Below are 53,055 nucleotides of genomic sequence, written 5' to 3' on the forward strand. Positions count from 1 at the left end.
CTCAGAGCTCGAAGGCTCCGGCGTCGAAAGTGCTCACCTACCGGCGGCTACGGAACCGAGCATTCCCCGGTTCCGTAGCTCCCATTAGGCGTCGGGATGGCGCTTGACCTTCCGCTGTACCCAGTCAGGGCGAAGATTGCGCCGAGGACGATGGCATCCCGGCGCCGCACGGGGTGAGTGAACAGCACCCTTGATGGGAGACGGCATGGACAGTGGGCTCGGCGGAATGCCTGTGAGGGTGGCGGCCGCGGTGGTGGTCCACGAGGGCCGGGTCCTCTTGGTCCGCCGCCGGATCGCGGAGGGGAGCCTCTCGTGGCAGTTCCCGGCGGGCAAAGTCGAAGCGGGCGAGCCATGGGAAGAGGCCGCAGTGCGGGAGACGAAAGAGGAGACCGGTCTGGACGTGTCCGTGGTCGCCGTGCTGGGCGAGCGGATCCATCCCGTGACCGGGCGCCTGATGTCGTACGCCGCCTGCGACGTCATCGCTGGTACGGCACGCGCTGCTGCACCGGCTGAGATCGCCGAGGTCGCCTGGGCCGCCTTCTCCGAGCTGCCGACATATGTTCCGTACGGGCTCTTCGAGCCGGTACATCGATATCTGCAGGCTGCGATCAGCTGACCTTTAGTGGTCGCACCACACCGCATCGGCGCTGGCAATGCCGGTCGCCGCGGCCGCAGGCCAGAAATGCCCATTCGCACTGGCGCAGACGGCGCTGCGGACCGTGCACGGCCCCGAATGGCTGCACAATCGTCGACCACCTCGAAGCGAGCGCTCTGGCAGTCCTGTTCGGCACGGATGTCGGGGTTCAACGCTGCGTAGTCAGCACCAAACCAGCACGGGAAGGGATGCGAGGTGGGATGACGTGGGCTTTTGGTCAGCACCGAACCAGCACGGGAATCAGCAACGCGTCGTCAAAGTGCACCAAAGGCGGGCATTTTTGACAGCGCCAGATTTTGGGCCGATGAAGGTTTCGAGGAGCCTCGGCGGGGGGGGTCGGGTGGCGGTATGGGTGCCGCCCACATCCTCCCCGCGGGAAGTGTGGCGACCGGCACCATGTGCCGTTGACCTGGGCGTTTCTATGGTGTGGCGACACGGAATCGTCCCCGCCCCCAGTCCGGAAGTGGTACTCATGGCCGCCTCTGCCACACCGTCAGCGAGCCCCGGCAGCATCAAGAGAGTCGTCGCCGCCAGCCTCGTCGGGACCACCATCGAGTGGTACGACTTCTTTCTCTACGGCACTGCCGCCGCACTGGTGTTCAACAAGCTGTTCTTTCCGACCGGCGATCCGCTGACCGGCACGCTGATCGCCTTCATCACCTACGCCATCGGGTTCCTCGCCCGCCCGCTCGGCGGCGTGGTGTTCGGGCACTTCGGGGACAGGGCCGGGCGCAAGAAGCTGCTGGTGCTCAGCCTGCTCATGATGGGCGGGGCCACCTTCGCGATGGGGCTGCTGCCCACGTACGCGAGCATCGGCGTCGGGGCCCCCGTGCTGCTCACCGCCTTGCGGCTGGTGCAGGGCTTCGCCCTCGGCGGCGAGTGGGGCGGGGCCGTGCTGATCGTCTCCGAGCACGGCGGGGCCGAGCACCGCGGGTTCTGGGCCTCCTGGCCGCAGTCGGGTGCGCCGGGCGGGAACCTGCTGGCCACCGGGGTGCTCGCCCTCCTCGCCGGCGTGCAGTCCGATGCGGCGTTCCTGGCCTGGGGCTGGCGCATCCCCTTCCTGCTCTCCGGCGTCCTGGTGATCGTCGGACTGTGGATCCGCCTCTCGGTCTCCGAGTCCCCCGTCTTCCTCGCCGCACAGGCCGCCCGGCAGGGACGTCGGGAGAAGGCCCCCGTCGTCGAGGTGTTCCGCAACAGCCGGCGCCAGGTGCTGACCGCCATCGGCACCCGGTTCGGCGAGAACATCTCGTACTACGTCCTGACCTCCTTCCTCCTGGTGTACGTCACCTCCCACCTCGGCCTGCCGAAGAGCACCGCGCTCAACGCCGTCCTGATCGGCTCGGCCGTCCACTTCGCCGCCATCCCGGCCTGGGGCGCACTCTCGGACCGGATCGGCCGACGCCCGGTGACGCTGATCGGCTCGGCCGGCATGGCCCTCTGGGCGTTCGGGTTCTTTGCGCTGGTCGACACGGAGTCCTTCGCCGTCATCACCGTGGCCGTCACCGCCGGGCTGCTCCTGCACGGCGCCATGTACGGCCCCCAAGCGGCCTTCATCTCCGAGATGTTCGACACCGACGTCCGCTACTCCGGCGCCTCAATGGGCTCGCAGCTCGCCTCGATCGTCGCCGGAGCGCTGGCGCCCGTCATCGCCGTCGAGCTCCTCAAGGACTACGGCTCCTCCGTTCCCGTATCCCTCTACCTCTGTGCGGCCGCCGTGGTGACCACCCTCACCGTCGCCTTCGCCCAGGAGACCCGGGGCCGCGATCTGACCCGGGCCCGAACCGGGCCCCCCGGGGGTGTGACCCAGATACGCTCCAAACAGGCCATGGGATGATCTTGGCGGCGTGAGGGGGCGCCACCGTCACCCGTTCAGCCCAGCGTCGTTGATGGTGACGTTGGGCTGTCGTCTGGGGCCGGGGTAGTGGGCTGTGACCTCGATTGAGCGGACCGCGTATCCGGCGCTGATCGTCAACCACCGCACGCTGTTGCAGCACGTCGATGCCGACGGTCCCGCCCAGCAGGCGAAAGCCAAGGCAGGTCAGCTGGCCGCCGCGGTGACGACGCAGGCCGGTGGGCTGCCGGCGGTGCTGCGGGCGGTGGACGGCTTTGGCGGGTTCGATGGGCAGTACGAGCAGATCGAGAAGGTCTCCGCGCACCACGGCGACTACTGGGAGGTGCTGCTGTACGGGCACCTACGCAAGGACCGGGCGGTGATGTACGACTTCACCAAGCTCGTGGAGCTGGTGTCCACCACCGACGACACGAAGGTCCTGGACGCGCTGGAACACGCGCGGCGGCACAAGCTCACCCGGGACTTCATCCCCGACACCAACGCGGAGGGCAAGGAGCTCGACGTCTCCTTCGCGACGAAGGACTGGCAGAAGGCGAGCCGGGACAAGAACCGGCCCGGCCGCTTCGTACGGCGCCACTTCGAGGCGATGGTCTTCCACGCCCTCGCCGAAGCGCTGCGGACCGGAGATGTGGCCGTGGCCGGCTCCGAGGAGCACGCCGACTGGAACGACCAGCTGCTCCCCATGAACGTCGTGGAGGCGAAACTGCCCGCTTATCTGGTCGAGGTCGGCCTGGTGGAGCCGGGCGAGGAGATGTCGTATGACGCGGCGAGCTTCCTGCGGCAGCTGCAGGACCGGCTGACCGCCGCGGCGGCGGCAGCGGATGCCGGCTACCCCGACAACGAGGGTCTGATCATCGTCAGCGACCGAGGGTTTCTCGCAGGCCGCGTGAGCCCGTGTCCCGAGTCGGCGGCCGTCAGATCACCGCTCCACCTGGTCGGGGTGGCCTTCACGTCTCCGTGGGCTCCTGATCGTTGTGTTCTTGCTCCTGCGCCCAGGTGATCGCCCATTCGTCGAGCGGACGGAGGGCGTGACCGAGTGCTGTCCCCAGCCGAGTGAGCTCGTAGCCATCGGCCGAGGGCGCGATGATCCCGCTCGATGCGAGTTCGCGGAGCCGCTGGTAGAGGACGCTGGATGACAGCCCTTCGCACCGTGCCAGCAGCGCGCGGGCGCCGAGCGGACCCGCACGCAGTTCCCAGAGAATTCGCAGCGCCCACCGACGGCCGAACAGGTCCATCGCGGCCATGAGGGGACGGCCAGTCGTCGATCCACGAACCGGTGCTCCTGGGCGTGGCGTCGGCATGGCCCTCCTTGCGTTTCTTTATTCGAAACACTAGCATCCACCCGGCGTTTCTGATTTCGAAACGAACTCGACAGGAGAGCAGATGTCGCGGACAGCCCTGCTGGAACCGCCGTACACCTACCAGGCCGGCGCACTGCTCGCGCGCATGACACCGCGGCGCTGGTCGGCATCGGCGCCATGGTGATCACGACGCTGACAAGCCTCGCTCTCGCCCGCCGACGCTCGTCCGAGACCAACCCGTAAGTCAGATGCACTCATCCCAACACTGGAGGTTCCATGCCCAAGGGCTACTGGGTCAGCATCTACCGCACGATTTCAGATCCTGAGAAGCTGGCTGCTTACAACAAGCTGGCTCGCCTGGCCGTCGAGGCCGGGGGCGGTCGGGTCCTCGTCCGTGGCGGTCGGGTCGTGGCGCATGACGCCGGAATCGCCGAGCGCACCGTCCTGATCGAGTTCGACAGCTTCGAGCAGGCCGTCGCGGTGCGCGAGAGTGCGGCCTACCAGGAGGCGCTGGTCGCCCTCTCCGACGGCGTCGAGCGCGACTTCCGCATCGTCGAAGGCATCGACTGACCGGTGTCCTGGCCGGATGTCACGGTGGTTGATGCGTGCGTGCGGCGCGACGGCCGGGGCGGTAGCCCCACGGCCGTCACCGACGACGACCCGGCGGCGACGGACGCGGACCGGCGTGCGGTCGCTGCTGCGGCCGGCACCTCGCACGCGGCGTTCCTCGGCCCGGGGCGGGCGCCGGACGGTGGCCGGCCGGTCCGGTTCTTCACCGCCACCGCCGAACTGTCCGGCTGCGGCCACGGCACTGTTGCCGCGCAGGCCGTCCGGTTGACCCGCACCGCGCTGGGCGAGCTGAACGACCGCCAACACACCGGCGGGCGCACGTTCGACACCGTCGCGATCCGCCGTCCCGCCGGCATCGAGGTGTGGTTCGACCAGGGCCTCGTCGCGCTGCGTCACCCGGCACCGGACGAGCGCGCCGCGATCGTCACCGCGCTCGGGCTCACCGCGGACGATCCGCATCCGACCGACGCGCCACGGATCGCCGCGCCCGGCGCACCACGCATGCTGGTACCGGTCCACGACCGGTCGGCGCTGCTCCGGGTCCGCCCACACCTCGGCAGGCTGACAGCGGCGTGCCGGCGGTACGGGCTCCTCGGCTGTTTCGTGTACGTACCGCCGGTGGGCGACCGACCGGGTGCGGCGCGGATGTTCGCGCCGGCGATCGGTGTCGACGAGGACGTCGCCAACGCCAACAGCACCGGCTGCCTGGCCGCCCACCTGCTCGACACGACAGGGGCGCAGACGGTCGCGATCGAGGTGGAGCAGGGCGACACCCTCGGTCGACCGGCCAGCGTGCTCGCTTCGGCCCGACGCGGGCCGGCGGGCATCACGACCCGGGTCGGCGGGTTGGCGGTGGTCCGCGACGGGCACTGAGGCGACGACCGGACCGTCCTCTTCTGCGATCCGCGCATGGGGCTGGGGCCGTCCGCTGCGGTCAAGCGTTGGCACCCGGTGGCGGCCGCAGCCCCGACCGACGCACCGAGCCGGGGCCGGTCGAGACGATGACCGGCTCGCCGGAAGGGCGGCGGCCCGAACAAGAACGAAAAGGAGACGACAGTAGGTACGAGTCGCACCAGTACGACGTGATCGGCCATCAGCCCCGAGCCCCTGCCACAGATGTCGCCAGACTTGACCGAGCTCTTCGAAAACTCCTGCGTGAACGCCGGCAGGAACCCGTCCGTCGCCTCGCTCTACCGCGCGCTCGCCGAGGCCGACTAGACCAAGATCATCCCATGGCCTGTTGGGGCCGTATCCGGGTCACACCCCCGCAGCCTCCGCCGACCGGACGGCTCCGCTTCCGGCCGCCGCGGATCCGGCCTGACGGTACCCGGCCGGCCACGGGAGAATGCCGCCATGACCTCCGCGAAGGAATCAGCCCCCGGCCAGCCGGCAACCGCCCTGCGGGAGCTGCTCGAACTGCTGCGCCGCGGCGCGCCGGTCGAGCAGTTCACCCGGCCCGCCGGGGACGCCCGGGCCGCCGGGGCGGGCCCCGCCGAGCAGGCCCTCGTGGAGGAGGCCACGCGGGTGGCGCTGGACATCCGGCGCACCCTCGACCAGCACCGGCGGCGGGAGGCCGAGCTCACGGCCCTGTTCGACACGGCCGGCGACCTCGCCGCCCTGCGCGACCTGGACGCGGTGCTGCGGGCCATCGTCCACCGGGCCCGCATGCTGCTGGGCACCGATATCGCGTACATGACCCTCAACGACCCGGCCGTCGGCGATACGTTCATGCGCGTCACCGACGGCTCGGTGTCGGCCGCCTTCCAGCAGCTGCGGCTCGGCATGGGCGAAGGGCTCGGCGGTCTGGTCGCCCAGACCGCCCGCCCGTACGCCAGCGCCGACTACCGCACCGACGACCGCTTCCGGCACACGGACACCATCGACAACGGGGTCCGCGAGGAGGGCCTGCGCGGCATCCTCGGCGTTCCGTTGCGCGTCGGGACCCGGGTGATCGGGGTGCTGTACGCCGCGGACCGGGCGGTCCGCGACTTCGCCCCCGACGCGGTCGCGCTCCTCTCCTCCCTCGCCGACCACGCCGCGGTGGCCATCGACAGTGCCCGGCTGCTCGAAGAGACCCGCGCCGCCCTCGTGGAACTCGGCGTCGCCACCGAGACCGCCCGTGCCCGGAGCGAGGCGGTGCGGCTCGCCGCCGAGACGCACGACCGCCTCACCCGCCTCGTCCTGCGCGGCGGCGACGTGGCCGACGTCGCCCGGGAGGTCGCCGCCCTGCTGGGCGGCAGCCTGGTCGTGCACGATGCCGACGGCGCCGAGCTCGCGCGGGTCGGCCCGGATCCGGTCGTCCCCCCGGCCCCCGCCCTGGACGCGTCGCGCTCCGGCGGCCGGGCGGTCGCGGCGGACGGCGTCTGGGTATGCGCCGTGCTGGCCGGGCCGGAGCTGCTGGGCAGTATCACCCTCGGCGGGCGCGGCGACCTGCCCGACAGCGAGCGGCGGCTGTTCGAACGCGCCGGCCTGGTGACGGCGCTCCTGCTCCTGCTGCGCCGCTCCATCGCCCACGCCGAGGACCGGGTCCGCGGCGAACTCCTCGGCGACCTGCTCGCTCCGGCGGCGCCCGGCCGTGTCCGCGACACCGGCAGCCAGACCCTCCGGGCCCGCAAACTCGGGGTCGACCTCACCCGCCCGCACGCCCTCGTGGTGCTGCACTGCGACGCCGCGCTGCGGTCCCGGCTGGCGACGGAGGCCGCCCGCCACGCGAGGGCCCGCGACGGGCTGGCCGGGCTGCACCAGGGCCACGTCGTCCTCCTCGCCCCGACGGACAGCCCGGGCCCGCTCGCCCGGGCGCTCGCCGCCGAGCTCGGCCAGGCCCTGGGCACGCCGGTCACCGCGGGCTCCGCCGGGCCCGCCGCCGGCCCGGACGGGCTGCCGGGCACGTACGCCGAGGCGCTGCGCTGCCTCGAAGCCCTGCACGCCCTCGGCCACACCGGCGACGGGGCCGGCCTGCCCGACCTCGGGTTCCTCGGGGTGCTCCTCGGCGACCGGGCGGACGTGGGCGCGTACGTCGAGCGGGTACTGGGGCCGGTCATCGCGTACGACACGCAGCGCGGGACCGAACTGATCCGCACGCTGGAGGCGTACTTCGCGCAGGGCGCCAGCCTGGCCCGTACGAAGGACGCCCTCCACCTGCACGTCAACACCGTGGTGCAGCGGCTGGACCGGGTCCGGCAGATCCTGGGCGAGGACTGGAACAGCCCCGCCGGGGCCCTGGAGGTCCAGCTCGCCCTGAGGATCCTGCGGTTGGCCGCGGCCCGGCCCCGCCCGGTGCCGGGCCCGTCGATGCCGCACTCCCCCGCGACCCCTTACCCGACGTCGAAGTAGCCCGCCCACGCTCCGAGGCCGAACTCCTGCCCCTGGCGGCGGACTTCGACCGCGCCCGTGCCGCCGAAGTGGGCGGGTACGAGCAACTCCGCCTCGTCGGCGGCGCGTTCGAGGATCCGGCGGCGGCTGGCGGCGGCCTGCGCAGGGTCCAGGCAGAAGCAGCTGTTGCAAGCGGGCTCGCCGGTCGTCTTCCCGGACCGCGCCGCCGTACGCGTTCACCGGCCCGAAGTGGTGGTCGTCCGCTGCCGGTACGAGGTACTGGGCGTTGGGGAAGGCCTGCACCCAACCGCCGTCCGCGGCGACGGTGTTCCAGCCGACGTGGTCGCCGTGGATGTGGGTGTTCACGACGATGTCGACGTCCTCCGGGCGGACTCCCGCCCGCGCCAGTTCCCCGAGGAAATCACCCTGCCTTTGGTGGAACAGCGGCGAACCGGGCCGCTCCCGCCCGTTGCCCACTCCCGTGTCGACCAGGACGGTCTTCCCGGCGCTGCGCAGGACCCAGGTCTGCAGGGCGAGGACCGCCCGGTCGGTGTCCGTCTCCCAGTGGTCCGGCGACAGCCAGTCCTCGTTCTCCTTCCACACTTCGGCCCCAACCCCCGGCACGAGGCCGTTCGTGGGCCCCAACGGCCCGTGCCACTCGATGACCCGGGTGACCTCGACGTCGCCCAGCATGATGCTCTGCCTGCTCTCGCTCTTCATGTCGTCGAGCCTAGAAAGGGTGGCTGAGCCTCTCAATGCCCGCCCGGCTCATGTGAATACGCAGTCGGCTCATCCCCGAGGTATACGGCTTCCCTGGCCCCATGGATGTGGTGAGCGACGCCATCGCGGCCGTACGGATCGGGCAGCCCTCCTCCAACCGGGTGAGGGTGAACGGGAGTTGGTGCGCGCGCTTCGCCCCGTACGACGGCGCCGGCTTCCACGTGGTACTGGAGGGCAGCTGCTGGCTGCTGCCCGACGGGGGCGGGGCACCGGTCTCCCTCGGCGCCGGCGACGCCGTTCTGCTGCCGCACGGCACGGGGCACGTCATCGCCGATTCCCCCGCCGACGCGGCGACCGTGGCGCGGGCGGTGCCGTTCGAGCTCCGGCCGGACGGGATGCTGCCGGGGAGCGCCGCGGCCGTCTCCGGCCGGGTGGAGATGCTGTGCGGCAAGTACCGGCTCGACCGCAGCCGCGTCCACCCGCTCATGCTGGAGCTGCCGAAGGTGGTCCACCTGCCGAACCGGGTCGGCTCGTACCCCGAACTGCGTGCGGCGATCACGCTGCTGGGCGGCGAGCTGAGCGAGCAGCGGCCGGGGGCCTGCATCGCGGTCCCGAGCCTGCTCGACCTCCTGCTCGTCTACATGATCCGCTCCTGGATGGCCGAGGGCTCGGGCGGAGCCTGGTCGGCCGTGCTGGGCGACCCGGTCGCGGCCGCCGCCCTGCGGGCACTGCACTCGGACCCGGCCGCGCCCTGGACCAACGACCGGCTGGCGGCAGCGGCGGGTGTCTCCCGGCCCACGCTGGCGCGCCGGTTCACCGCGCTGGTGGGGCGCCCGCCGATGGCGTACCTCACGTGGTGGCGGTTGACGTACGCCGCCACCTTGCTACGGGACACCCCGGACCCGCTGGCCGCGATCGCGCGCCGGGTCGGTTACGGCACGCCATACGCCTTCTCGCACGCCTTCAGCAGGGAGTTCGGAACGACACCGGGCCGCTACCGGGCCGGGGCGGCAGAGGCCTCGTAGGTGCCGGGCGCCCGTGAGCGGCGGGGCGGATCACCGCCACCGCCGCCCGGGGCGTCCCGGGACCTGCCGACTCAGCGGCGGACCGGGCACTGCTTCCAGGAGAAGTGGTACACCGTGCTGATGCTGCCGTCCGTGGAGTCCACCGTCATGTAGCTGGTCTTGGTCTTGTCGGAGGTCCCCACCTCCGCGCGCAGCTCGGTGTTGATGTTGAAGTTGCGCTGCTCGCCGCAGGGGGCGAAGACGAGGGCCTCGATGCCGGTGGTGTCGGTCACCTGCCAGTTGTCTTCGAGCGCACCATGGAACTGGTGGGTCCGGTTGGCGGTCTGACTCATGCCCTGGAAGTAGTAACTGGCCTTCTGCGTGCCGACCGCCCCCTCCTCCAGCTGGGCATAGCCCCGGTAGTCGACGTGGGACACCGCATAGGTGTAGCCCTGCGGGACGTGCACGAGGAGGGAGAGGAGGCAGTTCTTGCGGCCTGCGGTGGCGAGGCTGTCCCCGCCGACGGAGGCCAGGTACTCGCTGTAGGTGACGGTGAAGGCCGAGTTGTCGGGGGCAACGGCGACGGTGGCGCTGCCGGGACGGCAACCCGAGCCGTTGACCGAGGCGACGTCGACGGCCACCCGGCCGGGGGGCGCGGCGGTGGCGGTGGCGGTGGCCGAGGGGGAGAGCGTGACGAGGCATCCGGTCACGGCGACGGCGGTCAGTGCGGTGCGAGCGGTGCGAGGTGACTTGATCACGTCGCCATGGATAGCCGCCGAGCGCCGGCGGGTACTCCGCCTCACCCGGTCGGACGACCCGGTTCACCGGAGAAACGATTCGGCAGTCCAGATCGGACGGCCGAACGGCCCACGCGGCACACCACTTCACCCGCCCCACTCACGTCATTCCCTATCAAATCCGGCATTTCTCATATCATGGGCTCCCCGTCGACGGAGGAGAGCCCATGCCCGGTCCGCTGGTACGGCGGTCCGCCGTGCTGACCGCCTGCGCGGCCGCGGCCGCCGCCCTGGGCGCGCTGGGCCCCCTGGCCGCCGCTCCGTCCGCCGCGGCCAGGTCCGCGGCCACAGCGAAAACAATGGCGACGGCTCCCCGGCACGAATCCCCGCCGGGGCGCCGGCACACCGGCGACGACGCCGTCCGGGTCGAGGCGGACGCCGACGAGGCCGCCATCCTCGGCGAGGAGCACGCCCGCGCCCACGCGCAACGGCGGGCCGCCCTGAGCGGCCCCGAGGATTACCCGCAGTCGAAGCGCACCGCGAGCCTGGCCTCCCTCACCGCCTCACAGCAGCAGGCCAACGCCGCCTTCTCCGCAGCCCTGTCCGGCCGGTTCACGGACTTCTTCCCCTCCCCCGACTTCGGCGTCCACACCGCCCTGCTGCCCACGGGCAAGGTGCTGCTCTTCTCGTTCGAGCGCGTGGAGGTCAACCCCACCAAGGAGACCGGGCCCACCAACCGGATCGGCCGGACCAACGCGGGCCGCGCCTTCCTGTGGGACCCGGCCAAGGGCACCGGGGCGCGGGCGTTCAAGAAGGTGGAGCCCCCGACCATCCTGATGCCCGACGGTACGAACACCCCGCGCCCGGCCCCGTTCTTCTGTGCGGGGCACGCCTTCCTGCCCAACGGCATGGTCGGCGTGTTCGGCGGCAACACCGGCGGCAAGGGCGGCAGCGGCGCCAAGCTGTCCTTCGTGTTCGACCCGTGGACCGAGAGCTGGTTCCGCAACCAGGACATGTCCGTGGGGCGCTGGTACCCGTCGGCCGTGACGGGCGCGGACGGGCGCCAGATCATCATGTCCGGCCAGTCCGAGCGCGGTACGGGCACGCCGACCCCGGTCGTGGAGCGCTTCCCCGCACTGCGCCATCCCGTGCCCTGGCGGACGTACGACATCCCGGTCGGCCTGGCCGCGGAGCGGCTGCGGGCGGATGCCCCGTTCCGCAACGACTATCCGCAGCTGTTCTCGCTGCGCGACGGCATGATCTACGGTCTCGGCCGCGACGCCGATCAGCAGTGGCTGTTCGACCCGGTCAAGGAGACCCGGACCGATCTGCCCCGGCGGCCCGCCGACTTCCGCGGCTACGGCTCGGCCGTGCCGCTGCCGGCCGGGTTCCGCGGCCCCGACTCCGTGCTGGTGCTCGGCGGCGATCCGCGCGACCCGAACACCTACCGGCTGTCCGGCGGCCGGTGGACCACCGAGGAGCCGCGGGCCTTCGGCCGCACGCAGGACGACACGCTGATCCTGCCGGACGGCACACTGCTCACGGTCAACGGCGCCCTGGACACCCGTGACTACGGGCACGGGCCGTTCAACCCGCAGGCCGATCTCAAGTACCGGCAGATCGAACTGCGCGATGCGCAGGGCCACTGGGGGCCGGGACCGGTGCAGCGGCTGCCCCGCGGCTACCACTCCAACGCCCTGGTGCTCCCGGACGGCCGAATCGTGGTCACCGGTGACGAGCTCCAGCAGATCGCCAACGACCCCGACATCGGGGACGAGATGGACGGCAGCATCGAGCTCTACGAGCCCGCGTACCTGCACCGGGGCGGCCGGCCGGCGCTGGACCGGGTGCCCGGGGGCGAGCTGGACTACGGGGCGGCCTTCGAGGTGCGCAGTTCCACGGCGGCGAAGGTCACCCGCGCGGTTCTCCTGGCGCCGACCACCGTCACCCATGCGGTGAACACCAGCCAGCGCCATCTGGAACTCCCGGTCACCGGCGTGCGCGGCACCGCGATCGGCCTCCGGACACCGCCGAGTGCGGCGGACGCCCCGCCGGGGTACTACATGCTGTTCCTGCTCGACGGGAAGGGGGTCCCGAGCATCGCGAAGTGGGTCAAGCTCGGCGGCCGCCGGTGACACCCCGGCCCCCTGCTTCCCGGCTCAGGGCGCGGGCGGCGGCTCGACCCGGGCCAGCCAGGCGGTGAGCAGCGACTCCAATTGTGCGGCCTGGTGCGGGGTCAGGCCTTCGAGCAGGCTCCGCTCGTTCTCCATGTGCTCGGTGAACGCACGGTCGATCAGCTCGCGCCCCGCCGGGGTGAGCGCGACCACGCGCCCCCGGCCGTCGGCGGCCGAACGCCGGCGCGCGACGAGGCCGTCCCGTTCGAGCCGGTCGATCCGCTTGGTCATCGCGCCCGTCGTCACCATGGTGTGCACCGCCAGTTCGCCGGGCGCCCGCTCGTACGGTTCGCCCGCGCGGCGCAGGGCCGCCAGCACGTCGAACTCCCCCTCGCTCAGGCCGTAGCGGCGGTAGACGAGGCAGAGGCGGTCCGTCAGCAGCAGGCCGAGCCGGTGCAGCCGCCCGATCACGCCCTGCGGGGCGACGTCGACGTCCGGGCGCTCACGGGCCCACTCGGCCTGGATGCGGGCGACATGGTCGGCGGGTGCCACCGGGCCTTCCTGCCGCACCCCCCGGGGCCCCTGGTCTTCCTGCGGTTCCTTCGATCGCTGCTTCACCGCACCAGTATAGCTTCCACGGAAGCTATTATGTCTTCCATGGAAGCTAATCTACGGTGGCCGCTGGTCACGGCGGTCGCACCGATCGCATGGGGCACCAACTACTACGTCACCCGGGAGTTCCTGCCCGCCGGCCAACCGCTGTACGGAGCGGTCTTCCGGGCGCTGCCGGCCGGCCTGCTGCTCCTGGCCGCCCGCCGGAAGCTGCCCGGCGGATCCTGGTGGTGGAAGTCCCTGCTGCTCGGCTTCCTCAACATGGGCGGGTTCTTCGCACTGGTCTACGTCTCCGCGCAGCGGCTGCCCACCAGCGCGGCGTCGACCGTCATGGCGACGGCGCCGCTGGTGATGATGCTGTTCGCCTGGGCGCTGATCGCCGAGCGGCCCGGGGCGCGCCAGTTGGCCGGCGCCTGCCTCGGCGTGGCAGGGGTGTCCCTGATGCTGCTCACCGGGACCGTGCCGATGGACTTCCTCGGCGTCCTGGCCTCCGTGGCCGCCATGGCGATGTCCTCGCTCGGCTACGTCCTCGCCAAGCGGTGGAGCGCGCGGGTCGAGGTGCTCGCCTCGACCGCATGGCAGTTGACGGGCGGCGGGCTCCTGCTGCTGCCGCTCGCCGTCGCCGTGGAGGGGAAACCGCCGGCCCTCGACGGTCCGGCGCTGCTCGGATTCGCTTACGTCACGGCCGTCGCGACGGCGCTGGCCTTCGCCGCCTGGTTCGCCGGCCTGCGACACCTGCCGGCCGCGGCGGTCGGGCTGCTGGGGCTGCTGAACCCGGTCACGGGCGTCCTGTTGGGCACGGCGATCGCCGGAGAGACGCTCACCTTCCGACAGATCTGTGGGCTCGCGCTGACCCTGGCGGGCATCATCAGCGGGCGGAGGGGAGGATTCCTCACCGCTCGTGACGAGGGGAATTCGGCAGGTAGTAATTAGGTGAATCCCCGACTGAATTGCCGTCAACAAGGGTCCACCCCATATCTCGATTTGATAACGACATCGCCGAAAAGGCCTGGACCATTAACGGCCTACGCGCGTAACTGCCGTATGTCACAGGACAATTGACTGTTCATCAAATACAACCTGCAGGTAACAGTCTGATATCTCGCGGGCCATTCCCGTTTGTCCGAATTCTCCACCGCGCTCGTCTGGCAGGCTTCCGCGAACCCACTCCTCCGACCAAGGATTTGAGGTGCGCATGACTAGACATCGCAGGAAGCAGCGCGAACACCGGCGCAAACCGCGTCGGTTGATACTCCTCACCGCCGCCATGGCCACGGCGGCGGTGATCGCGGGGGGCCTCGCCTACTCCGGGCTCGGGGACAACGCCCAGGCAGGGACGTCCGCAGAGGCCGAAGCGGCCGCGGACACCATCGTGCAGGCCGCCGCACCGGCCCATGACGCGGAGCCGGCGCCCATCGTGGGCGAGCCCGCCAACGAGACCGCCAAGGGCCTGGTCTTCGACGGCCTCAAGGCTGCGCCGAAGGGCGACCGTTGCGTCGGCGTCTACCGCACGGAGGCCGGGCTCTGCACGCACGGCCCCGACGCCCCGCCCAAGGACGTCGACATCAAGGCCGACGTCGCCCCCGTCGTCAAGACGAAGGCCCCGGCCGCCGACCCGGCGAAGCCCGAGGCCGGCGAAGCGGCCGCAGCAGCAGAAGGCAACGGGCGTCCTCAGGACGCGCCCGCCGCCGACGCCCAGTCCGCCAAGGCCGCCCCTTCCGCGGCGCCCAAGCCCGCCGCGTCCGGCGGCAACCAGGCCGTCGCCACCGGTCCCGCCGGCCAGACCGTCCAGTGCGACGGTGACGGCAGCACCGGCAACCGCGTCCAGGTCGTGTACGTACACGGCTCCGACCGCGACCGGTACTCCGAGTACGTCGCCTCGTTCCGCAAGTGGGCGGCCGACGCCGACCTCATCTACTCGACGAGCGCCCAGGAGACCGGCGGCATCCGCCACATCCGCTTCGTCACGGCCGCGGACTGCACGCCGACGGTGCTCAACATCGAGCTCCCGGCCTCCGCGCTCTCCGAGTTCAGCGCGACCAACAACGCGCTCGCCGACAAGGGCCTCAACCGCCGCGACCGCAAGTACATGATCTTCGCGGACACCCAGGTCTACTGCGGCATCGGCACCTTCGCCGGCGACGAGCGTCCCGGCCAGGACAACCAGAGCAACTTCGGCCCCTCCTACGGCCGTACGGACTCCGGCTGCTGGGGCGGCCACACCGCGGCGCACGAACTCGGCCACAACCTGGGCGCGGTCAACAACAGCGCCCCCAACACCAGCCGCGGCGCCCACTGCACGGACGAATACGACGTCATGTGCTACTCGGACACCCCGTACTACCCGCAGATGCGCATCATGTGCTCCAACCAGGCTGCCGAGAACATCCTGGACTGCAACCACGACGACTACTTCCACACCAACCCCAAGGCGGGCAGCTACCTCGCCACGCACTGGAACATCGCGAACAACCAGTTCCTGATGAAGGCCAACGGTGGCGACGGAACGAACCCCGGTCCGAACCCCAAGCCCACCCCGACGCCGACCAAGCAGCCCACGCCGACGCCGACCAAGACCACCGGCGGCCCCAAGGTGACGGCCGCTCAGATCCAGTCGAACTCCGTCGTGGTGAGCTGGCCGAAGGTCGACGGTGCCGCCTGGTACCAGGTCCTGCTGAACGGCAAGCACCTGACCTGGGTCCAGTCCCAGGCCCTGCGCATCTACAACCTCCAGCCCGGTACGGAGTACAAGGTCGCCGTCTCCGTCCGCGACGCCTCGGGCCGTGACAGCGGAGCCGGCAAGACCACCACCTTCCGTACGACCGGCGCGGGCGGCACCACCGCCCCCGGCACCCGCTACACGCTCGGCAACGGCAGCACCGGCATGGCCGCCGAGCTGTGGGGCGGCCGCAGCGCCGACGGCACGGTGCTCGTCGGCGGCCGCGCCAACGGCTACGCCCAGCAGCAGTGGCTCTTCGAGGACGCGGGCAGCGGGCTCGTCCGCATCAAGTCCGCGGTCTCCGGCAAGTGCCTGCAGACGGGCGGCGCCCCGGCGGCCGGCATGTGGATCGCCCAGCAGCCGTGCGGCAACGGCTCCGCGCAGCAGTGGAAGCTGTCGGCCCGCGGCGGCGGTGTGAGCGTCACGGACTCCAGCGGCGGCTACGCCCTGACCGTGAGCAACCGCCCGTACTACGGGGACTGGCTGCTCGACCTCCAGCCCGCGGACGGCCGCCCGGCCCAGGTGTGGACGGTCCAGAAGGCCGCCTGACCTTCCGGAGACCGACCCGCACTTCCGCCGGTGGACGGCCGCCCTGCGCGGCCGTCCACCGGCACCCTTCATCTCCCGCACCGCACCAGGAGCACCCAACGATGCGTACCAGACGCGCCTTTCCGATCCGCACCGGCCTCGGCTTCCTGTTCCTGTTCCTCGCCCAGGCCCTGGCCGTGCCCACGGCAGCCCACGCCCACGGCGACACCGTCAAGGTCGTGATCACCGGGCAGCGGGAAGGCCACGTCGCCACCGAGATCACCTGGGAGAACGACGGGGACGCCATCGAGGAAGCGGTCGCCGCCACGGTGAACTCGACCAGCCCCGACGGCTCCCGCTCGATGGGGCCCTGGCGGCTGGTCCGCGACGCCGGGACGCGCACCGGCTGGAGCACCGCCGAGGTGCTGCCGCCCGGCACCTGGAAGGTCACCGTCGACGTGGGGTTCCCCTCCCTCGGGCACGCCGAAAAGGAAATCGCCGTCCCGGTGGTCGACCCGGCGCCGTCCGCCGCCACGCCGAGCGCAGCCGCCCCGTCCGCCACGCCGGTGCCGTCGGCGTCCCCGGCCGCCGCGCAGAGCCCGTCGCCCGCGAACATCTCGTCCGCAGCCCCGGCTCCGGCCGGCGAGAGCGAGGACCGCACCGTCTGGTGGACCACGGCGGGTGTGGCCGTGATCGCCCTGGCCGGCGCCGCCGCCGGCGTGCTGCTGCGCCGCGCCCGCGCCCGAAGGCGCTGACGCCGGCGCCCGCACCGGCTGCGTCACCGAGGGGGCGCGACGGCGGGTGGCGGGCGGCCGGCCGGCCCACGGTTGGCCGGAGCCGGCGGTACGACCTGACAGCCAAACGGGACCGCGTTGACAGTGGAATCGGCCGTGCCGTTCATTCGGTGCATGGACATCACCACCGCCGCCGTGCGCTCCACCACCCGCGTCGTCCGCCCCTTCCACACGTTCGAGGGCGAGGGCTTCCCGGTCCGCCGGCCCTTCCCGCAGCCGGAACTGCCGCTGGTCGACCCCTTCCTGATGGTCGACCAGGTCGGTCCGCACGTGCTCGGTCCGGGTGAGGCCAAGGGTGCGCCGCCGCACCCGCACCGCGGATTCGAGACCATCCAGTACGTCATCGAAGGCGCGATGGAGGACATCGATTCCGAGGGGCACAAGCGCGTCATGAACCCCGGCGAGGTGCAGTGGCTCACCGCCGGGTCGGGGCTCGTCCACCTCGCCCGCCCCACCCCCGAACTGCTCGCCGACGGCGGCCCGCAGCACCTGCTGCAGATCTGGGTGAACCTGCCGGCCCGGCTGAAGGCGACGCCGCCGCGCGTCCAGTACGGCTCCGCCCCCGGTGACATCCCCAGGATCACCACCGAGGACGGCGGCGCCGAGCTGACCGTGATCACGGGCACCACCCACGGCGTGACCGGCCCCTTCGAGACCCACACCCCGGTGCTCGTCGTACACGCCCGCCTCACGGCCGGCGGCCGCGCCGAGTTCGCCGTCCCGGCCGGGCACAACGCCATGCTGTACGTGCTGTCCGGGACCGCCGCCACCCCCGACGCCGAGCTCCCCGACGGCCACCTCGCGATCCTCGGCCGGGACGCGGAGCGGTTCACGGTCGAGGCCCCCGGCGAGGCGGCGGAGGTGCTGGTCCTGGCGGGCGAGCCGATCGGTGAGCCGGTGGCCCGCAGCGGCCCGTTCGTCATGAACACCGCCGCCGAGATCCGCCGGGCCCAGTACGACTACCAGCGCGGCCTGATGGGGCACATCGACATCTGAGACAGGGCCGCCCCGACCGGGGCGGCCCTGCTGTCGAACTGCCGTTCCGGCCGGCGGCACTGACCGGGGCGCGGCCCCTCCGCCGTGGTGCACGGCCGGCTGAATCCGACGGTGACGTCGGTGGGTCCTGCGGTGGCGCCGGGAGGTGAGCGCGAGCGTCGTCCCGTACCGAAAGGACACCACCGCCTTGCCGTTGCCGTGGTTGACGCCCTGCAGGAGCGAGAGCCGCCCGAACGGCGGTCCTCGGCATGACGTCGGAGGTAATCGACCCGGCGGGGGCGCGAACCGAGGATGGGTGGCGTAACGGACAGCCACTTCCCGAAGGGACCACCGCCATGCCGTACTTCGAGAGCAGCACCGACGGAACCCGCCTCCACTTCGTGGACTACGGGCCGGCGGACGGGCCCGTCCTCGCGTTCGTCAACAGCTCGTACTTCGGTACGGAGATGTGGGAGTACCAGATGCTGCCGCTGGCCGCCGAGGGCTTCCGGTGCGTGGGCTTCGACCGCCGGGGGCACGGCAGGTCCGAGGACGTCTGGGGCGGGTTCGACCTGGACACTCTCGCCGGGGACCTGGGCGCGCTGCTCGACCACCTGGATCTGCGGGACGTCACGCTGGTCGGCCATTCGATCGGCACCGCCGAGGCGGTCCGGCACCTGACCCTGCGCGGTACCGAGCGGGTGGCGCGCCTGGTCCTCGTCGCCGGGCTTGCCCCCGGGCCGGCCCGCTCGGCGGACCACCCCGAAGGGCTGGACCCGGAGGCCGTCCACGCGGTCAACACGGCCTTCCGCAACGACCGCGCGCAGTTCTTCGCCGACGGTGCCGACGCGTTCTTCGCCCGCCACCTGCCGGGCCCCGAGGTGTCGGACGCGTACGTGGCGTACATGGTGGGGCGCTGCCAGGGGGCGACGGCGCGGGCGGGCGCGGCCCTGGGCGACTTGGTGCCCGAGCTGAACCTCGTACCGGAGCTGGTGAAGATCGACTGCCCGGTGCTGGTGGTCCACGGCTCGGATGACGCATCCGCCCCGCTGGACCTGACCGGCCGCCGCGCGGCCGAGCTGATCCCGGGCGCGCGGCTGCACGTGTACGCGTCCGCCGGCCACGGGCTGTTCGCGACCCACGCGGACCGGCTCAACGAGGACCTGCGCGCCTTCGCCCGGGCCGCCTGATCCCCTGCGTCCTGCGGGGTGCGGGCGCCGGACCCGGTGGTCAGGTCGGCACGGTCCTGCGCCGGCCGCCGCGCTGCCGCCCGGAAGGACGAAACCTCTGCCGTGTCTGCTCACGTGCGGGCCAACTGAGGAAACGTTGGAAAACCAGCGGTATGTACCGGTTCCTACGTTTCCGGATGCGGATGCCCGGGGCGGCTCTGCCCCCTCGGCCCCGGGTAGGGCCAGCCCCGGCAACGCAGACGAGGGGACGGCATCCGCGAACGGTGCCGTCCCCTCGACAGGTGGGCGGATCAGACGGTTTCGGCCGGCTCCGGCTCCGTCGCCTTCGCGGCGGCGGGCACGCTCGCCTCGACGGTGCGCGGTCCGTGCGCCCCGCGCAGGCCGAGCCAGCTGATGACCGCGACCAGGGCGAAGGCGACGGCCCCGATCCAGAAGGTGAGGGTGAATCCGGACTCGGCGGGCAGGGCCGGGACGCCGGCGGGCAGGTGCTCGATGGTCTTCGACGCCAGGATCGTGGTGACGATGGCACTGCCGATCGCGCTGCCGGTGGAGCGGGAGATCGAGTTGATGCCGTTGGCGATGCCGCTCTGGTGGTGCGGGACGCTCGCCATGATCACGGCGGGCATGGCCGCGTAGCCGAAGCTGACGGCCGCGCCGACGATCAGGCCGGCGCCGATCACCGAGAAGGTGTGGCCGTGGTCGAGCGCGAGCCAGCCGAAGCCCGCGGCGCCGAGCGCGGCGGCGAGGGCGAGGGCCACGCGCGGGCCGCGGTGGCGGACCAGCTGACCGCCGACGGGCGAGGCGAGCAGCGAGACGATCGCGCCGGGCAGCAGGAACTGCACGGAGGCCCGCAGGATGGACGCGTCGAAGCCGTAGCCCGTGAGCTTCTCCGGCATCTGGACGAGGTACGAGACGCCCAGGAAGTTCGCGAACATGCCGAAGCCGACGAGGATGCCGGCCAGGTTGGCCATGAGCACCGGGCGGTGGACGAACATCTTCATGTCGACGAGGGGCTCGCTCACCTTGCGCTCGACCAGCACCCAGACGGCGGTCATCACGGCGGCGCCGGCGAAGCTGCCCAGCGTACGGGCGGAGGTCCAGCCCCACTCGTGGCCCTGGGAGATGGGGAGCAGGAGCAGCAGGAGGGTGATGCCGAGGGTCAGCGCGCCGAGGAAGTCGGTGCGGCCGCCGGTCTTGTGCCGGGTCGCGGGGACGAGGAAGGCGACGGCGAGCAGGGCGACGGTCGCGAAGCCGGTCGCCATCCAGAAGGCGTTGCGGTAGTCGGCGTCCGAGCCGGAGGTGAGCAGGCCGGTGGCCACGAGCGCGAGGCCGCTGCCGAACGCGAGGGTGCCGCTGACCAGGGCCATCGCGCCGGGGAGCTTCTGCGGGCGGACTTCCTCGCGCAGCACCGAGAGGGCGAGCGGGAAGATCGCCGTGGCGGCACCCTGCAGGACGCGGCCCAGGATGAGCAGCGGGAGCGAGGTCGCGACGGCGGCGATGACGGAACCGACGACCATGACGCCGAGGACGGCCACCAGCGTGGGCTTCTTGCCGTGCTGGTCGCCGAAGCGGCCGAGCAGCGGGGTGAAGACGGCGGCGGACAGCAGCGTGGCGGTGGTCACCCAGCTCACGTTGGCGGTCGAGGTGCCCAGATCGGTGCGGATGAGGCCCAGGATCGGGACCGGCAGCGTCTGCATCATCGACACGACCATGGCGGCAAGGCTCAGGGCGAAGACGATGACCGTCTCGTTCCTGGGCTTGGCCTCGGCGGGGGTGGGGGCGGCGGTGCTCATGTCTGACAGGACCTTCTTAGTGCTTCAGATCACAGATGTTTGATGTCATCAAGTAACTCCGTAGACGGTAGACGTCAATAGTTAAGGTAGTCAAGTAAACAATTGATAATGTCCACCATCTTGAGTACGCTCGAAGCATGAGCGCCACCGCCCCCCACACCCCCACCAAGCTCCAGCTCCTTGAGCTGCTCGCCGCGATCGGAACCGCCCAGTGGCGCGATTTCGCGGCCGCGGCGGCCCACTACGGCCTCACCTCCACACAGGCCCGGGTCCTCGCCCAGCTCAACGGCCCGCTGCCGATGCGCGGCCTCGCCACCCTCCTGGTGTGCGACGCGTCGAACGTCACCGGGATCGTGGACCGCCTGGAGGCGCGTGAGCTGGTGCGGCGCGAGCCCGACCCCGCCGACCGCCGCGTCAAGAACGTCGTGGCGACGGACGCGGGCCGCGAGATCATCCGGCGCGTCCGCGAGGAGATGCAGGCCACGCACGGCGCCCTGGACACCCTCGACGAGACCGAGAGCACGACGCTCTACGCCCTGCTGGAGCGGTTGCGCCCGACCATGGAGAAGGACGCCTGACACCCGGGGCGGCGCAGACCCGCTGCTCGGTTGCGGGGCAGAACGCGGCGCGCGCCCGCCACGACCGTCAACCGGCGGCCGTCACACCTCGCGCAGCACCGCGGCCGCCCGCTCGGGTGCGATGTCGTTGATGAACTGGCCCATCCCGGACTCGGTCCCGGCCAGGTGCTTGAGCTTGTCGGCCGCCCGTCGGGTGGTGAACAGCTCCAGGTGGAGTGCGTACAGCTCCCGGCCGGTGTGTACGGGGGCCTGGTGCCAGGCCGAGATGTACGGGGCCGGCGTGGGGAAGAGCCGGTCGAAGCGGCCGAGCAGGTCGAGGTGGAGGCCGGCCAGCTCGGCCCGCTCGGCCTCGGTCAGGGCGGGCAGGTCCGGGACGCGCCGGTGCGGATAGACGTGCACCTCGTACGGCCAGCGCGCGGCCTCCGGCACGAAGGCGCTCCAGTGCTCCCCCGAGGCCACCACCCGGCGGCCGTCGGCCAGTGACTCGTCGCGGACCTCGTCGAAGAGGTTGCGGCCGGTGGCCCGGCGGTGGCGGGCGACGGTGTCCAGCATGCGCCGGGTGCGCGGGGTGAGGACGGGCAGTGCGTAGACCTGGCCGTGCGGGTGGGTGAGCGTGACGCCGATCTCGGGACCCCGGTTCTCGAAGCAGTAGACCTGTTCCACGCCGGGGAGTTCGGCCAGTTCGGCGGTGCGGTCGGCCAGGGTGTCGATGACCGTACGGACCTGTGCCGGGCCGAGGTCCGCGTACGAGGCCTCGTGGTCGGGACTGAAACAGACGACCTCGCAGCGGCCCCCGCCCGGTCCGGCCAGGGCGGGGAAGCGGTTCTCGAAGACGGCGACCTGGTAGTCGGGGGCCGGGATCTCGGTGGGCCGGCCCGGGGCCGACGGGCAGAGCGGGCACTGGTCGGCGGGGGGCAGATGGGTGCGGCCCTGGCGGTGTGAGGCGATCACCACCCACTCGTCGAGGAGCCGGTCGTGGCGCCGCTCGGCGACCGTGGCGATCGGCGGCAGGCCGCGGGAGTCGGCGTGGCCGCGCAGGGTCTCCGCGGCGCCGGCCCCGGCTTCTGCCTCCGCCTCGTAGTAGATCAGCGCCCGCCCGTCGGACAGGGTCGTGCGGGTTTTCCTCACCACGGGCGCTCCTGGCCGGGCCCGGCAGCCAGCAGCACTTCGCCGACCCGTTCGGTGACCGCGGCGGCCTCCTCCTGCGGGAGGGCGTCGGTGACCAGGACGTCGACCTCGTCCAGCGCCGCGAAGGTGGTGAGCCCCACGGTCGACCACTTGGTGTGGTCGGCGAGGAGCGCGGTGCGCCGTGCCGAGCGGAGGAAGGCCCGGTTGGTCTCCGCCTCGGCGAGGTTGGGTGTGGTCAGCCCGGTGGCGGTGCCCAGACCGTGGCAGCCGAGGAAGAGCAGGTCCACGTGCAGGGACCGGATGGCCTGGTCCGCGATGGGCCCCACGAGGGCGTCCGACGGGGTGCGGATGCCGCCGGTCAGGATGACGGTCGCGGTGCTGCCCGCACCCCCGGTCCGGCGGGCGGCCTCGAAGACCTCGGCCGTGCGGACCGAGTTGGTGACCACCGTGAGGTCGGTGATCTCCGTGAGCTCCCGGGCCAGCGCGTGGGTCGTGGTCCCGGCCGACAGGGCGATGGCCGAGCCCGGTGCGACGAGGGCGGCCGCAGCCTTGGCTATCGCCTGCTTCGCCGCCGTCTCCCATTCCGACTTGGCCTCGAACCCGGGCTCGTGGCTGCTGGCCTCGTCGCCGAGCACCGCGCCGCCGTGCACCTTGCGCAGCAGGCCCTCGCGGTCGAGGACGTCCAGGTCGCGGCGGATCGTCATGTCGGAGACGTTCAGGGAGCGGGTCAGCTCGTTGACGCGCACCCCGCCCCGCCGGCGGACCTCTTCGAGGATGAGGGCGCGGCGCTGATGGGCCAGCAGACTGCCGGGATCGGCCATACGGCGTTCCTCTCCTGGGGCACCGGTGTCCCCGGTCAGCAGAAGCATCCTGACGGATCAAACAGAAGTCAACAGACTTCGGCAAAAGCGCAGTTGGGAGCAGCGACCGCCGATCGGGCAGCGGATTGACGGAATCCGCTCTCTTGACATGTTCCTGCGGCTGCCGTGTGATGTGGGCCTTCCCGTTGGAGTCCGTTCGTTCCTGAGGGGTTCTGCGGGAACCGACGCACTGTCAAGGCGCATTTCCGCACACGCTCTCCCGGAACTCCGGGCCCCACTCCCCCAGGAGCCGTCTGTGCACTGTTTACGAAGCGCCGTCGCCCGCTGCCTGACGGCGGCCCTCACGGCCCTGCCCTTACTGGCCCCGGCGGCGGGGGCCGCCGCGCTGGCCGGTGCGGCGGTGGTCGCGGGCGCGGCCCCCGCTGCCGCCGTGGCCGACGGCCAGGCACTGACCCCGCCCATGGGGTTCAACAACTGGAACTCCACCCACTGCCGGGCCGAGTTCAACGAGACGATGGTCAAGGGCATCGCCGACCTCTTCGTCGCGAAGGGCCTCAAGGCCGCCGGCTACCAGTACGTCAACCTCGACGACTGCTGGGCCCTGCCGAACCGCGACGCCTCGGGCAACCTGGTCGCCGACCCGGTCCGCTTCCCCGGCGGCATCAAGGCCCTCGCGGACTACGTGCACGCCAAGGGCCTGAAGTTCGGCATCTACACCAGCGCCGGAACCAGGACCTGCGACACCGCGGGCTTCCCCGGCGGCCTCGGCCACGAACAGCAGGACGCCGGCCTCTTCGCCTCCTTCGGCGTCGACTACCTCAAGTACGACAACTGCAACAACCAGGGCGTGGACGCGAAGAAGCGGTACACGGACATGGCGAACGCGCTGAGGAAGACCGGCCGCCCCATCGTCTTCTCACTGTGCGAGTGGGGCCAGAACCAGCCCTGGACCTGGGCACCGAGCGTCGGCCACCTGTGGCGCACCACCGGCGACATCGGCGACAGCTGGTCCTCGATGATCTCCATCGCGCACAAGAACCAGCCGCTCGCGCCGTACGCGGGCCCCGGCCAGTGGAACGACCCCGACATGCTGGAGGTCGGCAACGGCGGGATGACCGCCACCGAGTACCGCACCCACTTCACCCTCTGGTCGATGATGGCGGCGCCGCTGCTGATCGGCAGCGACCTGCGCAAGGCGACGCCCGAGACCTTCGACATCCTCTCGAACCCCGATGTCATCGCCCTGGACCAGGACGGCCTCGGCAAACAGGGCACGGTGGTCTCCGCCTCGGGCGGCCTGGTGGTGATGGCCAAGGAGCTGGCGAACGGCGACCGGGCGCTCTCCCTGACCAACGAGACCGGCCAGGTCGCCACGATCTCCGCCACGACCGACGCCCTCGGCATCGGGAACCGCGGCCCCTACGCGCTCAAGGAGCTGTGGACCAAGGCCGTCTCGACCAACACCAGCGGCACGATCAGCGCCTCGGTCGCCCCGCACGCCACCGTCGTGTACCGGATCACCCCGGGGCCGGCACCCCTCCCGCCCGCCGGCACCTCCCACCTGTCCGACCTGCCCTGGACCGGTGTGAGCAGCGGCTGGGGCCCGGTGGAGAAGGACCGGAGCAACGGCGAGCGGGCGGCCGGCGACGGCAGGACGCTGACCGTGGGCGGCACGACGTACGCCAAGGGCCTGGGCGTCCACGCACCCAGCACGGTGACCTACCACCTAGGCGGCAGGTGCACCGGCCTGACGGTGGACGTCGGCGTCGACGACGAGAGCGCCTTCACCGGGGCAGTCGCCTTCCAGATCTACCGGGACACCACCAAGGTCGCCGACAGCGGCGTGGTGACCACGGCGGACGCCGCCCGGAAACTCACCGCCGACCTGACCGGCGGCCAGACGCTGAAGCTCGTCGTCACCGACGGCGGCAACGGCATCGACTACGACCACGCGGACTGGGCGGCGCCCCGGCTCACCTGCAGCTGACCCACCCGACCACCGCCTGCCGCTCCACCACCCGCCGACCCACCGACCCACCGACCCGCCGACCCACCGATCCGCCGACCCGGCCCGATGAGGGAGCACTCGTACATGTCCATGATCCGGTATCGCCGCAGCGCCGCCCTGACCGGTGCCCTCGCGCTGGCGCTCACCCTGGGGGCCTGCTCCTCCGGCAAACCCGGCTCCGCCCCGGGAACGGGAACGGCTGCCGGCGCCGGCAAGAAGGCGGACGGCCCGATATCCATCGCCTACCTGCAGAAACAGGGCGACCAGGAGTACTTCGTCTCCGAGGCGGCCGGCGCCAGGAAGAGGGCCGACGAGCTGGGCATCAAACTCACCGTCGTCAACCTCGGCAACGACGCCTCGAAGACCGTCACCGAGGTCAAGTCGGCGATCGCGCAGAAGAACTCGGGCATCGTCATCGTCGTGCCGGAGCCGGCGGTCGGCCCGCAGATCGCCGCCGAGGCCAAGAAGGCGGGGATCCCGCTTCTCACCTCCGACGATCAGGTGTGCGTCACCGGCCCCAAGCCCGCGGCGTGCGCCAAGGCCGATCTGGTGGCGCGCGTGGGCTTCTCGGGGACCCAGATGGGGGGCGAGGTCGGCAAGCGGGCCGCGGCCGAGTTCGCGAAGACGGGCTGGAGCCCCGCGGACACCCGGATCGTCTACGCGTGGAAGCAGGACACCACGGTCTGCACCGACCGGATCAACGGGGCCAAGGCCGCCTGGAAGGAGGCCGGCGCCCCCGAGGTCCAGACGGTCGAGCTCGGTACGGACAACACCCCGGCGGGCGCGCAGGCCAAGGCCGAGGCGACGGTGACGGCCAACCAGGGCGTCAGGCACTGGGTGGTCATGGGGTGCAACGACGAGAACGTCTCCGGCGGGGTCAAGGGGCTGGGCAACGCAGGGGTCAAGGGAGCGGACATCGTGGGTGTCGGCCTCGGCTCCTATCTGGCCTGCAAGGACTGGCAGGCGGGCGCCGACAACGGGATGAGGGCCGCGCTCTACATCCCAGGCGACGAGGTCGGAAAGCTGGCCGTCCAGGCCATGTACGACAAGCTCAAGAACGGTACGGAGTTCGCCCCCGAAGCCTTCGCCCCGACCAGGATGGTCGACGCGGGCAACTGGCGGGACGCCGGATTCGGCTGCAAGTGATGGCCCCCGCCGCCGGACTCCGCGTGGCCGGCCTCGCCAAGAGCTTCGCCGGGGTCCCTGCCCTGCGCGACATCAGCCTGGACTTCCCGGCCGGTTCGGTCACCGCGCTGATGGGCGAGAACGGCGCCGGGAAGTCCACCCTGCTGAAGATCGTCTGCGGTGACCAGCCGGCCGATTCCGGCACGGTCCACATCGACGGCGCCGAGATGCGGCTGCGCTCCCCGGCCGACGCCCGGGCGGCCGGCATCCGGCTCATCCCCCAGGAGCCGGAGATCGTCCCGCACCTCACGGTCGCCGAGAACGTCTACCTCGGCGCCCTGCCCACCCGGCGGGGCCGCCGCTTCGACCGGGCGGCCCTACGGGGCCGGCTCCGGGAGGATCTGGCCCGGATCGGCTTCGGAAGGGTCCTCGACGCGGACACGCCCGGCATCCGCCTCACCCCGGCCCAGCGCCAGCTGGTGGAGATCCTCAGGGCGTTGACCGGAGAGGCGAGGGTGGTGGCCTTCGACGAACCCACCTCCTCCCTGTCCGAGCACGAGGTGGAGGCCCTGTTCACGCTGATCCGCAGACTGCGCGAACAGGGGCTCGCCGTCATCTACGTGTCCCACCGCATGCAGGAGATCTTCCGGCTGGCCGACCGGGTGGCCGTCCTGCGCGACGGGGCGCTGGTCGGCGTCGAGGACGCCGCCGCCACGGACGAGGGAGCCGTCGTACGGATGATGGTGGGCCGGGACCTGTCCGTCACTCGAAGGGGTTTCGCCCGGCCGCACGTGGCCACCGGCCGAATCGTCCTGGACGTCCGCGAACTCACCACCGACGACGTGCGCGGGATCAGCCTCCGGGTCCGGGCGGGTGAGGTGGTGGCCCTCGCCGGGCTGGTCGGCGCCGGACGCTCCGAGCTGGCCCGCGCGCTGATCGGCGACCTCCCGCTGCGCGGCGGATCGGTGTCGGTGCTGGGCGAGGAGCTGCGGCTGCGCCGGCCCTCCGACGCGATCCGCGCGGGAATCGGGCTCGCCCCCGAGGAGCGCAAGGCGCAGGCGCTGTTCCTGGACCGGTCGGTCCGCGACAACATCGCGCTGGTTGTGCTGGACCGGCTGAGCCGCCTGCGCTTCGTGCGCAGAGCGGCCGAGAAGGAGCTCGCCCGGGAGTACACCCGCCGGCTGCGCGTGCGCACCCCGTCCGTGGAACGGGAGGTGCGCACGCTCTCGGGCGGCAACCAGCAGAAGGTGGTGCTCGCCCGCTGGCTGGCGCGCAGGCCCGCGGTACTGATCCTCGACGAGCCGACCCGGGGCATCGACGTCGGCGCGAAGGCCGAGATCCACCGGATCATCGCGGACCTCGCCGGGGCCGGGGTGGCGCTCCTGGTCATCTCCTCCGAGCTGCCGGAGGTGTTGGGGCTGGCCGACCGGGTGCTGGTGATGCAGGGCGGCAGGATCACCGGCGAGCTCGGCCGGGCCGAGGCCACCGAGGAGGCCGTGCTCGCCCTGGCCATGGCGGACGACCTGACCACGCCGGACACGGGCAACGGAGGAGTCGAGTGAACGCGAACACGTCGACCACGGGAGGCGGCACGCCCGACGGGATGTCGGGCGGTACGACCGGCGGTACCACCGCCGGGCCGTCCGGCGGGACCCCCGGCGGGACCGGCGCGATGCCCGCCGGGCCGGCCGGTACGAGCGGCACCCCGGCCGCCGACCGGGGCGGGACGGCGGCGGGCCCCGGGCAGCGGCTCGGTGCGCTCCTCGGCGCCGTCGGCGGCCAGAACCTCAGCCTGATCGGCGCCTTGGTGCTGGTCCTGGCCCTCTTCGGCTGGCTCAACCAGGCCTATCTGACCTGGGCCAACATCAAGGTCATCGGCGACGCGGTGACCATTTCCGGGCTGCTCGCCCTCGTCCAGACCGTGGTGATCATCTGCGGCGCACTGGACATCTCCGTCGGCTCCCAGGTCGGCGTGGCCTCCGTCGTCTCCGCCATGGTCTTCACCTCCACGGGCGGCAGCGCCCTGCTCGGCATCGCCGCCGCGCTCGGGGCGGGGCTGCTGGCCGGGCTCCTCAACGGCGCGGTCATAGTCTTCGGCCGGGTCAACCCGGTCATCGCGACGCTGGCCACCCTCGCCGCGTACAAGGGGGTCGCCCAGTTGCTGTCCAAGGGGGCGGCGCAGGGGTACGTCAGCAACGACGACGTGTTCGTCTTCCTCTCGAATGGCGCGATCGCCGGAATCCCCGTGCTGCTGTGGGTGCTCGCCGTCGTCACGCTCGCCATCCACCTGCTGCTGAAGTCGACCGACATCGGCCGCAACATCTACGCCATCGGCGGCAACGACACAGCCGCCCGGCTGGCCGGCATCGACATCAACAAGTACCTGATCACCGTCTACGGCCTGGCCGGATTGGTCGCCGCCGTCGCCGGTGTCCTGCTGACCGCCCGGACCGGGTTCGGCCACCCCGTCTCGGGCAGCGAGGGCCTCGAACTGAAGGCGATCACGGCCGCCGCGCTCGGCGGCTGCCTCCTGGCGGGCGGCAAGGGCGGAGTCGGCGGCACCCTGCTGGCCATCACCCTGCTCGGGGCGCTGGACAACGGCCTGACCGTGCAGGGCGTCAACCCGTTCTGGCAGAACGTCGCCCAAGGCACCCTGCTCGTGGTGGCCGTGGTGATCCAGAAGCGGCGGGCCGGGGAACGGTCGGTGGGACTGCCCACCTGACGGCGGCTCGTCCCGTCTTTCAAGCCGTGAACTCCGGTTGGCCGTAAGCCTGTTCCCGGCTCAAAGTCTTGACGCCTGAGGTGGCGGGGAGCACAGTGTCAGCGGCGCGCGCTTGAGAGCGCTCTCAGAGAGCGGCTCCCGACCCCACCGAACTCGGCCGCGCCTCCCCCCGCACCGCGCCTCACGGCGCCTCAGAGAGGGCATCCATGCGTCACACATCCGGCAGAAAACGCTCGTCCGTCCGGCGGGCCGTCGTCGCCACGCTCAGCACGATGGCCGTGGCCGCGGTGGCCGCCGCCGTGGTCACCCTGCCCGCCAGTGCCGCCGCACCCGCGCCGCCGGCGGGCTGGTCCCAGGTGTTCCTGGACGATTTCAACGGGGCCGCGGGCTCCGGCGTGAACACCACCGACTGGCAGTACACCACCGGGACGAGCTACCCCGGCGGACCCGCCAACTTCGGTACGGGCGAGGTCGAGACGATGACCGCGAGCACCGCGAACGTCTCCCTCGACGGCGCGGGGAACCTGCGGATCACCCCGCGCCGGGACGCCGCCGGGAACTGGACCTCCGGGCGCATCGAGACCCGGCGCGCCGACTTCCAGCCCCCGGCGGGCGGAAAGCTGCGCACCGAGGCCCGGATCCAGATGCCGAACGTCTCCGGAGCGGCGGCGAAGGGCTACTGGCCGGCGTTCTGGATGCTCGGCGCGCCCTACCGGGGCAACTGGTGGAACTGGCCCGGCATCGGTGAGCTCGACGTCATGGAGAACGTCCAGGGCATCAACAACGAGTGGGCCACGATGCACTGCGGCACGAGTCCGGGCGGCCCGTGCAACGAGACGTCCGGCATCGGCGGCCAGCGCGTCTGCTCCGGCACCACCTGCCAGGGCGGATTCCACACGTACGCGGTGGAGTGGGACCGGTCCACCGCCGTGGAGGAGATGCGCTTCTACCTCGACGGGGTCAACTTCCACACCGTGAAGGCGACTCAGGTGGATGCCGCCACCTGGGCCAGCGCCACGGACCACGGCTACTTCATCATCCTGAACGTCGCCATGGGCGGCGGCTTCCCGGACGCCTTCGGCGGCGGACCCGACGCGGGCACCCAGCCCGGCTACTCGATGGTCGTCGACTACGTGTCCGTACTCCGCTCGGCGGGCGGCACGACGCCGCCGACGACGCCCCCGACCACACCCCCGACGACGCCGCCCACCACACCGCCGTCCGGCAGCCGCGACGCGTACACGGCCATCGAGGCCGAGTCGTACGACGACCAGGCCGGGCTGGCCGTGGAGACCACCACGGACACCGGCGGCGGCCGCAACGCCGGCGCGATCGCGAACGGCGACTGGGCCCTTTACAAGGGGGTCGACTTCGGTTCCGGCGCCGCCAGGCAGTTCTACGGCCGGGTCGCCAGCGGGGCGGCCGGCGGGGTCAGCGGACTCGTCGAGGTCCGGCTGGACAGCCGTACCGGCCCGCCGATCGGCAGCTTCTCGGTCGCGGACACCGGAGGCTGGCAGAGCTGGCGGACCGTCCCGGCGAACATCAGCGCCGTCACGGGAACGCACGACGTCTACCTGACGTTCACGAGCGGCCAGAGCGCCGACTACGTGAACGTCAACTGGTTCGACTTCGGCCACTGACCGGACCAGGAGACGCTCATGAACACACGACGACCGCTCCCGCCGGCCGTGCTGGCCGCGCTGGCCGCGCTGATCGCCCTGGTGGGCTCTGTACTGTTCGCCCCGACCACGACCGGGGCCGCGGCGGACTACACGCAGGGCGTGACCGCCCGGGGTTCCGGCACGGTGCAGATCTGGTTCGAACCGGCCGCCCCCGCCGCCCTGGTGGACGTCCACTACCTGCCCGGCGGGGGGCTGGGGCAGCAGAACTTCCGGATGACGGACCACGGCGGGACCTGGCAACAGACCGTCACCGGCCTGGCCTCCGGCTTCACCGTCGAGTACTGGTTCACGTACGAGAAGGGCGGACCGCTCCACGACACCCCGCACTTCTCCCACACGGTCGGCTCCGGCGGAGGAGGCGGAGGAGGAGACGGCGGAGGCGGGTCCGGGAGCTTCCCGATCACCTTCCAGAACAACACCCGTGGCACGTACTCCGATTCACAGGTCTTCGTCACCGTCCTCGGCCAGGTGACCCCGGGCCAGTGGTCGTACATGAAGCCCGACGGCTCCATGGTCCACATCAGCCACCTCGACGCCACCGCGCCCGGCCACCTGGTGAAGAAGGGCGTCAACTACCCCGCCATGTCGTTCACCCTGGCCCAGGCGGGCGGGACGGTGCCCTCCCCGGCGTCGATCCGCGGAGGCAGGATCTACGTCTCCCTCGGCTCCCCCGTGTACCTCCCGGTCTCCCCCGACGACCAGGGCTGGGGCGGCCCCGACCTGCGCAATCCCGACGACCCGAACAGCGACGTGTACTACGACTGGTACGAGTACACGTACGTGCACGGCCAGGTCGCGTTCGGCGGGAACACCACCCAGGTCGACCAGTTCGGCTTCCCGATGACCTCACGGCTGCGCCAGACCTCCAGCGGCTACGACAACACCCAGGGCATCACCCGGACCCGCGCCGAGGTCATGCAGCAGTACGCGGCCTCCGTCGGGGCCGCTTTCAAGCCGCTCCAGAACGGCTACCGGATCGTGGCGCCCCGCTCCTCGGACCTGTTCCTCGCGGGCGGCGCGCAGCAGAACCACCTGACGGCCGCCATAGACCAGGCCTGGGCCTACTACACCACCCACCCCTTCACCCTCACCCGGCTCGGCGAGACCTTCTCCGGGCGGGTCTCCGGCTCCACGCTGACCTTCGGCAAGAACGGCTCCGGCTCCTTCAACCTCCACAAACCCACCTCGCCGGACGTCATGGCCTGCGCGGGGGCGCTGGCCTCGGGCAACGACACGGAGAAGCAGCTCGGCGCGGAGTTCTGCGCCGCGTTCAACCGGGGCGTCGCCCTCGACACCGCCGCCTGGTACACCCCGGCGGCCTACTACGGCGGGACGGCGAAGAACGACTACGCCGGCTTCTTCCACACCGTCGGCCTGAACCAGCGGGCCTACGGCTTCCCCTACGACGACGTCAACGATCAGTCCTCCGTCCAGATCCTCGGCAATACGGACCCGCCGACCGGACTCACCCTCGGTATCGGCTGGTGACCGCCCGTACCGCCGGGAGCGCTCTCAAGCTCCCGGCGGTACGGGTTACGCTGCTGTCCGGCGAGCCAACAGCCCCGGACACGCAGGAGGAGCGCCCGTGCCCGAACAGCTTCCCGGTCACCGGCCCACCCTGGAGGCCGTGGCGGAGCGCGCCGGGGTGTCCCGGGCCACCGCGTCCCGCGTCGTCAACGGCGGCGAGGGCGTCCGCGCGCATCTGGTGGAGAAGGTCCGCGAGGCCGTCCGGGAGCTCGGATACGTGCCGAACCCGGCCGCCCGCACCCTGGTCACGCGGCGCACCGGAGCCGTCGCGGTGATCATCGCCGAGCCGGAGATCCGGATCTTCTCCGACCCCTTCTTCTCCCGCCAGGTCCGCGGCATCAGCAAGGAGCTGACTGCGCACGACACACAGCTGGTCCTGCTGCTGGTGGAGGACCGGGGGGACTACGACCGCATCGAGCGCTACCTGGCCGGCGGCCATGTCGACGGGGCACTCGCCTTCTCGCTGCACACCGACGACCCGCTGCCGGCGATCACCCGCCGCATCGGCATGCCGACGGTCTACGGCGGCCGTCCGGGCTGGACCGCCGGGTCCGGCGAGCACGGAGGTGTCGCGTACGTGGACGCGGACAACCGCGGAGGCGCCCGGGAGGCCGTCCGGTACCTGCTGGACCAGGGCCGGCGGCGGATCGCGCACATCGCCGGGCCACTGGACCAGACCTCGGCCGTGGACCGGCTCGACGGCTACCGGGACGTGCTCCTCGACGCCGATCCCGCGCTGATCGCGGAGGGGGACTTCACCGCGGCGGGCGGCGCCCTCGCGATGGCCGGGCTGCTGGAGCGCTGCCCGGACCTGGACGCGGTGTTCGCGGCGAACGACCTGATGGCGACGGGCGCCCTGCGGGTGCTGCGGGAGCGTGGCCTCGCCGTGCCCGCAGACGTGGCGCTCGTCGGCTTCGACGACGCCGAACCGGTGGCGGAGACGGCCGATCCGCCGCTGACGACCGTGCGCCAGGACATCGAGGGGATGGGCCGCCTGATGGCCCGGCTGCTGCTGCGCACCCTGAACGCGGCGCAGGGCGACAGTGCGGTGCCCGCTTCGGTGGTCACTCCGACCGCGCTGGTGCGGCGCGCCTCCGCCTGATCCCCGCCGACGCGGATCGGAGCGGCGTGAACTCGCCCTGCGGCAGGGGTGATTGCGGACGAAAGCGTGTTGTTGCGCGTACACGTCTTGACGGGGCCAGGGCTGCGGGTGCAGGCTCCAGTCTCATTCTGAGAGCGCTCTCAAGATGGCGCAGCCCCACCCCCGCACCCCGCCCGTCCAGGCCAAGGAGGCCGCCCCATGTCCACACCCCGTACCGTCCCGAGAGCCGCGGTCCGCCTCGCCGCCGTCGCGGTCTCCGGAGTCCTCCTGGCCGCCTGCGGATCCGGGTCCGGTCCGGACGGCGCCTCCTCCGACGCCGCGGGCGGCGACGTCACGCTCACCGTCGACCTGTTCGGCGCGTTCGGCTACCGGGAGGCCGGCCTCTACGCCGAGTACGAGCAGCTCCACCCCCACGTCAAGATCAAGCAGACCGACACCGAGGACGAGAAGGACTACTGGAAGTCCCTCCAGACCCGCCTCGCGGGCGGCGGCGGCCTGGCCGACGTCCAGGCCGTCGAGGTCGGCCGCATCGCGTCCGTCACCCAGCAGCAGGCCGGCAAGTTCGTCGACCTGAACCAGTACGGGGCCGGGACCCTCAAGGAGGAGTTCGCCGCCGCCAAGTGGTCCGCCGCGACGACCAAGGACGGCAAGGTGCTGGGCCTGGGCACCGATGTCGGCCCCGAGGCCATGTGCTACCGGAGCGACCTGTTCAAGGCCGCCGGACTGCCCACCGACCGCACCGAACTGGCGGCGCGGTGGGCCACCTGGGACGGCTACCTCGAACTCGGCCGCCAGTACAAGGAGAAGGCGCCGGCCGGCAGCGCCTGGATCGACAGCGTGGGCAGCCTGAACGCGATCATGGTCGGGCAGCAGAAGGAGCGCTACTACGACGCCTCGGGCGCCCTGGTCTACGAGACCAGCCCCGCCGTGAAGGCCGGCTGGGACGCCTCGGTCAAGGCCGCCGGCGACGGGCTGAGCGCCAAACTGGACCAGTGGTCGCCGCCGTGGAACCAGGCGTTCTCCTCCGGGTCCTTCGCCACCCTGCCCTGCCCCGCCTGGATGCTCGGGTACATCAAGGGCCAGGCCGGGGACGCGGGCAAGGGCAAGTGGGACGTCGCGAAACTGCCCGGCGGCGCGGGCAACTGGGGCGGCTCCTACCTGGCGGTCCCGAGCGTGGCACAGCACAGGAAGGAGGCGTACGAGCTGATCAAGTGGCTGACCGCGCCCGAGCAGCAGACCAAGGTCTTCCGCAAGCAGGGCAACTTCCCGTCCGCCGGCAAGTCCATCACACAGATAGCGGACGCCAAGGACCCGTACTTCTCCGACGCGCCGATCGGCCAGATCTTCGGTGACGCCGCCCGGCAGGCCCCCGTACAGGTGCTCGGCCTGCACGACAAGGACATCGCCGACCAGATCGACAACGCGCTGAGCGAGGTCGAGCGGAAGGGCACGGCGCCCGAGACGGCCTGGTCGAACGCGAAGAAGGCCGTCAAGAATGCCCTCGGCTGAACCGCTGCCCCGGCGGTACGGCCGACCGGCCGCGCTGTCCCCGTACGCCTTCCTCGCCCCGTTCTTCACCCTGTTCGCCGCCTTCGGGATCTTCCCGCTGCTCTACACCGCATACGTCTCCCTCTACCGCGCCGAACTCCAGACCCCCGGCGAGCTGGAGTGGCGCGGCCTCGGCAACTACACGGCGCTGTTCACCGACCCGTTCTTCTGGACGGCGCTGCGCAACACCTTCACCATCGGCGTCCTGTCCACGGTGCCCCAGCTGCTGATGGCTCTGGGCCTGGCCCACGTCCTCAACTACCGCCTGCGCGCCCGGACCTTCTTCCGTACGGCCCTGCTGCTGCCGTACGCGACCTCGGTCGCCGCCGCCTCGCTGATCTTCGCGCAGCTCTTCGGGCGTGACTTCGGACTCGTCAACCACCTGCTGGACCTGGTGGGCATCCACCCGGTCGACTGGCAGAACGGTACGGCGGCCTCCCAGATCGCCGTCTCGTCCATCGTCGTCTGGCGCTGGACCGGCTACAACGCGCTGATCTACCTGGCGGGCATGCAGACGATCCCGGCCGAGCTGTACGAGGCGGCCGAGGTCGACGGGGCCTCCCGCCTGCGGCAGTTCCTCCACGTGACACTGCCCGGGCTGCGCCCCACGATCGTCTTCACCGCGATCGTCTCGACGATCGGCGCCACGCAGCTGTTCGGTGAGCCGCTGCTGTTCGAGGGGTCGGTGTCCGGCGGCATCTCACACCAGTACCAGACCCTCGGCCTGTACATGTACGAGCAGGGCTGGGGCTTCTTCCACCTGGGCCGGGCGGCGGCCATCGCCTGGGTGATGTTCCTGCTGATCGTGGTGCTGGTCGGGGTCAACGCCCTGGCCGCGCACCGCCGTTCCCACAAGGAGGCCGGCCGATGAGCTCCGGCGCCTCCGCCCGGCGTGGCGGAAGGATCACCTACGCGGTCCTGATCATCGCGGTGCTGGTCTCGGCCTTCCCGCTGTACTGGACCCTCGTCGCCGCGAGCCGCTCCAACGCCGAGCTGGCGCGGCCGGTGCCGGCCCTGCTGCCCGGTCCGCGGCTCCTGGACAACCTCCGGGCAGTGCTGGACGAGGCGGCGATCGGCAAGGCGCTGCTCAACTCCCTCATCGTCTCGGGGGCGATCACCGTCGGCACGGTGCTGTGCTCCACGCTGGCCGGCTTCGCCTTCGCCAAACTGCGCTTCCGGGGCCGCGGTGCGCTGCTCGGCGCCGTCGTCGCCTCGATGATGATCCCGCCGCAGCTCGGGGTGATCCCGCTCTTCATGCTGATCGTCGAACTGCACTGGGTCAACCAGCTCCAGGCCGTCGTCCTGCCCGGACTCGTGTCGGCCTTCGGCGTGTTCTTCATGCGGCAGTTCCTGGTGCAGTCGCTGCCGGACGAGCTGATAGAGGCGGCCCGGGTGGACGGGGCCTCGCACGCCCGGGTCTTCTGGTCGGTCGTCGTGCCGATCGCCCGCCCGGCCATGGCGGTGCTGGGCCTGCTCACCTTCATGACGGCCTGGAACGACTTCTTCTGGCCGATCGTCGCGCTGTCCTCGCAGGAGCCCACCGTCCAGGTCGCCCTGCGCCAGCTGGGCGGCGGGTACGTCCACGACCAGTCCGTGATCATGGCGGGCACCCTGCTCGGCACCCTGCCCGTGCTGCTGGTCTTCGGCCTGCTCGGCCGCCAGATCGTCGGCGGCATCATGCAGGGCGCGGTCAAGGGCTGACGCAGCCGCCCCGGCCTTCCCCTCACGATCCCTGGAGTCCTCCCATGACCTCGCTCGACGCTTCTGCCATCCCGCAGACGGCCCTCACCTTCCCGGCCGGATTCCGCTGGGGCGCGGCGACCGCCGCGTACCAGATCGAGGGCGCGGCCGCCCTCCACGGCCGGACGCCGTCCATCTGGGACACCTTCAGCCACACCCCCGGCAAGGTCCTGGGCGGCGATACGGGGGACACGGCCGCCGACCACTACCACCGCATGCCCGAGGACGTGGCCCTGCTCGAACGGCTCGGGGTGAGCGACTACCGCTTCTCCGTGGCCTGGCCGAGGGTCCAGCCCACCGGCCGGGGGCCCGCCGTCCAGCGCGGCCTGGACTTCTACCGGCGGCTCGTCGACACGCTGCTGGCCGCCGGGATCCGGCCGGTCGCCACCCTCTACCACTGGGACCTGCCACAGGAGCTGGAGGACCTCGGGGGCTGGCCGCGGCGGGAGACCGCCGAGCGGTTCGCCGAGTACGCGGGGCTCGTGGCCGGGGCTCTCGGCGACCGGGTGGCCGGCTGGACCACCTTCAACGAGCCCTGGTGCGCGGCCTTCCTCGGCTACGCGTCCGGGGTGCACGCCCCGGGCCGCACCGAACCGGAGTCCGCGCTGCGGGCCGCGCACCACTTCAACCTGGCCCACGGCCTGGGCGCGGCGGCGCTGCGCGCGGTCCTCCCCCGGTCGGCCGAGGTCTCGCTGACGCTGAACCTGCACGTGGTGCGGCCGCTGACGCCCGGCGCCGCCGATCTCGACGCGGTGCGCCGGATCGACGCAGTGGGCAACAGGATCTTCCTCGACCCGGTCTTCCACGGGCGGCTCCCGGAAGACCTGGTCCGCGACACCGCCGGGGTGACGGACTGGTCCTTCGTCCGCGACGGCGATCTGGCGGCGGCCGCCGAGCCGGTCGACTGGCTGGGCATCAACTACTACTCCCCGATGGTGGTCGCGGCCGGCGGGCCCGGGGACCTCGACCCGTCCGCCGGGCCCTCGCCGTGGGTCGGCGCCGAGGAGCACGTGCGCCTCGTCCCCGCGCCGGGCCCGCGGACGGCGATGGACTGGCCGGTGGACGCGGGAGGCCTGCACGAGCTGCTGATGCGGCTGCACGGGGAGCTGCCCGGCGTGCCGATGCTCATCACGGAGAACGGCGCGGCCTACGTCGACCACGCCGACCCGGCCGGGGAGGTGCACGATCCGGAGCGGATCGGCTATCTGCACGGCCATCTGGCGGCGGTGCACCGGGCGATCGCGGACGGGGCGGATGTGCGCGGGTACTTCGTGTGGTCGCTGCTGGACAACTTCGAGTGGGCGTACGGCTACAGCAAGCGGTTCGGCCTCGTCCACGTCGACTTCGCGACCCAACGGCGCACGCCGAAAGACAGTGCCCGCTGGTACGCCGACGTCATCGCCCGGGGCGGGCTGCCAGCGTGACCACCGCCGCGTGCCCCCGGGTGCGCAGGCCGCAGGTGTTGGCTCCGTCGATGCGGACCGCATCGTACGGGCCGAGGGCGACGGGCCCGGCCCCGAATCGGTCTCCGGCGCCGGCTTCGAGTTCGGCCGGGCCCCGGAGCGCGACCACCAGCAGGGTCTGCCCCGGTGCGGCGGTGAGTGCGAGGGCGCCCCGGACGACCGCGGTGTCCGCCCGTACCCGGTCGCGGCGGTACATCACGTTGAAGTTCACGACGGGCCCGTCCAGGAGCCGGCAGTCGGTGGGGGCGTCGCCGGGGAAGTCCTGGGGCGCGTAGCGCTCGTCGACGAGGCGGCGGGCGCCGGCCACGGTGAGGTCCATGCCCGCGCCCTCGGCCAGGGTCAGGGTGCGGTCGACGCCGGGGAAGGCCGAGAACGGCCCGTCGGCGGCCACTTCGGCGAGGCTGACCCGCCACCCGAAGCCGGCCATGCCGGCGCCTTCGGGCCAGGCCGCGATCTCGCGGGTCACCCCGCCGCCGTTCTTCCAGGCGACGGCCGTGCGGTCGCTCGCGCGCAGGATCCGGACCTCGTTGCCGCCGGTCATGGCGCTGTCCTTCCGTCGGGTACGCACCGCCCCGTGCGGGGCGGTGCGTACCCCGGGCGGCCGGGGCGAGCCTATCTACCCGACCGAGAGGTCGTCCGCGTAGACCACGCCCTGTCCGTACCAGCCGTGCACGTAGACGGTGACCGTTCCGGAGGCGCCGGTGGTGAAGGGCACCGTCAGCTTGGACCAGCCCGCCGAGCTCGTCCACGTACTGCCGCTCGCGCCGCCCCGGACGTACACCATCAGCGGGCTGCCGCCGGTGGAGCCCGTGGCGGTCGCGCGCAGCCGGCAGCGCTCGGTGCGGACGGCGTCGCTCACGGTGCGACCGGGGCCGGCGCCGGAGTCCCCGAGGTTCCCGCGCTCCCGCACCGGCCGGTCGCGCATCAGTCCTTGAACTCCTCCTGGCGGACCGGCGAGGCCTCGGTGAGGGCCTTCGCGACGGCGCCGGCCCCCGCCCGCAGCCCGTACACGGGGGTGCCGGGCTGCTGGCGCCAGGAGTCGTCGAGGCCGCCCGCGTCGACGGTGTCGAAGCCGAGTTCGTCGATGAGCGCCCGGACGGCCTTCTTCGCCGCCTCGTCGTCGCCGGCGACCGGGAGGGCGATCCGGTCCGGGTCCCCGGCGGGGCGGTGCCGGTCCAGGATGTCCTGGGCGTACGTCCCGTTGAAGGCCTTGACCACCGGGTGTCCCAGATGGCGCTCGCTCCAGCGGCTCTCGGTCAGGCCCTCGTCCTCGATCTCGGCGATGCGGCCGTCGCGCCGCTTCGGGTAGTAGTTCCCGGTCTCGATGAGGACGAAGCCCTTCGCCGCCCGGTCGAAGAGGCCGGCGGGCAGGTCCGGCACGTTCTTCAGGGGGACGGCGACCACGACGACCTCGGCGCCCCTGGCGGCGTCCGCGACGGCGACCGGGACGGCCCCGGTCTCCTTCGCGAGTTCGGCCAGGGTCTCGGGGCCACGGGAATTCGCCACGGACACCTCGTGTCCGAGGGCGGTAAGGCGGCGGGTGAGGTTGCCGCCGATGTTGCCTGCGCCGATGATGCCGATCTTCATGAACTCTCCAGTGCGTGCAGGGTGGTCGGGTTCTGCGTGGAGTCCGAACCACGGCGGGCGGCCGCGCATTCCATGAATGCGCTCCCGCCGCCCGGAACCCCCCGTACGGGTGGCCGGTTCCGGGTCATACGGAATCACCCGCTCACATTGGGCCACGCGCGACCGGAAACCGACTTCGAGTGGGGCCCGACGGGGGCGAGTTGACCTACCGGACCGGGAATTCGTTTACCCGTAAACCGATATGCCGGCGGGGCCGGAAACAAACCCCCCGGCTCGACCTGCACAAGATCCCTTATGTAGGGTTCAAGAAATTCACCGCCCACCCGGGCGGAGAGCAGGCGCGGCCGACCACCGCCCCTGTCCTGCTCTTTCGTGAAATACGTGACCCGACACGAGGGGCCGGCATGCGGTTCCAGCTTTTGGGGCCGCCGAGTATTGGCCGCGGCCCGGTAACCGTACTTCTCCATCCGTCCTGCATATCCGCAGCCACCGTCGCCGCCCCCGGGGTGACAACGGCCGGTGCCGCGGCGGACAGCGGCTGGCGCGGGGTGCCCACGACCGGCCCCGGGCGCCCGGGGCCGGCCAGATCGGCCTGCCCGGGTTCGCCCACCGCGTTCCGGACGCACGGGTGGGGGCCGCCGACGGCGGCCCCCACCCGTGAATGCGTGACGGTTACGCCCCGCTCGCCTTCAGCATGTCCTCGCGCTCGACGATCTTCACGCGCTCGCGGCCCTGGGGCTCGCCCAGCGCCTTCTCGGCCGCATCGAGGCGGTACCAGCCCTCCCAGGTCGTGAAGCGCACGTTCCGCTCGGCCAGGAAGGCCTCGACGGCCTCCGGCTCGGGCGAGGCGGGCGTCCGGAGGCGGCCGCCCGCGTGGTCGTCCAGGAGGTTCGCGACGGTCTCGTTCGCGTCGCCCTTGGTGTGGCCGATGAGGCCGATCGGTCCGCGCCGGATCCAGCCGGTGACGTACGTCGACTTCAGGTGCTCACCGGCCTCGATGACGCGGCCGCCCTCGTCCGGGACCGTGCCGCTCTCGACGTCCCACGGCAGCTTGGGCAGTTCGTCGGAGAGGTAGCCCACGGCGCGGTAGACGGACTGGACGTCCCAGTCGGTGAACTGGCCGGTGCCCTTGACGTTGCCCGTGCCGTCGAGCTCGGTGCGCTCGGTGCGCAGGCCCACGACCTTGCCGTCCTCGCCGAGGATCTCGGAGGGCGACTCGAAGAAGTGCAGGAACAGCTTGTGCGGGCGCTCGCCGATGTCGCGGATCGCCCAGTTCTCCAGGGTCTTGGCGACCATGTCCGCCTGCTTGTTGGAGCGGCGGGTGGCGATCGAACCCTCGTCGTAGTCGATGTCCTCGGGGTTGACGATGACCTCGATGTTGGGCGAGTGGTCGAGCTCGCGCAGCTCCATCGGGCTGAACTTGGCCTGCGCCGGGCCGCGGCGGCCGAAGACGTGGACTTCGAGGGCCTTGTTGGCCTTGAGGCCGTCGTACACGTTCGCGGGGATCTCGGTCGGCAGCAGCTCGTCGGCGGTCTTCGCGAGGACGCGCGCGACGTCCAGGGCGACGTTGCCGACGCCGAGCACGGCGACCTTCTCGGCCTCCAGCGGCCAGGTGCGCGGGACATCGGGGTGGCCGTCGTACCAGGAGACGAAGTCGGCGGCGCCGTAGGAGCCTTCGAGCCCGAGGCCGGGTATGCCGAGCGCCCGGTCGGCGGTCGCGCCGGTGGAGAAGATCACGGCGTCGTAGAACGAGTGGAGCTCGTCGAGGCTGATGTCGCCCGGGTAGTCGACGTTTCCGAACAGGCGGACCTGCGGCTTGTCGAGCACCTGGTGAAGGGCGGTGATGATGCCCTTGATCCGCGGGTGGTCGGGGGCGACGCCGTACCGGATCAGGCCGAAGGGCGCGGGCATCCGCTCGAAGAGGTCGATGGAGACACCCGGCTCGGCGGCCGCCTCGGACTTCAGCAGCGCATCGGCGGCATAGATTCCGGCGGGGCCGGCACCGACGATTGCTACCCGCAGGGGGCGAGGCATGACAGGTTCCCTTCGACCGACAAAAAGACTGGATCAAGGGAACCCTAAGCTAAGGCGACCCTAACCCGGCACCCGCCCCTCACTTATGACCCCATAAACAAACCTTATGACCTTCCCAAGACATCCTTGGGGTTCCCGGTCACACTGGGCTCAGTGGCAGTCAGAGCCATCAGGGGGACCGAGCGAGGGGAACCGGGAGGCACCTCGATGGACCCGGTCGCGGCACTGGAGCGGATCGCCTTCCTGCTGGAGCGCGGGCAGGCACCGACCTACCGGGTGAAGGCCTTCCGGACGGCCGCGGCCGCGCTCGTGCGCATGGACGAGCACGAGGTCCAGGGCCGGGTCGACGCCGGCACCCTCGAAGCGGTCAAGGGGATCGGGCCGAAAACCGCCCAGGTCGTACGGGAGGCGCTCGGCGGCGCGATCCCCGCGTACCTGCAGAAACTGGAGGACGAGGTCGCGGCGCACCCCGAGGGCCCGTCGGCGAGCCCCGCCGCCCTCGCCCTGCGCGCGGCCCTGCTCGGGGACTGCCATCTGCATTCCGAGTGGTCCGACGGCGGCAGCCCGATCGAGGCCATGGGACGGGCGGCGGCAGGGCTGGGCCACGAGTGGGCCGTGCTCACCGACCACTCACCGAGCCTGACGGTCGCCCGGGGGCTCTCGCCGGAGCGGCTGCGCGAGCAGCTGGAGGCGGTGGACGAGCTGAACGCGACGTGGGCGCCCTTCCGGCTGCTTACCGGCATCGAGTGCGACATCCTGCCCGACGGCTCCCTGGACCAGGAGCCGGAACTGCTGGACCGGCTCGACGTCGTCGTCGGATCCGTCCACTCGAAGCTGCGGATGGAGTCGCCCGCCATGACGCGGCGGCTGCTGGCGGCCGTGCGCAACCCCCTGATGGACGTCCTGGGCCACTGCACGGGACGGCTGGTGACGGGCCGCACCCGCCCCGAGTCGCAGTTCGACGCCGAGGCGGTCTTCACCGCCTGTGCGGAGTCCGGGACCGCCGTGGAGATCAACAGCCGGCCCGAGCGATTGGACCCGCCGCGCCGGCTGCTGCGGCTGGCCGCGGAGACGGGGGCACTGTTCGCGATCGACACGGACGCCCATGCCCCAGGCCAGCTGGACTGGCAGCTGCTCGGCTGCGAACGCGCCGTGGAGTGCGGGGTTCCGGCCGGGCGGGTCGTGAACACCTGGCCGCGGGAGCAGCTGCTGGAGTGGACCCGGACCCGCCGTCCGCCCACTGGCGCGGCCGCCTGAGCCTGCGGCCGCTTCAGCGGAGCCCGGCCAGGCCGGCCCCGCGCACCAGCAGCAGGACGACATCGGCCCCGGCGACCGCCATCGTGGCCAGGAACGGGATCCGGCTCCGGCCGGTCCGCCGCCCGGCCCCGAAAAGTACCGCCGCGGCCATGGCCGCCGGCAGCCCCCAGGCGTACGGGGGCACCCGCCCCGGCGGTCCGGCGACCAGGGCCACGGCCGAGCCGAGGACCAGGAGCCCCCCGGCGGCCGCCGCACGCCGCGCGCCGATCCGGTGGGGCAGGCCCGCCACGCCCGTGGCCAGGTCGTCGTCGATGTCGGGCAGCACGTTGGCGAAGTGTGCGCCCGCGCCCAGCAGGGCTGCCGCGGTCGTCAGCCACCACGGCGGCCAGGGCGTACCGGGCAGGCCGAGGGTGACGAAGCCGGGGAGAAGCCCGAAGCCGACGGCGTACGGGAGCCAGGAGGCGGCGGTGCTCTTCAGCCGCAGGTTGTACGCCCAGGCGGCGGCCACCGCGCACAGATGGATGCAGCCGGCGAGCCGTCCGGTGGCCAGCGACAGCGGAACGCAGAGCAGCAGGGCCGTGAGCGCCGCGGCCGTGACCACGCCGGGCCGTACCGCGCCGGAGACCAGGGGTTTGTCGCGGCGGCCGGTCGCCAGGTCGCGGCCCAGGTCCACCCGGTCGTTGCACCAGCCCACCGACAGCTGGCCGGCGGCCACGGCGGCCACGGTGAGCGCCGCCCCCGGGAGACTGCGCCCCACGGCCGCGGCCAGGGCGGCGGCGAACAGCGTCACGGCGGCCGCGGGTACCGGATGGCAGGCCCCGAGCAGGCCGGACACGGCGGAGGGCGGCGGGCCGGCGGCGGGCCGGGGCCGTCCGGGCTCCGCGGTGGCGGCGGGAGTGGTTCCGTCTGCGGCTCTGGCGGGGGGCACGGGCTCACGCTAAGCCGCGCCGCGCCCGGTTTACGGGATTCCTCACAAAGTGTCAGTTATTATCTATGTTGAATCAATGACGCGTGTCCTGGCAGTGAGCAGCGTGTTCCCGCCCCACCGCTATCGCCAGTCCGAGATCGCGGCGGCGCTCGCCCGCTTCCTTCCCCCGGGGGCCGACACCGCCCTGTTGCACCGGCTGCACGCCTCGGTGCGCGTCGATTGGCGCCACCTCGCGCTCCCGCTGGAACGTTACGGTCCGTCGAACGACTTCGGCGGTACGAACGCCCTCTTCGTGGAGACGGCCGAGGAGCTCGGCACCCGCGCCGTCGAAGCCGCCCTGTCCGCGGCCCATCTGACGGCGCGCGAGATCGACCTGGTCATGTCGACCACCGTCACCGGGCTCGCGACGCCCTCGCTGGAGGCCCGCATCGCCGCCCGTGCCGGGCTGCGCAGCAACGTGAAGCGGCTGCCGATCTTCGGCCTCGGCTGCGCCGCGGGCGCCGCCGGACTCGGCCACCTCCACGACCATCTGGCGGGCCACCCGGACCACGCGGCCCTGCTGCTGTCCACCGAGCTCTGCTCCCTCACCCTTCAGCCGTCCGACACCTCCGTGGCGAATCTGGTGGCCGGGGCCCTCTTCGGCGACGGGGCCGGGGCCCTGCTCGCGGTGGGTCGCGGCCATCCGCTGCACGGCACGAGACCGGGGCCGTCGGTGGCGGCCTCGCGCAGCCGCCTCTACCCGGGCACCGAGGGGCTCCTCGGCTGGGACATCGGCCACTGGGGTTTCCGGATGGTCCTGGGCCGTGAACTGCCCGCCCTGATCAGGCTGCACGTGGCCGAGGAGATCGAGACCTTCCTCGCCTGCCACGACCTCAAGCCGCCGGACGTCGACGCGTGGATCGTCCACCCGGGCGGGCCGAAGGTCCTCGACGTGCTGGCGGATGCGCTGGCGCTGCCGGACTGCGCCTTCGCGGCGAGCCGGCGCTCGCTCGCGGACGCGGGCAACCTCTCCTCGGCGTCGGTCCTGCACATCCTGAACTCGGTCCAGGCCGCCGGACCGCCCGCCCCGGGCTCGGTCGGGCTGGTGATCGCCTTCGGGCCGGGCTTCGCCTCCGAACTCGTCCTCCTGCGCTGGTGACCCCCATGTCGATGAACCCGATGATCCCGATGATCCCGATGAACCCCATGAACCCGGTGGACACGATGACCACGACCACCCTGTACCTGCTGCTCCTGGGCCTCGTCGCGGCCGAGCGGCTCGCCGAACTCGCCGTGGCCCGCCGCAATACGCGGTTGAGCCTGTCGCTCGGCGCCATCGAGTACGGCCGCGGCCACTATCCGGCGATGGTCGCCCTCCACACCGCGCTGTTCCTGGGCTGCGTGGTGGAACCGCTCGTCGCCCACCGTCCGTTCCTGCCCGCGCTGGGCTGGTACGCACTCGCCCTCGCACTGGCGGCCCAGGCCCTGCGCTGGTGGTGCATCGCCACCCTCGGCCCGCGCTGGAACACCCGGGTCCTGGTGATCCCGGGGCTGCCGCCGGTGGCGGCGGGGCCGTACCGGCTGCTGCGCCACCCGAACTACGTCGCGGTCGTGGTGGAGGGCGCGGCGCTGCCGCTGGTGCACACCGCCTGGGTGACGGCGGCCGGCTTCACCCTCCTGAACCTCCTGTTGCTGGGCGTACGCATCCGCTGCGAGTCGGACGCGCTGGCCCATGCCGCGCCTGTCTACCGCAGTGCCGTGGCGGCGGAGGACGGGGCCCGGTGATCGACCTGCTCGTCGCGGGCGGCGGTCCGGCCGGGCTGGCCACGGCCATCCACGGGGCGCTGGCAGGTATGGAGGTCGTGGTCCTGGAGCCCCGACCCACACCGATCGACAAGGCGTGCGGCGAGGGCCTGATGCCGGGGGCCGTGCGCCGGCTCCGGGAGCTGGGCGTGCCGGTGCCGGGCCGGCCCTTCCACGGGATCCGCTACCTGGACGGGGTGAGCGGCCTGCACGCGGAGGGGCTGTTCCGCGCCGGTCCGGGTCTCGGCACCCGTCGGCCCGTCCTCCAGGCGGCGCTGGCCGAACGGGCCGACCGGCTGGGCGTACGGGTGCTCCCACGGCGCGTCGGCGAGGTCCGCCAGGACGAGGACCGGGTCGGCGCCGCCGGTCTGACGGCCCGCCACCTCGTGGCGGCGGACGGTCTCCACTCCCCCGTCCGGCGCGGCCTGGGCCTCGCGACGCCGCCCGCCCCCCGCCGGCCGGCCCGCTATGGGCTGCGCCGCCACTACACCGTGGAACCCTGGAGCGACCTGGTCGAGGTCCACTGGTCGGCGCACTGCGAGGCGTACGTGACCCCGCTGGGGCCCGACCGGGTCGGCGTGGCGGTCCTCACCACCGAGCGCGCCCCCTTCGACGTACAGCTGGCCCGGTTCCCGCTGCTGTGCTCGCGGCTGGCCGGGTGTGCCGGCTCGGCGGTGCGCGGCGCCGGGCCGCTGCGCCAGCGGGCGCGGGTCCGGGTCGCGGGGCGGGTGCTGTTCGTCGGGGATGCCGCGGGGTACGTGGACGCGCTGACCGGCGAGGGGCTCACCCTGGCCGTGACCGCCGCGGGCGAACTCGTCCGCTGTGTACGGGAAGGCCGGCCGCAGGCGTACGAGCGGGCCTGGCGGGAGCTGTCGCGCAGCTACCGCACGCTGACCGCGTCTTTGCTGTGGGCACGCCAACAGCCCCCGCTCGCGGGGCGGATCGTCCCGTTGGCGGCCCGGCTGCCCGGGGTGTTCACGCGCGGGGTCAACCTGCTCGCGTAGGGCGGCGGTACGCATGCGTCGGGGGCGGAGGCGGCACGTGCAGCCGGTTCCGCCCCCGTCGCACGGTCAGCCGCCGGCGCCCGCCCGGGCCTGCGGCGACCGGTTCACGAGGGCCAGGCCGGCCAGGACCGCGGCGGCCGCGGCGCAGAGCACCGCCGTGGCGCCCGCCCAGGCCAGGGAGCCGCTCACCGCGCCCGCCAGCGGGTCGAACCCCGTGACGCCGCCGACCACGTGCAGGGCGACGACGGCGACGGCGGCCGCCGCACCGGCCCGCCACACCCCTGCGGTCTCACGCACCGCGAGCAGCGCGCCGAGCCCGAGGCACAGCACGGCGGCGAGGAGGGGAAGGAAGGCGAGCGGGGTCTGCGACGGCAGGGCCGTCACGTCGCCCGGCAGGTGCAGGACGCCGCAGACCAGCAGGGCCGCGACCACCGGCCGGCGCACCGTGCGCCGCAGCGCCCCGGTGCGGCCGGGGGCGTACGGGCTGCCGTGCGCGGTGCGTCCGTGCGCCCGCCGGTACTGCTCGTAGGACGCGTAGGACTCGTCGTACGGGTCGTCGAAGGGTTCCTCGTACAGCGGCTCGTCCCGTGCCTGCGGTGCGGCGGGGCGCTGTCCGGCGGGGTCCGCAGGCCGGGCGGGCCGGCCGGTATCGCCGTGGTCGGGGCTCTGGCCGGTCTCCTTGAGGAGGCTCACCCGTTCGGCCGTCTCCGGCAGGGTGCGTATGGGTTCGGTACTCGTCGCGGTCCTCGTGGTCGTCGCGTCGGTGGTGCCGGGCAGCTCGCGGGGGTCGTCGTCCGGCGTCGCCGCGAGCGTGATGGGGTCATTCATGGAAAGCTCCGTTCGCCGACGCGCGGGTCTGCACATCGCACGCCGGATCAACATGGGTCATGGGCAGCGCACGCTCGGTCACATTCAGCGGCCCCCCGCTCCGCTGCGCCATTCGGGGCGGGCAAACGGGGGAGCCGCTCTCCGGGCGGTCACCGGACGGGACGGTTCGAGATGCGCCCGCGCGGCGCTGCTGTTTCGCTGAATCCGCCCTCCTTACCCCCCCCACACCCGAGGAGTGATCATGACCGCAGGCGAATCCCGGGGCCGGTCCCGGCAACTGCGCGACAAGGCGCAGGAGCTGAACAGGGCGGCCGAACGCTCCACCGATCCGGAAGAGCGCCGAAGGCTCCAGGACAAGGCCCGCCGGCTCCAGGAGCAGAGCGAGCGGGAAGGCAAGATCGACGACCGGGGCATGGATCCCATGTAGCAGGCGCGGTTCACCACACGGCTCATCACACGGTTTCACCACACCGGCCGGTGGCCACGGGGCACCGGCCGATGCGGTACGTCATGTCGGCGGTACGTGCGGACACGTCTGGGGACGGTGCATGAAGGCTACGGAGGTACTGGCCGATGCGTACGAGCGCATCGCGGAGGTGGTGCACGACGCGGTCGAGGGGCTCTCGGCCGAGGAGTTGAACGCGCGGATCGACCCGAAGGCGAACTCGATCACGTGGCTGGTGTGGCATCTGACCCGGGTGCAGGACGACCACGTGGCGGAAGCGTCGGGTCTGGAGCGGGTCTGGACGGCCCAGGACTGGTTCACCCGGTTCGCCCTGCCGCTGCCCGCGGCGGCCACCGGCTACGGGCACACGCCCCGGCAGGTCGGAACGGTCCTGGTCGAATCGGGCGAGCTGCTGCTGGGGTACTTCGACGCCGTCCACGAGCAGAGCACCGGATTCATCCGGGGGCTCACCGCCACCGATCTCGAACGGGTGGTCGACGCCGGCTGGGACCCGCCGGTCACCCTGGGGGTGCGGCTGGTCAGCGTGCTCGCCGACGACCTGCAGCACGCCGGACAGGCGGCGTTCGTACGGGGCGCGCTGCAGCGGCGTTAGGACACTCACGCACCGGTCAGGGCGGCTCGTGCCGCGGCGAGGAAGTCACGGCCGGCCGTTTCGTAACCCGCAGGCGTGGTCGAGAGGGCGGACTCCAGGGTTTCGGCCGCCGTGACGACGTCGTCCGGTCCTTCCAGGCGCACCACGTTGAGTGCCTCCCGGACCGCGGCCTGCGCCGCCTCGAACTCCCGTCGGCGCGCCGGGCCGTCCACGGTCCCCAATGCCGCCTGATGGGCGAGCAGGGCGCGGTGGGCGGCGTCCGCCTTTCCGAGGAACGCGACGTACGCGGCCCTGCGTACGTCCCGCTCCACGGCTCGCGCCTGTGCGCTCAGGGTCTGCCGGGCGACCGCCAGTTGCGCGTCCGCCTGCCTCTCGCCGGCCGCCCACGCGGCATCCGCCTGGCGCCGGCCGGCCGCCCATGCCGCGTCCGCCTGGCGCTGGCCCGCCGCCCACGCCGCGTCCGCCTGACGCCGGGCGGCACCCCAGGTGAACCAGCCCGTGACCACGCCCCCCGCGACGGCGGCGCCCGCAGCAATCAAGGCGGCGGCGATCTCCTGATTCACCGTGCTCGACTCCCCCGGGACGACCGGACGCCGGTCAACGGGGCGGTTCCGTGCCGGGCCGGACGCGCGGAAGACGCGGAGTGGCGTCCCACGCGTGCCCGATCATCTCCTCCGGTTCCGCACCGTGGAGGGCGACGGGCTCCCATCCGTAGCGGCGCAGCCGTTCCCCCTCGGCGCGCCGCCCCGATGCCGTCAGCAGTCGGGCTGCCGCGCGGGTGGCTGCGTCGTCGTCGAGTTCGGCGGCTCTCCGGTACCAGGCGACGGCCTCGCCGATCCGCCCCGCCCGCGTCGCCGATCCGGCGGCTTCCCACAGGCCGGTGACTTCGACGCCTTTGATCCAACGTCGCACGGTGCCGGGCTCGACGGGCCAGTGGTCCGTGGTGTACGGCGTCTCGTCAGGGGCCGCAGCGGCGCGGGCGGCACCGTCGTCGATCGCCCCGGCGTTCTCGACCCGGCCGGCCTCCGGAGCCTGTACGTGGTTCAGCAGCGCATCGGCCTCCTCCGCGGCGAGGGCCCCGAACGAGAGGGCGTGGGCTCCGGTCCGGGCGGCAAGGGCCCGGAGCCATGCGACGGTCTCTTCCACCTGCGCGGGCGACCGGGAGAGACCCACGACCGCCCACATCGCATCGGCACTGCTCATGCCGTCGGTGTCGGCCTCCGCGACGCGCCGGTACCACTCGACCGCCTCGTCGACCCGGCCGGCTTCGTCCAGCAGCCTGGCGGCCTGCGCCATGGCGTGGACCCGGTCCCCGGTGTCCTCGGTGTCGGTCCGGGCGGCGAGCACGTACCAGGCGGTCGCGTCCGCGAACCTGCCCGTCTCCTTCAACACGGCCGCCGCGACCAGCATGCCGAGGTACTCGCCGTCCTCGGCCCGTCGCGCATGGAACTCGAACGCCAGCCGGTACAACCCGCGCGTGCCGGCCGCCCGGCCGAGAGAGGCCCGGTCCTCCGGGTTGCCGTGGTCGAGCAGCGCCTGCCAGAGGGCGGCGGGCGCGGACACGTCCCGGCGTTCCCGGTCGGCGAACTGTTCGAGGTAGTCGGCGAGCCGGTATCCGACCGTGGCAGCCTGTGCGTGCGGCTGTCGCCGCGCCGGGTCGGGGATCTGACGGGTCAGCGGACCGAGCGCCCCTCGGCAGTCGTCCTCGACGTACCGCAGGGCCTCCCCCAGCCAGTCGGGGTCACGTGCCAGGCGGGCCCACTGCTGATCGGTGACGTAGCCGGGCACGCCGGCCTCCAGCAACGCCAGGGGAAGATCGCGGCCGTGGCCCAGGCGACGGGCGTCCATGGCCACCTCGATCAGTGCCTGCGCGGCGACGGGCGCATTCCGGTAGCGCTTGACCAGTTCGGGAGCACCGGCCAGGTACTGCGTGAGCTGGCCCTGCCGGGCGTCGCGCAGGGCTTCCGCCAGGCGGGGGTCCTCCAGGGCAGCGGCATGACCGCTGCGCAGTTCCGCCTCGGTGAACGTCTCCGGAACGCGGATGCTCTTGTCCCCGACGAGGCGGCGGGTCTGCGCGTACGCGTCGGGCTCCGCGGAGTCGGCGGGTGCGGCCGAGAGGAGCTCCCAGTGCTTGCACCACAGCGTCCCGAGCACCAGTACGGGGCCGCGGGAGTCGTCGTGGAGCAACGCGCGCAGGGCCGTGGCGATCCGGGTGCTGTACACCGGGTCCAGGAGGTAGTGCTGGGCTTCGTTGAGCCACAGCACCGTGTGCGGTGCCACCTGGTCCAGTCGTTCCCACAGGGCCTTCGCGGGCTCGGGTTCCAGGGGGTGCCAGAGCCGCCACGGCGCCGGGAGGTTCCTGACCGCCTGCCAGCAGGCGCGGGTCTTCCCGGTGGAGGAGTCGCCGACCAGCAGTGCGATCCCGCTCCGCCCCCTCTCGGCAGCGGCGACGACCTCGCACAGCCGGTCGTCGAGCGGCCGCGGTATGTAGGCCGGGAGCAGACCGAGCCCGGCGGCCGCGCCGCCGGCGTCGAGGGCGGGATGAACTTCCAGGTCGTCCAGGACGAGCCGGTCGTCGTACGCCCCGATCGGGCGGCCCGGTGGGGCGGCTTCGGCCGGCCGGTGCTCCGTCTCGCACGTCATCGCATCATCATGGCCCCGGGCGGCCCTGGCCCGGGCCCGAACGGCGCAACCACCCGCACCGTGTGGAGAGCCCGGCGTCGACCGAGTCCTGCGCCCCTCTCCGGGCAGCATGGGAGGGACGAAAGGCGGTCGGGCATGTTCCGTGGCCGCTTCTCAGCCCGCTTCCCACGCCGCTGGGGCGCCGTGTGGTGTGCCCTCCTGCTGCTCGCCACCGGTGCCGGACCGGCCCGTGGTGGACACCGACCGGGGCCCGGTGCGCGGCAGGGCCGTACGCGGCGCCCCCGACCGGCTCCCTGCGTTGGCGGCTTCCGCAGCCCGCCGCGCGCTGGACGGGCGTACCCGAAGCCGGGGCTCCGGGGGCTCGCCCCGGGCCCGGCTCACCAGGGCTCGGTGGTGACCACGTACCCGTCCGGAGTCCGGACGGTCACCGTGCCCTTGTCCCCGTACACCTGCTGCCGCCACGAGACGAACATCTGCGCCACCCGGCGGCCGTCCTCGCCGAGGCCCTTGCCGACGGACCCGGTCGTGAAGGTCACGAGGGCCTCGCCGGCGTCCCGCCCCTTGCGGACCCGGGCCTCCTGGACGGCCTGCTCGGGCAGGAGTCGGTCCGCGTCGGTGCGCCGCTGGGCGTAGTAGGCGTTGAAGTCCCGGGTCATGTCGAACCACCCGGCACCGCCGCAGGGGCCCGCGCCGTTGGTGATGTCCCCGTCGGTGGGCGGATTAGGAGCCCCGGTGTCCTGATCGGTGGGCGGCCCCGCGTAACCACCGGTCTCCTGATCCGTCGGCGGCCCCGCGTAACCACCGGTCTCCTGATCCGTCGGCGGCCCCGCGTAACCACCGGTCTCCTGATCCGTCGGCGGCCCCGCGTAACCGCCGCCTTGCTCCTCCGTCGGCGGATCCGGCAGACCCGTGCCACCGCCCGTCGTCCGGTCGAGGCCACAGGTCTCCTTCACCGGTGCGGGCGGCGCGGCGGCCTCCCCGGCATGCCGGGTACCGCAGGCCGCCAGCACGGCGCACAGGAGCCCCGCCACCGCCGCTCTCCAGGCCGTGGCCCCAGCCGATGTCGTCATGGTCGTCCCCTCCTCACCCATGGAGAGGGGAACACACGGCCCGGGGTTCCACGTACGGCTATCCTGCCGCAACGGCCGGCTCGGGGCAGCGCCCCCTCCTCTTCCTCGACATCGACGGACCGCTCATCCCGTTCGGGGCCACCTACCACGAGCTGCCGGACGGTTACCCGACGTACGGGCCTGGGGCCGACGCGAATCCCCTGCTGGCCAGGCTCGATCCCGCCCTCGGGGCCCGCCTGCTGGCGCTGCATTGCGAACTGGTGTGGGCGACCACCTGGATGGCGGACGCGAACACGTGGGTCGCACCGCGGATCGGGCTGCCGGAACTGCCGGTGGTGGCCTGGCCGGACCCGTCCGAGGAAGACGACCGGGAGGGGATCCAACGGATTCAGCGGATCCACTGGAAGACTTCGGTCCTCGTCGACCACGCCGCCGGCCGCCCGTTCGCCTGGGTCGACGACGAGGTGCGCCGTGAAAAGCGCTGACTATTCGAGTGGAGGTGAAAGACCACCACCTTAGTTCTGTCGTGGCAGGACTCTGAAGC

Annotated in this window: 46 protein-coding genes and 2 pseudogenes; 32 read left to right on the top strand and 16 right to left on the bottom strand. The window is 72.3% G+C overall.

Annotated elements, in window-relative coordinates:
• Positions 1 to 205: 205 nt before the first annotated feature.
• From ABTY04_RS34415 to ABTY04_RS34425, 3 genes are all read left to right on the top strand, one after another.
• Positions 206 to 616 carry an NUDIX hydrolase gene (locus ABTY04_RS34415; RefSeq protein WP_352217379.1) on the top strand — a complete coding sequence of 137 codons (411 nt, stop codon included), beginning with the start codon at positions 206 to 208 and terminating at the stop codon, positions 614 to 616.
• 511 nt (positions 617 to 1,127) lie between these two features.
• Positions 1,128 to 2,489, top strand: a complete 1,362-nt coding sequence (locus ABTY04_RS34420; RefSeq protein ID WP_352217380.1) for an MFS transporter — start codon at positions 1,128 to 1,130, stop codon at positions 2,487 to 2,489.
• 94 nt (positions 2,490 to 2,583) lie between these two features.
• Positions 2,584 to 3,507, top strand: coding sequence for a hypothetical protein (locus ABTY04_RS34425; RefSeq protein WP_352217381.1), 924 nt, complete (start codon positions 2,584 to 2,586; stop codon positions 3,505 to 3,507).
• On the opposite strand, the gene ABTY04_RS34430 is transcribed toward ABTY04_RS34425, so the two are convergent.
• The gene (locus ABTY04_RS34430; protein WP_352217382.1) at positions 3,455 to 3,751 is read right to left on the bottom strand and encodes a winged helix-turn-helix transcriptional regulator; all 297 of its coding nucleotides are present in this window, start codon (positions 3,749 to 3,751) and stop codon (positions 3,455 to 3,457) included. The two genes, ABTY04_RS34425 and ABTY04_RS34430, sit on opposite strands and share 53 nt — an antisense overlap.
• A gap of 333 nt (positions 3,752 to 4,084) precedes the next feature.
• Between ABTY04_RS34430 and ABTY04_RS34435 the strand changes: the two genes are divergently transcribed.
• The 3 genes from ABTY04_RS34435 (at position 4,085) to ABTY04_RS34445 (ending at position 7,711) form a co-directional block, all read left to right on the top strand.
• On the top strand, positions 4,085 to 4,378 hold the full coding sequence (locus ABTY04_RS34435; RefSeq protein ID WP_352217383.1) for a DUF1330 domain-containing protein: 294 nt from the start codon (positions 4,085 to 4,087) through the stop codon (positions 4,376 to 4,378).
• A gap of 3 nt (positions 4,379 to 4,381) precedes the next feature.
• Complete coding sequence (locus tag ABTY04_RS34440) at positions 4,382 to 5,251, top strand: PhzF family phenazine biosynthesis protein (protein ID WP_352217384.1); 870 nt, start codon at positions 4,382 to 4,384, stop codon at positions 5,249 to 5,251.
• Between the two features lie 480 nt (positions 5,252 to 5,731).
• Positions 5,732 to 7,711, top strand: coding sequence for a helix-turn-helix domain-containing protein (locus tag ABTY04_RS34445; protein WP_352217385.1), 1,980 nt, complete (start codon positions 5,732 to 5,734; stop codon positions 7,709 to 7,711).
• On the opposite strand, the pseudogene ABTY04_RS34450 reads toward ABTY04_RS34445, so the two are convergent.
• A pseudogene (locus ABTY04_RS34450) lies at positions 7,693 to 8,410 on the bottom strand (MBL fold metallo-hydrolase). The gene ABTY04_RS34445 and the pseudogene ABTY04_RS34450 sit on opposite strands and share 19 nt — an antisense overlap.
• Before the next feature lie 101 nt (positions 8,411 to 8,511).
• Here ABTY04_RS34450 and ABTY04_RS34455 point away from each other — a divergent pair.
• Positions 8,512 to 9,435 carry an AraC family transcriptional regulator gene (locus ABTY04_RS34455; RefSeq protein ID WP_352217386.1) on the top strand — a complete coding sequence of 308 codons (924 nt, stop codon included), beginning with the start codon at positions 8,512 to 8,514 and terminating at the stop codon, positions 9,433 to 9,435.
• A 71-nt stretch (positions 9,436 to 9,506) separates the two neighbouring features.
• On the opposite strand, the gene ABTY04_RS34460 is transcribed toward ABTY04_RS34455, so the two are convergent.
• Complete coding sequence (locus ABTY04_RS34460; protein WP_502996777.1) at positions 9,507 to 10,172, bottom strand: DUF4360 domain-containing protein; 666 nt, start codon at positions 10,170 to 10,172, stop codon at positions 9,507 to 9,509.
• Between the two features lie 206 nt (positions 10,173 to 10,378).
• On the opposite strand from ABTY04_RS34460, the gene ABTY04_RS34465 reads away from it, so the two are divergent.
• Complete coding sequence (locus ABTY04_RS34465; RefSeq protein ID WP_352217387.1) at positions 10,379 to 12,286, top strand: glyoxal oxidase; 1,908 nt, start codon at positions 10,379 to 10,381, stop codon at positions 12,284 to 12,286.
• Positions 12,287 to 12,310: 24 nt separating this feature from the next.
• Here ABTY04_RS34465 and ABTY04_RS34470 read toward each other — a convergent pair whose 3' ends face one another.
• On the bottom strand, positions 12,311 to 12,835 hold the full coding sequence (locus tag ABTY04_RS34470; RefSeq protein ID WP_502996778.1) for a MarR family winged helix-turn-helix transcriptional regulator: 525 nt from the start codon (positions 12,833 to 12,835) through the stop codon (positions 12,311 to 12,313).
• 87 nt (positions 12,836 to 12,922) lie between these two features.
• Here ABTY04_RS34470 and ABTY04_RS34475 point away from each other — a divergent pair, with 87 nt between their 5' ends.
• The 5 genes from ABTY04_RS34475 to ABTY04_RS34495 all read left to right on the top strand — a co-directional run bounded on the left by ABTY04_RS34475 (position 12,923) and on the right by ABTY04_RS34495 (position 19,083).
• Positions 12,923 to 13,810 carry an EamA family transporter gene (locus tag ABTY04_RS34475; RefSeq protein WP_352217388.1) on the top strand — a complete coding sequence of 296 codons (888 nt, stop codon included), beginning with the start codon at positions 12,923 to 12,925 and terminating at the stop codon, positions 13,808 to 13,810.
• Positions 13,811 to 14,072: 262 nt separating this feature from the next.
• On the top strand, positions 14,073 to 16,145 hold the full coding sequence (locus ABTY04_RS34480; protein WP_352217389.1) for an RICIN domain-containing protein: 2,073 nt from the start codon (positions 14,073 to 14,075) through the stop codon (positions 16,143 to 16,145).
• A 101-nt stretch (positions 16,146 to 16,246) separates the two neighbouring features.
• Positions 16,247 to 16,879 carry a hypothetical protein gene (locus ABTY04_RS34485; protein WP_352217390.1) on the top strand — a complete coding sequence of 211 codons (633 nt, stop codon included), beginning with the start codon at positions 16,247 to 16,249 and terminating at the stop codon, positions 16,877 to 16,879.
• A gap of 153 nt (positions 16,880 to 17,032) precedes the next feature.
• Complete coding sequence (locus ABTY04_RS34490) at positions 17,033 to 17,914, top strand: pirin family protein (RefSeq protein ID WP_352217391.1); 882 nt, start codon at positions 17,033 to 17,035, stop codon at positions 17,912 to 17,914.
• 335 nt (positions 17,915 to 18,249) lie between these two features.
• The gene (locus ABTY04_RS34495) at positions 18,250 to 19,083 is read left to right on the top strand and encodes an alpha/beta fold hydrolase (RefSeq protein WP_352217392.1); all 834 of its coding nucleotides are present in this window, start codon (positions 18,250 to 18,252) and stop codon (positions 19,081 to 19,083) included.
• 290 nt (positions 19,084 to 19,373) lie between these two features.
• Here ABTY04_RS34495 and ABTY04_RS34500 read toward each other — a convergent pair whose 3' ends face one another.
• Positions 19,374 to 20,876: an MFS transporter gene (locus ABTY04_RS34500; RefSeq protein ID WP_352217393.1), complete on the bottom strand. Its 1,503-nt coding sequence runs from the start codon at positions 20,874 to 20,876 to the stop codon at positions 19,374 to 19,376.
• Positions 20,877 to 21,013: 137 nt separating this feature from the next.
• On the opposite strand from ABTY04_RS34500, the gene ABTY04_RS34505 reads away from it, so the two are divergent.
• Positions 21,014 to 21,454, top strand: coding sequence for a MarR family winged helix-turn-helix transcriptional regulator (locus ABTY04_RS34505; protein ID WP_352217394.1), 441 nt, complete (start codon positions 21,014 to 21,016; stop codon positions 21,452 to 21,454).
• 81 nt (positions 21,455 to 21,535) lie between these two features.
• Here the strand turns inward: ABTY04_RS34505 and galT are convergent, their stop codons facing one another.
• Both galT and ABTY04_RS34515 read right to left on the bottom strand, forming a co-directional pair.
• Complete coding sequence (gene galT, locus ABTY04_RS34510; protein ID WP_352217420.1) at positions 21,536 to 22,582, bottom strand: galactose-1-phosphate uridylyltransferase; 1,047 nt, start codon at positions 22,580 to 22,582, stop codon at positions 21,536 to 21,538.
• On the bottom strand, positions 22,579 to 23,403 hold the full coding sequence (locus tag ABTY04_RS34515) for a DeoR/GlpR family DNA-binding transcription regulator (protein ID WP_352217395.1): 825 nt from the start codon (positions 23,401 to 23,403) through the stop codon (positions 22,579 to 22,581). The genes galT and ABTY04_RS34515 overlap by 4 nt, the downstream gene beginning before the upstream one ends.
• Before the next feature lie 460 nt (positions 23,404 to 23,863).
• Here ABTY04_RS34515 and ABTY04_RS34520 point away from each other — a divergent pair, with 460 nt between their 5' ends.
• The 11 genes from ABTY04_RS34520 to ABTY04_RS34570 all read left to right on the top strand — a co-directional run bounded on the left by ABTY04_RS34520 (position 23,864) and on the right by ABTY04_RS34570 (position 38,281).
• Positions 23,864 to 25,390 (top strand): NPCBM/NEW2 domain-containing protein, encoded by a 1,527-nt coding sequence (locus tag ABTY04_RS34520; RefSeq protein ID WP_352217421.1) that lies wholly within the window; start codon positions 23,864 to 23,866, stop codon positions 25,388 to 25,390.
• A 105-nt stretch (positions 25,391 to 25,495) separates the two neighbouring features.
• On the top strand, positions 25,496 to 26,557 hold the full coding sequence (locus ABTY04_RS34525; RefSeq protein ID WP_352217396.1) for a substrate-binding domain-containing protein: 1,062 nt from the start codon (positions 25,496 to 25,498) through the stop codon (positions 26,555 to 26,557).
• Positions 26,557 to 28,098, top strand: coding sequence for a sugar ABC transporter ATP-binding protein (locus tag ABTY04_RS34530; protein ID WP_352217397.1), 1,542 nt, complete (start codon positions 26,557 to 26,559; stop codon positions 28,096 to 28,098). The genes ABTY04_RS34525 and ABTY04_RS34530 overlap by 1 nt, the downstream gene beginning before the upstream one ends.
• Positions 28,095 to 29,258: an ABC transporter permease gene (locus tag ABTY04_RS34535; RefSeq protein WP_352217398.1), complete on the top strand. Its 1,164-nt coding sequence runs from the start codon at positions 28,095 to 28,097 to the stop codon at positions 29,256 to 29,258. The genes ABTY04_RS34530 and ABTY04_RS34535 overlap by 4 nt, the downstream gene beginning before the upstream one ends.
• 206 nt (positions 29,259 to 29,464) lie before the next feature.
• Positions 29,465 to 30,898 carry a glycoside hydrolase family 16 protein gene (locus tag ABTY04_RS34540; RefSeq protein ID WP_352217399.1) on the top strand — a complete coding sequence of 478 codons (1,434 nt, stop codon included), beginning with the start codon at positions 29,465 to 29,467 and terminating at the stop codon, positions 30,896 to 30,898.
• An 18-nt stretch (positions 30,899 to 30,916) separates the two neighbouring features.
• Positions 30,917 to 32,428, top strand: coding sequence for a glycoside hydrolase family 64 protein (locus tag ABTY04_RS34545; protein ID WP_352217400.1), 1,512 nt, complete (start codon positions 30,917 to 30,919; stop codon positions 32,426 to 32,428).
• Between the two features lie 97 nt (positions 32,429 to 32,525).
• Entirely contained in the window at positions 32,526 to 33,569 is a 1,044-nt protein-coding gene (locus tag ABTY04_RS34550; protein WP_352217401.1) for a LacI family DNA-binding transcriptional regulator, read from the top strand.
• A 198-nt stretch (positions 33,570 to 33,767) separates the two neighbouring features.
• Entirely contained in the window at positions 33,768 to 35,078 is a 1,311-nt protein-coding gene (locus ABTY04_RS34555) for an ABC transporter substrate-binding protein (protein WP_352217402.1), read from the top strand.
• Positions 35,065 to 35,988 (top strand): carbohydrate ABC transporter permease, encoded by a 924-nt coding sequence (locus ABTY04_RS34560; protein ID WP_352217403.1) that lies wholly within the window; start codon positions 35,065 to 35,067, stop codon positions 35,986 to 35,988. The genes ABTY04_RS34555 and ABTY04_RS34560 overlap by 14 nt, the downstream gene beginning before the upstream one ends.
• Positions 35,985 to 36,818 carry a carbohydrate ABC transporter permease gene (locus tag ABTY04_RS34565; protein ID WP_352217404.1) on the top strand — a complete coding sequence of 278 codons (834 nt, stop codon included), beginning with the start codon at positions 35,985 to 35,987 and terminating at the stop codon, positions 36,816 to 36,818. Before ABTY04_RS34560 ends, ABTY04_RS34565 begins: the two co-directional genes overlap by 4 nt.
• A 44-nt stretch (positions 36,819 to 36,862) precedes the next feature.
• Complete coding sequence (locus tag ABTY04_RS34570; protein ID WP_352217405.1) at positions 36,863 to 38,281, top strand: GH1 family beta-glucosidase; 1,419 nt, start codon at positions 36,863 to 36,865, stop codon at positions 38,279 to 38,281.
• Here the strand turns inward: ABTY04_RS34570 and ABTY04_RS34575 are convergent.
• The 4 genes from ABTY04_RS34575 to ABTY04_RS34590 form a co-directional block, all read right to left on the bottom strand.
• Positions 38,253 to 38,861 carry a HutD/Ves family protein gene (locus tag ABTY04_RS34575; RefSeq protein WP_352217406.1) on the bottom strand — a complete coding sequence of 203 codons (609 nt, stop codon included), beginning with the start codon at positions 38,859 to 38,861 and terminating at the stop codon, positions 38,253 to 38,255. The two genes, ABTY04_RS34570 and ABTY04_RS34575, sit on opposite strands and share 29 nt — an antisense overlap.
• 75 nt (positions 38,862 to 38,936) lie before the next feature.
• Positions 38,937 to 39,245: a hypothetical protein gene (locus tag ABTY04_RS34580; protein ID WP_352217424.1), complete on the bottom strand. Its 309-nt coding sequence runs from the start codon at positions 39,243 to 39,245 to the stop codon at positions 38,937 to 38,939.
• A complete protein-coding gene (locus ABTY04_RS34585; protein ID WP_352217407.1) occupies positions 39,245 to 39,976 on the bottom strand; it encodes an NADPH-dependent F420 reductase in 732 nt (243 codons plus the stop codon). Before ABTY04_RS34585 ends, ABTY04_RS34580 begins: the two co-directional genes overlap by 1 nt.
• Positions 39,977 to 40,579: 603 nt before the next feature.
• On the bottom strand, positions 40,580 to 41,941 hold the full coding sequence (locus tag ABTY04_RS34590) for an FAD-dependent oxidoreductase (RefSeq protein ID WP_352217408.1): 1,362 nt from the start codon (positions 41,939 to 41,941) through the stop codon (positions 40,580 to 40,582).
• Positions 41,942 to 42,148: 207 nt separating this feature from the next.
• Between ABTY04_RS34590 and ABTY04_RS34595 the strand changes: the two genes are divergently transcribed.
• The gene (locus tag ABTY04_RS34595) at positions 42,149 to 43,198 is read left to right on the top strand and encodes a PHP domain-containing protein (RefSeq protein ID WP_352217409.1); all 1,050 of its coding nucleotides are present in this window, start codon (positions 42,149 to 42,151) and stop codon (positions 43,196 to 43,198) included.
• Between the two features lie 13 nt (positions 43,199 to 43,211).
• On the opposite strand, the gene ABTY04_RS34600 is transcribed toward ABTY04_RS34595, so the two are convergent.
• Positions 43,212 to 44,126 (bottom strand): UbiA family prenyltransferase, encoded by a 915-nt coding sequence (locus tag ABTY04_RS34600; RefSeq protein ID WP_352217410.1) that lies wholly within the window; start codon positions 44,124 to 44,126, stop codon positions 43,212 to 43,214.
• A 76-nt stretch (positions 44,127 to 44,202) separates the two neighbouring features.
• On the opposite strand from ABTY04_RS34600, the gene ABTY04_RS34605 reads away from it, so the two are divergent.
• The 3 genes from ABTY04_RS34605 to ABTY04_RS34615 all read left to right on the top strand — a co-directional run bounded on the left by ABTY04_RS34605 (position 44,203) and on the right by ABTY04_RS34615 (position 46,912).
• Positions 44,203 to 45,264 (top strand): type III polyketide synthase, encoded by a 1,062-nt coding sequence (locus ABTY04_RS34605; protein WP_352217411.1) that lies wholly within the window; start codon positions 44,203 to 44,205, stop codon positions 45,262 to 45,264.
• Between the two features lie 65 nt (positions 45,265 to 45,329).
• Complete coding sequence (locus tag ABTY04_RS34610; protein ID WP_352217422.1) at positions 45,330 to 45,890, top strand: isoprenylcysteine carboxyl methyltransferase family protein; 561 nt, start codon at positions 45,330 to 45,332, stop codon at positions 45,888 to 45,890.
• Positions 45,887 to 46,912: an NAD(P)/FAD-dependent oxidoreductase gene (locus ABTY04_RS34615; RefSeq protein ID WP_352217412.1), complete on the top strand. Its 1,026-nt coding sequence runs from the start codon at positions 45,887 to 45,889 to the stop codon at positions 46,910 to 46,912. Before ABTY04_RS34610 ends, ABTY04_RS34615 begins: the two co-directional genes overlap by 4 nt.
• Before the next feature lie 66 nt (positions 46,913 to 46,978).
• On the opposite strand, the gene ABTY04_RS34620 is transcribed toward ABTY04_RS34615, so the two are convergent.
• Positions 46,979 to 47,740 carry a hypothetical protein gene (locus ABTY04_RS34620; RefSeq protein WP_352217413.1) on the bottom strand — a complete coding sequence of 254 codons (762 nt, stop codon included), beginning with the start codon at positions 47,738 to 47,740 and terminating at the stop codon, positions 46,979 to 46,981.
• Positions 47,741 to 47,978: 238 nt separating this feature from the next.
• Between ABTY04_RS34620 and ABTY04_RS34625 the strand changes: the two genes are divergently transcribed.
• Together ABTY04_RS34625 and ABTY04_RS34630 are read left to right on the top strand one after the other, a co-directional pair.
• Positions 47,979 to 48,167, top strand: coding sequence for a DUF6381 family protein (locus ABTY04_RS34625; protein ID WP_352217423.1), 189 nt, complete (start codon positions 47,979 to 47,981; stop codon positions 48,165 to 48,167).
• Positions 48,168 to 48,288: 121 nt separating this feature from the next.
• Positions 48,289 to 48,798: a mycothiol transferase gene (locus ABTY04_RS34630; protein WP_352217414.1), complete on the top strand. Its 510-nt coding sequence runs from the start codon at positions 48,289 to 48,291 to the stop codon at positions 48,796 to 48,798.
• 5 nt (positions 48,799 to 48,803) lie between these two features.
• Here ABTY04_RS34630 and ABTY04_RS34635 read toward each other — a convergent pair whose 3' ends face one another.
• From ABTY04_RS34635 to ABTY04_RS34645, 3 genes are all read right to left on the bottom strand, one after another.
• Positions 48,804 to 49,361 carry a hypothetical protein gene (locus ABTY04_RS34635; protein ID WP_352217415.1) on the bottom strand — a complete coding sequence of 186 codons (558 nt, stop codon included), beginning with the start codon at positions 49,359 to 49,361 and terminating at the stop codon, positions 48,804 to 48,806.
• 34 nt (positions 49,362 to 49,395) lie between these two features.
• Positions 49,396 to 51,441 carry a hypothetical protein gene (locus ABTY04_RS34640; RefSeq protein WP_352217416.1) on the bottom strand — a complete coding sequence of 682 codons (2,046 nt, stop codon included), beginning with the start codon at positions 51,439 to 51,441 and terminating at the stop codon, positions 49,396 to 49,398.
• A 377-nt stretch (positions 51,442 to 51,818) separates the two neighbouring features.
• Positions 51,819 to 52,511: a hypothetical protein gene (locus ABTY04_RS34645; protein WP_352217417.1), complete on the bottom strand. Its 693-nt coding sequence runs from the start codon at positions 52,509 to 52,511 to the stop codon at positions 51,819 to 51,821.
• Positions 52,512 to 52,621: 110 nt separating this feature from the next.
• Between ABTY04_RS34645 and ABTY04_RS34650 the strand changes: the two are divergent.
• Positions 52,622 to 52,978 (top strand): annotated as a pseudogene (locus ABTY04_RS34650) (hypothetical protein); the annotation flags it as partial.
• Between the last annotated feature and the right edge of the window lie 77 nt (positions 52,979 to 53,055).

Source organism: Streptomyces sp. NPDC097981 (assembly GCF_040302565.1).
Taxonomy (GTDB): Bacteria; Actinomycetota; Actinomycetes; order Streptomycetales; family Streptomycetaceae; genus Streptomyces.

Excerpts from the sequence above, each read along its gene's own strand:
- ABTY04_RS34465 (WP_352217387.1), top strand. The coding sequence starts at position 10,379 with ATGCCCGGTCCGCTGGTACGGCGGTCCGCCGTGCTGACCGCCTGCGCG.
- ABTY04_RS34435 (WP_352217383.1), top strand. The coding sequence starts at position 4,085 with ATGCCCAAGGGCTACTGGGTCAGCATCTACCGCACGATTTCAGATCCT.
- ABTY04_RS34545 (WP_352217400.1), top strand. The coding sequence starts at position 30,917 with ATGAACACACGACGACCGCTCCCGCCGGCCGTGCTGGCCGCGCTGGCC.
- ABTY04_RS34620 (WP_352217413.1), bottom strand. The coding sequence starts at position 47,740 with ATGAATGACCCCATCACGCTCGCGGCGACGCCGGACGACGACCCCCGC.
- ABTY04_RS34480 (WP_352217389.1), top strand. The coding sequence starts at position 14,073 with ATGACTAGACATCGCAGGAAGCAGCGCGAACACCGGCGCAAACCGCGT.
- ABTY04_RS34495 (WP_352217392.1), top strand. The coding sequence starts at position 18,250 with ATGCCGTACTTCGAGAGCAGCACCGACGGAACCCGCCTCCACTTCGTG.
- ABTY04_RS34430 (WP_352217382.1), bottom strand. The coding sequence starts at position 3,751 with ATGGCCGCGATGGACCTGTTCGGCCGTCGGTGGGCGCTGCGAATTCTC.
- ABTY04_RS34525 (WP_352217396.1), top strand. The coding sequence starts at position 25,496 with ATGTCCATGATCCGGTATCGCCGCAGCGCCGCCCTGACCGGTGCCCTC.
- ABTY04_RS34560 (WP_352217403.1), top strand. The coding sequence starts at position 35,065 with ATGCCCTCGGCTGAACCGCTGCCCCGGCGGTACGGCCGACCGGCCGCG.
- ABTY04_RS34555 (WP_352217402.1), top strand. The coding sequence starts at position 33,768 with ATGTCCACACCCCGTACCGTCCCGAGAGCCGCGGTCCGCCTCGCCGCC.
- ABTY04_RS34565 (WP_352217404.1), top strand. The coding sequence starts at position 35,985 with ATGAGCTCCGGCGCCTCCGCCCGGCGTGGCGGAAGGATCACCTACGCG.
- ABTY04_RS34505 (WP_352217394.1), top strand. The coding sequence starts at position 21,014 with ATGAGCGCCACCGCCCCCCACACCCCCACCAAGCTCCAGCTCCTTGAG.
- ABTY04_RS34485 (WP_352217390.1), top strand. The coding sequence starts at position 16,247 with ATGCGTACCAGACGCGCCTTTCCGATCCGCACCGGCCTCGGCTTCCTG.
- ABTY04_RS34590 (WP_352217408.1), bottom strand. The coding sequence starts at position 41,941 with ATGCCTCGCCCCCTGCGGGTAGCAATCGTCGGTGCCGGCCCCGCCGGA.
- ABTY04_RS34580 (WP_352217424.1), bottom strand. The coding sequence starts at position 39,245 with ATGCGCGACCGGCCGGTGCGGGAGCGCGGGAACCTCGGGGACTCCGGC.
- ABTY04_RS34415 (WP_352217379.1), top strand. The coding sequence starts at position 206 with ATGGACAGTGGGCTCGGCGGAATGCCTGTGAGGGTGGCGGCCGCGGTG.
- ABTY04_RS34530 (WP_352217397.1), top strand. The coding sequence starts at position 26,557 with ATGGCCCCCGCCGCCGGACTCCGCGTGGCCGGCCTCGCCAAGAGCTTC.
- ABTY04_RS34575 (WP_352217406.1), bottom strand. The coding sequence starts at position 38,861 with ATGACCGGCGGCAACGAGGTCCGGATCCTGCGCGCGAGCGACCGCACG.
- ABTY04_RS34475 (WP_352217388.1), top strand. The coding sequence starts at position 12,923 with ATGGAAGCTAATCTACGGTGGCCGCTGGTCACGGCGGTCGCACCGATC.
- ABTY04_RS34570 (WP_352217405.1), top strand. The coding sequence starts at position 36,863 with ATGACCTCGCTCGACGCTTCTGCCATCCCGCAGACGGCCCTCACCTTC.
- ABTY04_RS34515 (WP_352217395.1), bottom strand. The coding sequence starts at position 23,403 with ATGGCCGATCCCGGCAGTCTGCTGGCCCATCAGCGCCGCGCCCTCATC.
- ABTY04_RS34455 (WP_352217386.1), top strand. The coding sequence starts at position 8,512 with ATGGATGTGGTGAGCGACGCCATCGCGGCCGTACGGATCGGGCAGCCC.
- ABTY04_RS34445 (WP_352217385.1), top strand. The coding sequence starts at position 5,732 with ATGACCTCCGCGAAGGAATCAGCCCCCGGCCAGCCGGCAACCGCCCTG.
- ABTY04_RS34520 (WP_352217421.1), top strand. The coding sequence starts at position 23,864 with ATGGGGTTCAACAACTGGAACTCCACCCACTGCCGGGCCGAGTTCAAC.
- ABTY04_RS34500 (WP_352217393.1), bottom strand. The coding sequence starts at position 20,876 with ATGAGCACCGCCGCCCCCACCCCCGCCGAGGCCAAGCCCAGGAACGAG.
- ABTY04_RS34645 (WP_352217417.1), bottom strand. The coding sequence starts at position 52,511 with ATGACGACATCGGCTGGGGCCACGGCCTGGAGAGCGGCGGTGGCGGGG.
- ABTY04_RS34610 (WP_352217422.1), top strand. The coding sequence starts at position 45,330 with ATGACCACGACCACCCTGTACCTGCTGCTCCTGGGCCTCGTCGCGGCC.
- ABTY04_RS34490 (WP_352217391.1), top strand. The coding sequence starts at position 17,033 with ATGGACATCACCACCGCCGCCGTGCGCTCCACCACCCGCGTCGTCCGC.
- ABTY04_RS34630 (WP_352217414.1), top strand. The coding sequence starts at position 48,289 with ATGAAGGCTACGGAGGTACTGGCCGATGCGTACGAGCGCATCGCGGAG.
- ABTY04_RS34605 (WP_352217411.1), top strand. The coding sequence starts at position 44,203 with ATGACGCGTGTCCTGGCAGTGAGCAGCGTGTTCCCGCCCCACCGCTAT.
- ABTY04_RS34585 (WP_352217407.1), bottom strand. The coding sequence starts at position 39,976 with ATGCGCGGCCGCCCGCCGTGGTTCGGACTCCACGCAGAACCCGACCAC.
- ABTY04_RS34420 (WP_352217380.1), top strand. The coding sequence starts at position 1,128 with ATGGCCGCCTCTGCCACACCGTCAGCGAGCCCCGGCAGCATCAAGAGA.
- ABTY04_RS34540 (WP_352217399.1), top strand. The coding sequence starts at position 29,465 with ATGCGTCACACATCCGGCAGAAAACGCTCGTCCGTCCGGCGGGCCGTC.
- ABTY04_RS34595 (WP_352217409.1), top strand. The coding sequence starts at position 42,149 with ATGGACCCGGTCGCGGCACTGGAGCGGATCGCCTTCCTGCTGGAGCGC.
- ABTY04_RS34640 (WP_352217416.1), bottom strand. The coding sequence starts at position 51,441 with ATGACGTGCGAGACGGAGCACCGGCCGGCCGAAGCCGCCCCACCGGGC.